The 55,034-nt window shown below is 71.1% G+C and carries 40 protein-coding genes; 14 read left to right on the forward strand and 26 right to left on the reverse strand.

Annotated elements, in window-relative coordinates; all coding sequences use genetic code 11:
• Positions 1 to 112: 112 nt before the first annotated feature.
• Entirely contained in the window at positions 113 to 952 is an 840-nt protein-coding gene (locus ACFHWE_RS19525) for an IS5 family transposase (RefSeq protein WP_416603123.1), read from the reverse strand.
• A gap of 316 nt (positions 953 to 1,268) precedes the next feature.
• On the opposite strand from ACFHWE_RS19525, the gene ACFHWE_RS19530 reads away from it, so the two are divergent.
• The 3 genes from ACFHWE_RS19530 (at position 1,269) to ACFHWE_RS19540 (ending at position 3,582) form a co-directional block, all read left to right on the forward strand.
• Positions 1,269 to 2,090 carry a hypothetical protein gene (locus tag ACFHWE_RS19530; protein WP_416603124.1) on the forward strand — a complete coding sequence of 274 codons (822 nt, stop codon included), beginning with the start codon at positions 1,269 to 1,271 and terminating at the stop codon, positions 2,088 to 2,090.
• A gap of 70 nt (positions 2,091 to 2,160) precedes the next feature.
• On the forward strand, positions 2,161 to 2,853 hold the full coding sequence (locus ACFHWE_RS19535; RefSeq protein WP_416603125.1) for a hypothetical protein: 693 nt from the start codon (positions 2,161 to 2,163) through the stop codon (positions 2,851 to 2,853).
• 27 nt (positions 2,854 to 2,880) lie between these two features.
• Positions 2,881 to 3,582: a hypothetical protein gene (locus tag ACFHWE_RS19540; protein WP_416603126.1), complete on the forward strand. Its 702-nt coding sequence runs from the start codon at positions 2,881 to 2,883 to the stop codon at positions 3,580 to 3,582.
• Between the two features lie 106 nt (positions 3,583 to 3,688).
• Here ACFHWE_RS19540 and ACFHWE_RS19545 read toward each other — a convergent pair whose 3' ends face one another.
• The 4 genes from ACFHWE_RS19545 to ACFHWE_RS19560 all read right to left on the reverse strand — a co-directional run bounded on the left by ACFHWE_RS19545 (position 3,689) and on the right by ACFHWE_RS19560 (position 7,329).
• Positions 3,689 to 4,852 carry an oxygenase MpaB family protein gene (locus ACFHWE_RS19545; protein ID WP_416603127.1) on the reverse strand — a complete coding sequence of 388 codons (1,164 nt, stop codon included), beginning with the start codon at positions 4,850 to 4,852 and terminating at the stop codon, positions 3,689 to 3,691.
• A gap of 17 nt (positions 4,853 to 4,869) precedes the next feature.
• Complete coding sequence (locus ACFHWE_RS19550; RefSeq protein ID WP_416603128.1) at positions 4,870 to 5,922, reverse strand: polyprenyl synthetase family protein; 1,053 nt, start codon at positions 5,920 to 5,922, stop codon at positions 4,870 to 4,872.
• Positions 5,915 to 6,202, reverse strand: coding sequence for a hypothetical protein (locus ACFHWE_RS19555; RefSeq protein WP_416603129.1), 288 nt, complete (start codon positions 6,200 to 6,202; stop codon positions 5,915 to 5,917). Before ACFHWE_RS19555 ends, ACFHWE_RS19550 begins: the two co-directional genes overlap by 8 nt.
• A gap of 143 nt (positions 6,203 to 6,345) precedes the next feature.
• Positions 6,346 to 7,329, reverse strand: a complete 984-nt coding sequence (locus ACFHWE_RS19560; RefSeq protein ID WP_416603130.1) for an ISAs1 family transposase — start codon at positions 7,327 to 7,329, stop codon at positions 6,346 to 6,348.
• Positions 7,330 to 7,643: 314 nt separating this feature from the next.
• On the opposite strand from ACFHWE_RS19560, the gene ACFHWE_RS19565 reads away from it, so the two are divergent.
• Together ACFHWE_RS19565 and ACFHWE_RS19570 are read left to right on the forward strand one after the other, a co-directional pair.
• On the forward strand, positions 7,644 to 9,752 hold the full coding sequence (locus ACFHWE_RS19565; RefSeq protein ID WP_416603131.1) for a GmrSD restriction endonuclease domain-containing protein: 2,109 nt from the start codon (positions 7,644 to 7,646) through the stop codon (positions 9,750 to 9,752).
• Between the two features lie 337 nt (positions 9,753 to 10,089).
• Entirely contained in the window at positions 10,090 to 11,199 is a 1,110-nt protein-coding gene (locus tag ACFHWE_RS19570) for an ISAs1 family transposase (protein ID WP_416603132.1), read from the forward strand.
• A gap of 65 nt (positions 11,200 to 11,264) precedes the next feature.
• Here the strand turns inward: ACFHWE_RS19570 and ACFHWE_RS19575 are convergent, their stop codons facing one another.
• Entirely contained in the window at positions 11,265 to 13,049 is a 1,785-nt protein-coding gene (locus ACFHWE_RS19575; RefSeq protein ID WP_416603133.1) for a SpoIIE family protein phosphatase, read from the reverse strand.
• 338 nt (positions 13,050 to 13,387) lie between these two features.
• Here ACFHWE_RS19575 and ACFHWE_RS19580 point away from each other — a divergent pair, with 338 nt between their 5' ends.
• Positions 13,388 to 14,131: a transposase gene (locus ACFHWE_RS19580; protein ID WP_416603134.1), complete on the forward strand. Its 744-nt coding sequence runs from the start codon at positions 13,388 to 13,390 to the stop codon at positions 14,129 to 14,131.
• Between the two features lie 96 nt (positions 14,132 to 14,227).
• Positions 14,228 to 15,439, forward strand: coding sequence for a GTP-binding protein (locus ACFHWE_RS19585; protein WP_416603135.1), 1,212 nt, complete (start codon positions 14,228 to 14,230; stop codon positions 15,437 to 15,439).
• Between the two features lie 399 nt (positions 15,440 to 15,838).
• On the opposite strand, the gene ACFHWE_RS19590 is transcribed toward ACFHWE_RS19585, so the two are convergent.
• The 15 genes from ACFHWE_RS19590 to ACFHWE_RS19660 all read right to left on the reverse strand — a co-directional run bounded on the left by ACFHWE_RS19590 (position 15,839) and on the right by ACFHWE_RS19660 (position 42,352).
• Complete coding sequence (locus ACFHWE_RS19590) at positions 15,839 to 16,369, reverse strand: hypothetical protein (RefSeq protein WP_416603136.1); 531 nt, start codon at positions 16,367 to 16,369, stop codon at positions 15,839 to 15,841.
• Between the two features lie 264 nt (positions 16,370 to 16,633).
• Positions 16,634 to 18,052, reverse strand: a complete 1,419-nt coding sequence (locus tag ACFHWE_RS19595) for an ABC transporter ATP-binding protein (RefSeq protein WP_416603137.1) — start codon at positions 18,050 to 18,052, stop codon at positions 16,634 to 16,636.
• A complete protein-coding gene (locus ACFHWE_RS19600) occupies positions 18,039 to 18,857 on the reverse strand; it encodes an ABC transporter permease (protein WP_416603138.1) in 819 nt (272 codons plus the stop codon). The genes ACFHWE_RS19595 and ACFHWE_RS19600 overlap by 14 nt, the downstream gene beginning before the upstream one ends.
• The gene (locus ACFHWE_RS19605; protein WP_416603139.1) at positions 18,851 to 19,852 is read right to left on the reverse strand and encodes an ABC transporter permease subunit; all 1,002 of its coding nucleotides are present in this window, start codon (positions 19,850 to 19,852) and stop codon (positions 18,851 to 18,853) included. The genes ACFHWE_RS19600 and ACFHWE_RS19605 overlap by 7 nt, the downstream gene beginning before the upstream one ends.
• The gene (locus tag ACFHWE_RS19610) at positions 19,849 to 21,369 is read right to left on the reverse strand and encodes an ABC transporter substrate-binding protein (RefSeq protein WP_416603140.1); all 1,521 of its coding nucleotides are present in this window, start codon (positions 21,367 to 21,369) and stop codon (positions 19,849 to 19,851) included. The genes ACFHWE_RS19605 and ACFHWE_RS19610 overlap by 4 nt, the downstream gene beginning before the upstream one ends.
• 34 nt (positions 21,370 to 21,403) lie before the next feature.
• Positions 21,404 to 21,652, reverse strand: coding sequence for a ferredoxin (locus tag ACFHWE_RS19615; protein ID WP_416603141.1), 249 nt, complete (start codon positions 21,650 to 21,652; stop codon positions 21,404 to 21,406).
• Positions 21,646 to 22,869: a cytochrome P450 gene (locus ACFHWE_RS19620; protein ID WP_416603142.1), complete on the reverse strand. Its 1,224-nt coding sequence runs from the start codon at positions 22,867 to 22,869 to the stop codon at positions 21,646 to 21,648. The genes ACFHWE_RS19615 and ACFHWE_RS19620 overlap by 7 nt, the downstream gene beginning before the upstream one ends.
• A 13-nt stretch (positions 22,870 to 22,882) precedes the next feature.
• Positions 22,883 to 24,646, reverse strand: coding sequence for an ABC transporter ATP-binding protein (locus tag ACFHWE_RS19625; RefSeq protein ID WP_416603143.1), 1,764 nt, complete (start codon positions 24,644 to 24,646; stop codon positions 22,883 to 22,885).
• Positions 24,643 to 26,451 carry an ABC transporter ATP-binding protein gene (locus ACFHWE_RS19630; RefSeq protein WP_416603144.1) on the reverse strand — a complete coding sequence of 603 codons (1,809 nt, stop codon included), beginning with the start codon at positions 26,449 to 26,451 and terminating at the stop codon, positions 24,643 to 24,645. The genes ACFHWE_RS19625 and ACFHWE_RS19630 overlap by 4 nt, the downstream gene beginning before the upstream one ends.
• The gene (locus ACFHWE_RS19635) at positions 26,448 to 27,182 is read right to left on the reverse strand and encodes a class I SAM-dependent methyltransferase (protein ID WP_416603145.1); all 735 of its coding nucleotides are present in this window, start codon (positions 27,180 to 27,182) and stop codon (positions 26,448 to 26,450) included. The genes ACFHWE_RS19630 and ACFHWE_RS19635 overlap by 4 nt, the downstream gene beginning before the upstream one ends.
• A gap of 35 nt (positions 27,183 to 27,217) precedes the next feature.
• Complete coding sequence (locus ACFHWE_RS19640) at positions 27,218 to 28,003, reverse strand: thioesterase II family protein (protein WP_416603146.1); 786 nt, start codon at positions 28,001 to 28,003, stop codon at positions 27,218 to 27,220.
• The gene (locus ACFHWE_RS19645; RefSeq protein WP_416603147.1) at positions 28,000 to 29,118 is read right to left on the reverse strand and encodes a Gfo/Idh/MocA family oxidoreductase; all 1,119 of its coding nucleotides are present in this window, start codon (positions 29,116 to 29,118) and stop codon (positions 28,000 to 28,002) included. The genes ACFHWE_RS19640 and ACFHWE_RS19645 overlap by 4 nt, the downstream gene beginning before the upstream one ends.
• Positions 29,115 to 30,245: a saccharopine dehydrogenase NADP-binding domain-containing protein gene (locus ACFHWE_RS19650; protein WP_416603148.1), complete on the reverse strand. Its 1,131-nt coding sequence runs from the start codon at positions 30,243 to 30,245 to the stop codon at positions 29,115 to 29,117. The genes ACFHWE_RS19645 and ACFHWE_RS19650 overlap by 4 nt, the downstream gene beginning before the upstream one ends.
• Positions 30,242 to 35,734, reverse strand: coding sequence for an amino acid adenylation domain-containing protein (locus tag ACFHWE_RS19655; RefSeq protein ID WP_416603149.1), 5,493 nt, complete (start codon positions 35,732 to 35,734; stop codon positions 30,242 to 30,244). The genes ACFHWE_RS19650 and ACFHWE_RS19655 overlap by 4 nt, the downstream gene beginning before the upstream one ends.
• A 60-nt stretch (positions 35,735 to 35,794) precedes the next feature.
• Entirely contained in the window at positions 35,795 to 42,352 is a 6,558-nt protein-coding gene (locus ACFHWE_RS19660) for an amino acid adenylation domain-containing protein (protein WP_416603150.1), read from the reverse strand.
• Positions 42,353 to 42,487: 135 nt separating this feature from the next.
• Here ACFHWE_RS19660 and ACFHWE_RS19665 point away from each other — a divergent pair, with 135 nt between their 5' ends.
• Together ACFHWE_RS19665 and ACFHWE_RS19670 are read left to right on the forward strand one after the other, a co-directional pair.
• Positions 42,488 to 44,095: a (2,3-dihydroxybenzoyl)adenylate synthase gene (locus tag ACFHWE_RS19665; protein ID WP_416603151.1), complete on the forward strand. Its 1,608-nt coding sequence runs from the start codon at positions 42,488 to 42,490 to the stop codon at positions 44,093 to 44,095.
• Between the two features lie 113 nt (positions 44,096 to 44,208).
• The gene (locus tag ACFHWE_RS19670) at positions 44,209 to 44,949 is read left to right on the forward strand and encodes a class I SAM-dependent methyltransferase (RefSeq protein WP_416603152.1); all 741 of its coding nucleotides are present in this window, start codon (positions 44,209 to 44,211) and stop codon (positions 44,947 to 44,949) included.
• Positions 44,950 to 44,998: 49 nt separating this feature from the next.
• On the opposite strand, the gene ACFHWE_RS19675 is transcribed toward ACFHWE_RS19670, so the two are convergent.
• The 4 genes from ACFHWE_RS19675 to ACFHWE_RS19690 form a co-directional block, all read right to left on the reverse strand.
• Positions 44,999 to 45,652 (reverse strand): isochorismatase family protein, encoded by a 654-nt coding sequence (locus ACFHWE_RS19675; protein WP_416603153.1) that lies wholly within the window; start codon positions 45,650 to 45,652, stop codon positions 44,999 to 45,001.
• Entirely contained in the window at positions 45,649 to 46,806 is a 1,158-nt protein-coding gene (locus tag ACFHWE_RS19680; RefSeq protein ID WP_416603154.1) for an isochorismate synthase, read from the reverse strand. The genes ACFHWE_RS19675 and ACFHWE_RS19680 overlap by 4 nt, the downstream gene beginning before the upstream one ends.
• On the reverse strand, positions 46,796 to 47,566 hold the full coding sequence (locus ACFHWE_RS19685; RefSeq protein WP_416603155.1) for an SDR family NAD(P)-dependent oxidoreductase: 771 nt from the start codon (positions 47,564 to 47,566) through the stop codon (positions 46,796 to 46,798). The genes ACFHWE_RS19680 and ACFHWE_RS19685 overlap by 11 nt, the downstream gene beginning before the upstream one ends.
• A 64-nt stretch (positions 47,567 to 47,630) precedes the next feature.
• Positions 47,631 to 48,026: a Fur family transcriptional regulator gene (locus ACFHWE_RS19690; protein WP_416603156.1), complete on the reverse strand. Its 396-nt coding sequence runs from the start codon at positions 48,024 to 48,026 to the stop codon at positions 47,631 to 47,633.
• A 583-nt stretch (positions 48,027 to 48,609) separates the two neighbouring features.
• Between ACFHWE_RS19690 and ACFHWE_RS19695 the strand changes: the two genes are divergently transcribed.
• From ACFHWE_RS19695 to ACFHWE_RS19715, 5 genes are all read left to right on the forward strand, one after another.
• Positions 48,610 to 49,311 carry an AAA family ATPase gene (locus tag ACFHWE_RS19695; RefSeq protein WP_416603157.1) on the forward strand — a complete coding sequence of 234 codons (702 nt, stop codon included), beginning with the start codon at positions 48,610 to 48,612 and terminating at the stop codon, positions 49,309 to 49,311.
• Positions 49,312 to 49,630: 319 nt separating this feature from the next.
• The gene (locus tag ACFHWE_RS19700) at positions 49,631 to 50,623 is read left to right on the forward strand and encodes a siderophore ABC transporter substrate-binding protein (RefSeq protein ID WP_416603158.1); all 993 of its coding nucleotides are present in this window, start codon (positions 49,631 to 49,633) and stop codon (positions 50,621 to 50,623) included.
• A 77-nt stretch (positions 50,624 to 50,700) separates the two neighbouring features.
• Positions 50,701 to 51,690 (forward strand): ABC transporter permease, encoded by a 990-nt coding sequence (locus tag ACFHWE_RS19705; RefSeq protein WP_416603159.1) that lies wholly within the window; start codon positions 50,701 to 50,703, stop codon positions 51,688 to 51,690.
• A gap of 16 nt (positions 51,691 to 51,706) precedes the next feature.
• A complete protein-coding gene (locus ACFHWE_RS19710; RefSeq protein WP_416603160.1) occupies positions 51,707 to 52,738 on the forward strand; it encodes an iron chelate uptake ABC transporter family permease subunit in 1,032 nt (343 codons plus the stop codon).
• On the forward strand, positions 52,735 to 53,490 hold the full coding sequence (locus ACFHWE_RS19715; protein WP_416603161.1) for an ABC transporter ATP-binding protein: 756 nt from the start codon (positions 52,735 to 52,737) through the stop codon (positions 53,488 to 53,490). Before ACFHWE_RS19710 ends, ACFHWE_RS19715 begins: the two co-directional genes overlap by 4 nt.
• A gap of 132 nt (positions 53,491 to 53,622) precedes the next feature.
• Here ACFHWE_RS19715 and ACFHWE_RS19720 read toward each other — a convergent pair.
• Positions 53,623 to 55,034 (reverse strand): M60 family metallopeptidase (locus tag ACFHWE_RS19720; RefSeq protein WP_416603162.1); only part of this gene is annotated, 1,412 nt, incomplete at its 5' end.

The following is a 55,034-nucleotide window of genomic DNA, read 5'->3' on the forward strand; positions in this document are numbered from 1 at the left end:
CGGGGCGAGGGAAGGGATATGCATATCGTATCCGCAGCGCCCTCCGATGAATATGCACGCGTGCATAAAGCATATATGAGCAAACATGGACTTAGAGCGTGTTTGAGAAGGGTCAGGAAATGAGGTCCTGACCCGTCCACGCCTGCTGACGAACGGCGTCTCGTCCTCGTGCGAGACGGCGGGCCATCTGGCTGATCGCGGCCCAGCGCACCATCGCCTCGGACACCGCCGGGTCGCGCCCGTAGTCCCTGGCCAGACGCCGGTGGGAGGTCAACCACGCCAGCGAGCGCTCGACCACCCACCTGCGCGGGATCACCGCGAACCCCACCTGGCCGGGAGCCTTGCGCACGATATGCACGGTCGTGGACACGAACCTCTCGGCCCAGGCCACCAGCTTTCCAGCGAACCCCGCGTCAGCGAACACGAACCGCACCGGCGTGCACAGGTACAGGCTCAACAACGTGGTCCTGGCCCCGTCACGATCTCGGACGGAGGCAGCCATCACGCACACCACCAGCAACAGCCCCAGGGTGTCGGTGACGATGAACCTCTTGCGGCCGTTGACCTTCTTGCCCGCGTCATAGCCCCTGGTCTGCTGGCCGACGGTGTCGGCGCCCTTCGTGCTCTGGGAGTCGATGATCCCGGCCGAGGGCTCGCCCCCGCGTCCTTGCGCGGTGCGCAGCCGGCGGCGCAGCACGGCCATGACCTGCTCGGTGACCTTGGCTTCCTCCCAACGGGAGAAGTACCAGTACACGGTCTGCCAGGGCGGGAAGTCCACAGGCAGGTGCCGCCAGGAGCAGCCGGTGCGCACCACGTACAAGATCGCGTCCACTACATCGCGGCGGGGGTGCTTCTCGGGTCGGCCGCCGGTGTTGGCCGGCGGGAGCAGGGGTTCGATCAGGACCCACTGGTCATCGGTCAGGTCAGAGGGGTAGGTCGGGCGTCGCGGCATGGGGGTCATGCTCGCGGCCTGACGACACCAGCGTGGGCGAAGTGCCCGGACCGTTACCGCTTCTCAAACACGCTCTGAGGTGAGGCGGTGTCCGGTCTGAACCGGGTTTTTGCGGCGCACCCGGAAGAATCCGAACCTGCGGCCATCGGATGAGAAGTGTGAAAATTTACTATTTCCATTATTTCACCCTTCTCTCGGGAGTATTGAAAAAACCAGGTGGCCTGGTGTTAGCGATGCCGTGGGGTCGGGGTATGGGTTCTGCTGGTGCGGCATATCCGCAGTTTCAAAAACGGACAAACCGATAACTGGAGGATTTATGACCCAGAGCAAGATGGATACGGCGAGCGACGCGGAAATCGGCCTGCTCGGCCTTCAGATTCCCGAGATCGGCCTCGACCGATTCTACAGCGGAGTACCTGTCCAGGCACCCTCGGAGCCCACATGGCAGGCCCGAAAGGCCACCGTCATCGACCACAAGATGATGGTGGTCAAGGACTCCGGACTCAACGCAGACCAGCAAAGCGATGTCGACCTGTCCCAGTTGCTCGCGCAGTTGAATTCGGACAAACTCTTCAGCCAGGAAAGCCAGATGCCGAAGTGGTTCGAAAACTACGAGAAAGTCCTCGGCAAGTACTGCTTCTGGACCATACATGGCATGGAATTCCAGAAGTACGAGACTTCTGATTCCACCTTCTCACTGGACAAGGTCGCCATTCAGACTCTGATGAACATCCTGTCCGATGTTCCCAAGGCCACGATCGAGAACCTTGTGAAGGGCGCGATCGACAAGATCAAGGGACTGGCGGAGAAGGGCGACCCGGATGCCAATCTCTTTGGCAGAGGTCACTCCGGGGCCCATGGCGCCAAGTGCATGATCGGCTATGCCTACCCCGGCCAGTCCGGTCCGCGGATCAAGCTCGCGGCCTTCCACTTCAAGATCCAGGAGGACATCACCAACCTGCTTGCCTTCAAGGTTCGCTCACGGGACACCGAGGTGTGGTACGCCACCGCCGAAATGGAGCAGTCCACGAGTACGTACACCACGATCCAGCCCGGCTCGGGCAAGTCCCAGCGGCAGTTGGTGAAGGAGAAGGTCCTCGGGAACGCCGGGAACGGGTTGCAGGAGCTGGATATCTGACACCCCCGGTGCGGCGCTTCGGCGCCGCACCGGCCCTGGCCCATCGGCCGCACCGACTCCGGAGGATGGAATGCGGACGCAGCAGAACGGATACGCGGACACCACGGGGGCCGGACTCGCCGTCATCAGGAGAAACGGAGCGCTCGTGCGCACCCCGCCCCTGATGGAACGGCCGCCCGACCGCGTGGACGTGGACGAGACCCTGCTGTACGCGCAGGTGTCCGCGGACACGCGCACGAGTGTGTTCGACGACCCGCGCCAGTGGTTCGAGGACCACAGCCAGTACCTGGACAACACCGGTTGGGAGTACGTCAAGGGGGGATCGAACTGGGACACCCCGAAGGGCGTGCTCGCCGTCGACGGGATCATTCGGGAGCGGTTTGCGGCGATTCCCGCATCCACACCGCAGATGCGTTCCCTGGTCGACCGCGCCCTGACCCGGCTTCGGCGGGCGGAGGCCGACGGCGTCTCCGCGGCCGCGGGGCTGGGGACCAACGGCCGGCACAGCGGCCGGGGATGTTTCTATCTCGTCCATGTGGACTACGAGCCGAAGGGGCCTCTCTTCCACATGGTGAACTTCTGGTACGACACCCAGGAGCACGTCACCAATGCCCTGTTCCACAGGGTCGAGCACGTCACCCTGTTGTCCACGTCCTACGGCATCCGCCGCCTCGACGCCCGCGAATACGACCTCCAACGCGAGCGCGTACAGCGCCAGTTGCATGAGAACGCCGAACAAGGTGTGAAGGAACTCGACCTGTAGCGGTACTCACAGAACGGAACGAAGAACATGTCGGAGACCTCACGGGGCGCGGCCGTGCCCCGTACGGCCGAGGAGTCAGTCCGTGTACCAGGGCCCCGGCCGACGCCGGTGACGGCCTTCGCCCTACTCCTGGACAGGGTGCTCCTCGTGCGGGAGCCGGACGTCACCACCCAACAGTGGGAGGACACACAGAACTGCGTCATGCTCGCCGTGCGGGCCGCGGAGAAGAAGAACCCCGCCCCGGTGTCCGCGCAGGCATGGGGGGAGGACCTCGGTTCCATCCTGTCCCGGCTCTGCCTGTGGAAGAAGCAGGAGAACTTCAGCTTTTCGAAGCTCACGGGTGCTTTGCCCGTCATCCTCGTCGGTGACGTGCTCAGGCACCTCTTCCAGCTCACGGACCGGGATGCGATGCCCCGGTGGTTGGATGCGCTGTTCGACCCGTCCGGTGCCGCCTCGGAGGAGGCGTTCGGGGCCGGAAGCGTCCTGCTCGGACGTGTCACCAGCGGCCGGTCGGGACCCGCCATGGAGTTGCGCGCCTTGCTCGCCGACCCCGCACCCAGGCAGAACATGCTGTTCGTACCTGTCTCCCCGAGCGAGCACACGGTCTGCTCGGGCGTTGCGAGATTCGAACACATGACCAAGGAGTACGCAGAGCAGCGTTCTGGTGGTTCGCTCCGGGAACAGGTCAAGACCAAGCTCGGCGAGGACGCGGTCCAGCTCACCGGTTGACCGGTGTCCCGAAGCCTGGCGGGGCCGCGCCGCGGTTCCGCCCGCCCGGACCGGTAGGGCCGGTCGCGCCGGGGTCGGCGGCGTGCGGGACCGGCCCTACCGGTGCTCAGACCTCGGGCGCCGGGGGCGGCGGGGTCCAGCGCCGGACGCGGGGGGCGTGGGAGGGGACGCCGTACTCGTCCTTGAGCCGTTCGGGAATGGCGTAGTGCATGACCCGGCCGCGGGTGAGGGAGCTCAGCTCCAGGTGGGTGGTGACGTAGCCGAGGCGGTCCAGGGCCCACGCGCCCAGCGGGGAGCCGTCCTCGACCCGTTCGAGGATCCCGAGCAGGGCAGGAGAGGCCCTGACGGCCCTGTCCCAGACGCTGCGCGGAACCTGGAGCCAGTCGGCGCAAGTGTCGCCGATGAGATAGCGGATGAGGGCGGCGACCACCGGGTCGAGGAGGGTTCCGGGCACGACCCCCTCGTAGAGGTCGATGAGCTGCCGGGTCAGCCGCGCCCCCTCCTCGGAGGGGCCCATGTAACGGGTCATGTACAGGTCGGAGAACTCGCGGGCGCCGGCCACGTCGGGCGGAGCGTGTTCGGTGCTGACGCCGAGCATGGCGCCGACGATGCGCCAGGCGTAGTAATAGGACTCCGCGCCCTCGACCGACATGTGCACGCCCAGCCGGTGCAGGGCGTCCAGGACCTGGATGGAGAAGATCATCTGCCCGCCGATCATGTCCTCCTGACAGATCGGTGTGCCGAACGCGTCCGTGTCCCAGCGGCCCTCACGGCGCATGTGGTAGCGGATGGAGGCGTGCAGCAGGCGCACCTTCTGCGCCGCGGGGACGAACCGGCCCCCCGCCTCGAACGCGTCGGGCTGCATCAGGTAGACGGTGAACTGCCCGGTCTCGGCCATGCGCCGCGAGGGGTACTCCAGGGCGTGGGTGGCGCTGAGCAGCCTGGCCACGTGCGGGATGACGTAGCAGGCGGGCATCGCGGAGAAGGCCAGGGCGGTGGAGATGTGCACGTTGTTGTCGATGAAGAACAGGCGGGCCCTCTCCATCTCGTCCCAGTCGACCCAGGAGGGCGGCGCTGCCGTGACGTGCAGGTACTCGCGGGCGACGTCGGGCAACCCTTCGGGCAGGTCCTGTCCGGCGGTGGAGAAGTAGCGCATGAGGGTGTTGAACTTGCCGACCTCCCCGCGTTCGAAGAGCGTCTCTACCGTCGCGTCGGCGAGTTCGTCCCCCATGAGCCGCAGCGCGTTCATGGACTCCGGCGTGTAGGACATGGGGTCCCTTTCTGGGGTCAGGAGCGGCGGGCCGCAGCCGAGGCCACCATCTGGGTCAGAGCGGTGGCGGCTCCGTCCGGCAGGTCGACGCGGGCGAGGGCGGAGGTCGCGGCCCGGACGCGCTGGTTGATCATCTCCTCGACGTGCTCGGGCGCCCCGGTGCGCCGCATGATCGACCGCACCCTGGACAGGCCCTCGGCGTCCAGGCCGCGGCGGCCGAGCAGACCGCGCAGCTCCCGGCGCTCGGCCGGTGTGGCGGCCGACCAGGTCTCGGCGAGCAGGACGGTGGGCCGGTTGCCCCGGACGTCGTCCAGGTTCGACTTGCCCGTGTGCTCCGGGTCGCCGAACAGCCCCAGCAGGTCGTCACGCAGTTGGAAGGCCTCGCCCAGGGGAAGCCCGTAGGCGGTGAAGGCCTCCATCATCGGCCCCGGGGCGCCCGCCAGTGCCCCGCCGATGCTCAGGGGGTACTCGACCGTGTACTTGGCCGTCTTGTACCGGATCACCTGGAGCGAGCGGCCGGTGTCGGGCGGGGAACCGGTGCGCAGGACCTCCAAGCACTCCCCGGCGATCAGCTCCCGGGCCATGACCAGCCACAGTTCACGGGCGCGTGACAGGTAGGCCGAGGGCAGGCCGCAGCACAGGAACAGCTCCGCGGCCCACGACATGAGCAGGTCCCCGGTCAGCAGGGCCAGGGCGCGGCTCCCGGCGTGGGGCCTGGCCCTGTCGGTGAACGCCGCGCGCAGGGCGACGTGGGCGCTCGGCACGCCGTGCCGCATCGGGCTCTCGTCGATGAGGTCGTCGTGGACGACAGCCGCGGCGTGCACCAGTTCCATCGCGGCGGCGGCCCTGACCAGAGCGTCGCTGTCCGGCTGCCCGGCCGCGCGCCACCCCCAGTAGCAGAACGACGCGCGCAGGCGCTTGCCCCCGGTCACCACCACGTGCAGTTGCTCGGCCACCGGCAGCAGGTCGGCGTCGATGGCCACGAGCCGGTCCGTCTCCCGGCGCGCGAACTCCCGCAGCTCCGCGTCCACCCGTGTCCGGAGCAGGACCTGCTCCTCGGTCTCAGTCATCGCTCTGGCCGGGAGGGGAGGCGGCGCAGGCTCGCCGGGCGAGCAGTTCCATATGGGACTCTGCGGTCGGAGCGCACCGTCGCAGCGCCAGCTCGCCGCGCTGGCTCAGTTCCCGTCGGCCGTCCCGAGCCAGCTCGCTCAGGTCCGACCGGCCCAGCAGTGACCGCGCTCCCCGCAGGGCCGCGCCGATCCCGTCGTACGCCAGGTCGGCCACCCCGGCCGCGAGCAGCAACGGCTCGCTCATGCGGTCGGTGTCCGCACCGTCACCGGTGTGCGCCACGGCGTATCACCCCATTCCCGGTTGGCACGAAAAGGACCGCGGCCGGAAACGGGCGGTGCTTCCGGATGCCCTATCCAGCGGCTGAATATCCGCTGTGGCCCTCTGTCGAGTGATCATCTTCGGTCAACGCCGTTTTTGTCAACTCAATGGTGTGATCTGGTTCGGTTTGGTGAGGCTTGAATGAGAGAGGCGATCGGAGCAAACGGACAAAGCAGATGAAAAATCGCTTCCGGCAAGGGAATTTCCCGTGTCCCCTCAGGTGAAGGGCGCCTGTCTGTTCGGAGTTCGGGTCGGTTCGAATGCCGGAGAAGGGAAGCCCGAAACGTCGTCGGTTGGCCCATTTCTGGTCGGGGGAACTCGAATTCGGGTAGGTGGGCGCGGGGGCCTCGGTCTTTTCCGGAGCCGCCTCCCGGGTTTGCGGAGATTGCTTTGTCTCGCATGGAAGAAAAAAGCATTATAGGTGAGTTGGGTTTTTTGTCGTTTTCATGGTCTTTCCGGGTGAAGATCCCCGGTGTGCCCCGGACGGCCTCGGGGATGCTGGACATCCCCAGCCCTGCCAGCAGCGGGACGGCCAGGTTGCGCAGCATCGCCATGTTCTGCGGACCGTGCCCGGTACGCACCCGGGAGGCGTCCTCACCGAAGCTCACGTCCCGCACATGGTGCAGCGCTTCGATCCGCCAGTGCCCGCGCGCCAGGCCCGCCAACCGCTCCGGGCCGGCCTGCTCCGCGCTCAGGCTCGTGACCACGTAGGCGTAGGTGCGCCGCACCTTCCCCGTGGCCGACTCCTTGACCCACCGGTGCACCCGCAGCACCTGCTTCGCGTGGCCGAAAGCGATCCCGGGGGCGGTGAGCACCTTGACGGTGCGCGTCTCGGCCCGGCCGTGGCCTCGCCCGGACTCAGGGAACAGGGTGGGCGCCTGCCCCCACGGCAATGCTTTGACCTGGGCGAACAGAGTGGGCTGGTTCCGCTTCACGGTGAGGACGTAGTGGGCCTTGCGCTTGTTCACCAGGTGCTCGGCGGTGTCGGTCCGGGTGTGCAGCGCATCGGCCGAGATCACGCTGCCTTCGAGGTCCAGGCCTTCGAGGAGCGCGGCGAGGGCGTCGATCTCGCTGGTCTTGTCCGCCACGCGCACCTGGGCTGCCCGGGCTTCCCGAGGCCGCGTGGATCAACGAACCAGAGGAGCTGGACACCGCACCTGCCGCACAGCACGGCGCTGACCTGCGCGAAGCGGCCTGACGATCACTTACCCCTGTCCGATTCGACTTGACACACTCCGGATCCATCTCGGCTCCTTCAATGCTCTGGGCTCCACGCAAGGCGGCGCGGGCTGCCTCCCGGGAAGCGAACCCGCCACGGCGCACCCGGCACCGCTCCCCCGGCAGACGCCCCAGCCGCAGGTTTCGGCATAAATTGTCGGACGGGTGCGGAATGATGGGAGGCGTGGAGACCTTCAAGCGGACGCCCATGCAACTGTTCAACTTGCCGCAGCACTTCGTGATCCCGCTGTTCCAGCGCCCCTACGTCTGGAAGGAGGATGAGCAGTGGGAGCCGCTATGGAAGGACATCCGGCGCATCGCCGAACTCCGGATCGACGAGCCCCATCTGAGCGCCACTCACTTCCTCGGCGCGGTGGTCATCCAGTCCCATGAAGCTCAGAGCAAGCGGCTGACGACGTGGAACGTGATCGACGGCCAACAGCGGCTGACGACCTTGCAGATCTTCGCGGACGCCACGTGCGCGCTCCTGGCGCAGTCGGGCAACGAGCGGCTCGCTGGTCAGCTCGAACGGCTCACCCACAACGACGATGTCTATGTCGATGATGGCGACATCCAGCTCAAGGTGCGCCACCTCAACAAGGACCAGGCAGCGTTCGACGAAGTGATGTCGGCCGAGCCGCCGGTCGACCACACCGATCTGGCCCACGCGGACTCCCAGATCGTCGCCGCACACGCCTACTTCTCCACGGTCGTCGAACAGTGGCTCGGCCCACCCGATTCGGACGAGTACACCGTCAAGGCCAAGAAGCTCACCGACGTACTGCTGGACGGCCTTCAGCTGGTCTCCATCGAGTTGGAGGCCTCGGAGAACTCCCAGGAGATCTTCGAGACGCTCAACGCTCGCGGCACCCCGCTCACCGCAGCCGACCTTGTGCGCAACTTCGTGTTCCAGCGCCTTGAAGCCGAAGGCGGCGACACGAAGAAGGCCTACCGGGAGGACTGGCCGTTCGAGACCAGGTTCTGGATGAAGGAGGTCAGCGTCGGGCGTAACTTCATCAGCCGCAGCTCGCTGTTCCTCAACCAGTGGCTGGTGTCGCGCACCGGTGAGGAAATCAGCCCGCAGGCAACGTTCAGCCGATTCAAGTCCTACGTCGAGCTCGACTCCGGTCACAAGATGGCCGACTTGCTGCCTGTGATCGAACAGCAGGCACAGCAATACGAGGCCTGGACCGAAGCCGCAGCCCGTCACGGAGGAAGCCTCGACTCCGCGGAGATGGCGGTGTACCGGATGCAGGCCAGCGGCGTCGAGGTGCTCAAGCCGCTGCTCATCTGGCTGCACGAGCCGGGTCGAGACCTTCCACAGGAGTCCGTCGACCAGATCATCCGGGTGGCCGAGAGCTGGGTCGTACGTCGCCAGCTTCTTCGCCTGTCCGGGAGCGATCTGGGGCGCATCGTCGCGGACCTCATCGCCGCGAACTCCACCGTGCCCGCCGACGAACTCGTGGAACGCGTCACTGGACACCTTGCTCGACTGAACGTCACGAGCACCTATTGGCCCGGCGATGAGGAAGTTCGCACGACGCTCACCACGGAATCCGCATATTCACGGTTCCCGCGGGGGCGGCTCCGCATGATCCTCGAAGCGGTTGAGGACCTCTACCGGGCGGAGACGGACCAGCCACAGATCGAGCGGAAGGGCTATCCGATCGAGCACCTGCTTCCACGGAAGTGGCACGACACCTGGGCCGTACAGGCGCCGGAGGACATCGAGGAGCGGCAACGGCGCGTCCACCGGCTGGGCAACCTGACGCTTCTGACGAAGTCGCTCAACTCGAAGGTGTCCAACGGACCGTGGTCAGCGAAGCGATCGGCGCTGATGGACCACAACACGATCACGCTCACGGGCCGGGTGATCAAGCGAACCGAGCACCATGCCTGGGACGAAGAGTTGATCGACGAGCGGACGACGGAGCTGATCGATCGGATCCTCCAGGTGTGGCCTGTCCCGGAGGGCCATCACGGCAAGGTGGTCGACCCGCAGGCGAAGGCCGGTGACTGGGTCGAGTTGAAGCACCTCATCGAGGCAGGGCTTCTTGCTCCCGGCGACAGGCTGGTGGCAACGCACCGGGACTTCAAGGGCAGGGAAGCCACCCTGACCGCTGATGGTGCCATCGAACTGGCAGGCAAGCGCTACAGGTCACCGTCGGCCGCCGGACACGCATTGCGCAAGAAGGCCACGAACGGGTGGTACTTCTGGTCCGTGGCGGACGGCCGCCGATTGAGGGACGTTCGCACACAGTTCCAGAACTCCATGCCGGCAGACGAAGGTTGAACTTCTAATCCGATGGCCGCAGGTTCGAATCCTGTCGAGTGCGCCGCGAACCCCCAGCTCATACGGGGCGCGCACACTCATCTTCGAGGAGCCACCGCACTGATGGGACCAGGGTGGGACCGAGATGGGACCAGCCTCCCTTTCGCCCTTCGAGCCCACCCCCGCTAATACGACCTGTCGGAATCACGGAACACCAGCCACGCGGTCCGCTCCGCCGCAGGGCTCGTTCAAGTTCCCGGATCACGTAGTTCACCCGATTTGACCTGGAACGATACACACAAAAGCAGGCACGGAACCCGAGATCGTGAAGGTGTCTAAGCCACATGATCACGAAGGTTTGCCGTGCCTGCCCGCCCATCCTCCCGATCCCGGCCGTGCTCGCCGAACTCGACCCCTGGACCCCGAGTCCATCACCGACCTACGCCCCTACCTGGACACCGTTCCCGACCCACGCTCCCCACGCGGACGCGGGCACCCCCTGACCCGCATCCTGCTCATCTGTACGTGCGCCACCAGCTCCGGCGCCGAGAGCATCGACGAACTCGCCGAGTGGGGCCAACGCGCACACCCCAGCGTCCTGGACGTACTCGGAGCACGACACCACCCCCTGGCCTGGCGCCGCTCCCCCTCCGCACCCACCATCGACCGTGTTCTGGCACACATCGACGGCAACGCGCTCGATGCCGCCATCGGTGCCTACCTCGCCGACCAACACCAGGCCACCGCTGAGGCGACCGAGGGTGAGGACACCCCGAGGCCGAGGCGGCCCGCGATCGCCCTGGACGGCAAAGCACTCAAGGGCTCAGCCCGCCTGGGGCAACGCTGCCGCCACCTGCTTTCCGCTATCACCCACCACCGCCCCGTCACCCTCGCCCAGGCCGAGGTGGGCGCCAAGACCAATGAGACCCGGCGTTTTCGGCCCCTGTTGCGCGACTTGGACCTGGTCGGGACTGTGGTGACCTTCGATGCCCTGCACACGGTCAAGGACCACCTGAGCTGGCTCGTGGGCACCAAGAAGGCCCCCTACATCGCGGTGATCAAGACCAACCAGCCCCTCGCCCACCAGCAGATCTCGGCTCTACCCTGGTCACAGGTGGCCATCGCCCACACCCGATCCGAGACCGGGCACGGACGAGTCGAGTCCCGCTCGATCAAGGTCATGGCCATCGCTGACAGTCTCAGCGATATCGCCTTCCCCCACGCCAAGCTGGCTATCAGGGTTCACCGCCGCCAGCAAAGAGGTAAGAAACAGACCCGCGAGACCGTCTACGCCCTCACCAGCCTGGACGCCCACCAGGCCGCCCCGGACGAGCTGGCCGCTTACCTGTGGGGGCAATGGGCGATGGTGTTCTTGGGCCGGTTGGGTCAGGACACCGTGCCCGACGCGATCCGGTGGGTGTCGTATGGGGCGTTCACCCGCCCGCTGGACGTGATCGGGCTGCCGTGACCAGCGCCAACGTCACCACTCACCGAGAACGAAACAGCCCTGGGGCACAACACGGTTCCAGTTTGTCAGGCGTCACGGCCCCGGCGAACGTTTCCTATCAACCCACCGGAGGACACCGGCTTCACCTGCCGCTCTCCTTCTGCCGGGATGCGGACGGCGAGCAATGCGGCATCGTCGTCATTGGTGTCTGGCCGCGCGCGTTCCAATAGGTGATCAGCGAAGGAATCCAGGGAGCGGTGTGCGAGGGACGCCGCGTGCTGGCACATGCGCCTCAATCCTGTTTCCAGCGACTGCCCTCGGGCTTCGACCAGGCCGTCCGTGTAGAACAAGAGCGTCGATCCGGGCGGCAGGACAACGCGCGCATCGGCACGCGGACACGACACCCCCGTACCGAGAAGGATCCCGTTGCCCTCTTCGAGGTAGTGGGTTATACCGTCATGATGAATGAGCAGGGGCGGGGGATGGCCGGCGTTCGCCCACAGCAGTTCCCACTGTCCGGCCTTGTTGACCTTCAGATGGCCCAGGACGAGGGTGGCCATGGAGATATCACTGATGTGCTCGAGGGCTTGGTCCAGGCGGTCGATCGTGCTATGAGGGGCTTGCTCCTGGGCCCAGGTATAGGCTCGGAGCATATTACGAAGCTGAGCCATGCCGGCTGCTGCTTCCAAGTCGTGCCCGACGACATCACCGATGACCAGAGCCGTGTCGCCGTCGGGCAGAGGGAACGCGTCGTACCAGTCACCGCCGACGTGTGAGACGTCCGGGGCAGGCAGATACCGAGCTGTCATTTCCAACCCCGACATCTGTGGGAGTTGGGGCAACAGGTAGCGTTGCATGGTCTCGGCGACTTGGCGTTGGCGCTGGTAGTGGCGTGCGTTCTCCAGAGCGATGCCGATACGCCGGGCGATGTCCTCGAGAAGAGAGAGATCGCTCCGGACAAAAGGATGATGCGAGCCCACGCGCCCCAGAGTCATAGCGCCCAGCACTTCGCGGGGCCCGCGGATGGGAGCAATGGCCGCGGTATTGATACCTGTCACCTCGAACAGCTTGCGCTGCTCCACCGCGATACCCGTATCGGGCGGCCCCGAGTAGATTTCACGGTTGACGAGGGTGGAAGCGGCGCCTCGCAAGGCTTTGGACAGGGGCATACTCGAGGTTTCGGGTACCGGGGGCATCGGTCCCTGCAGGTCTTCGCGTACTGTGATTTTCCCGTTATCCGCGTGGGCCACCAGAGAGCGAGAAACCTCGTCGTTTTCTGTGATCAGGTCGATGACCACCCAGTCCGCGAGGCCTGGAAGCATCAATTCCACCACCCACATCAAAGACTTTTCCACACCAACGTTGCTAATCAGATGTGCGGTGGTGTCGGCCAGCAGAGCCAATCGTTCTATTTCCGACAGTGTCCGGCGGGAGGAGGTGACCCCCTCAGGGTTTCCCTCATCCTGATCGGCGGTCTGGAAGACGATCAGCTCGGTGATCTGAGAAATGTCGGAGACGCAGGGGACAGCTGACCACACCACAGGAAGAAGCGTGCCGTCACCTCGCTGGAACCAGGACTTTCCGGAGCGGGAAAAAGGACTTGACAATTCCTCATGGGAAACGTCGAGTTTTTTCTTGGCGACCATATTCCCTTGGGCGTTACGGTGCAGTATTTCCTGGGCGTCGTGTCCGAGCATGTCATCAGCGGAGCGGTCCAGCAATCGCAGAGCAGCGGCGTTTACCGCGACGAGACGCTCCTTCTCGTCAACGGCGTACACGCCCGCGCTTACGCAGTCCAGTGCCTTTTGAAGGGACCGGTGTCGGCCTGACACATCGGATGAATCGCTGTATGCATCAGGGTTATCGATCATATCAGCTCCTTGTCTCATGGCCCCGCTCGCGCACCTACCCGGGTTGAAGATCAATCATATCCGACACCTACCCAATACGCCTGCAAAGGATCACCCTGAGCAGGCAGGAAACCAGAGGAACCCATGTCTGGGTCGTGTGCGAGACAAGTCTCACGACGGCCGGTACTGGTGAGACGCTGGCGTTCACGGGTCTTCCCCGGCACTGACCTAAAGTCAACCATGAACACCCCAAACAATTCTTAACAAGGCCTCCTGCGCGGTGATCTTGGATTGGTGTGTCCCTCGTTTTCAGAGTCGGGTTCCTGGACTCTGGCACGACGTGACCTCAAGGAGGCATCATGGGACGTCGTGGATACCCCGCCGAGTTCCGCCGCAAGGTCCCGGACCTGGTCGAGGCCGGACGCGGCGTCGCCGACGTGGTACACGACCTGGACATCAGTACCGAGACCGTCTACGCCTGGCGTCGCCAGGACCACATCGACCGCCGCCTGGCCAGCACGGAGAAGACCGAGCCGACCGCAGCCAGGAAGCGCATTGCCGAGTCGGAGGCCGAGCTGGCCGTCCACCGCCGTGCCAGCGAGCCGCTGGGCCAGGTGGTACCCCAAAAGACGGTTCGAGGCGATCGCGGTGACGGCCACCGAAGACCGCCCGGTCCAGGTCACCGTCCGGGCGCTGGGCGTATCCGAGTCCGGGTTCTACGCCTGGCGTGGCCGCGGCCCCTCGATCCGGCACGTGCTGCTCACCGACACCATCCGCCGATCCATGCCACCAAGGGGGGCGTCTACGGGGTGCGGTGGGTGCACGCCGAACCCACCCTCGGCCGCGGACTCCGTGTGTGGCACGGGGCCGTGGCGATGCTGATGCCCCGGGCCGGCCTGAAGGGCGTCACGGGTCGTCCTAAGTGGCGGCGGGCGCGGCCGGATCTGGTCTCGGCCGACCCGGTGGACCGCCAGTTCGCCCGCCAGGGCCTGAACCGGTTGAGCTCACCCAGTTCGGGTCCTGGGCCTTTACCCGTAGGGCCAAGGAGTCCGGTCCCGGAATCGAATGCTAGGATTGAAAATGATTTTCGTTTTCAATCCTAGCACCTGAGCTCACGCCATCCCGTGGCCGAGCGCGGCGACCGCAGCGCCCCCTCCGCCGCCACGGGCCTGCATACGATCCTCCGAGGGAACTGATCCATGAGCGCGCTGACCGACCTGCCCGTGACCGTGCTGTCCGGTTTCCTGGGCGCGGGCAAGACCACCCTGCTCAACCACCTGCTGAAGAACCTGGACGGCTCGCGGGTGGCGGTGATCGTCAACGACATGAGCGAGATCAACATCGACGCCGACCTGATCCGAGGCGACGGCCACCTGTCGCGTACCGACGAGCGCCTGGTGGAGATGACCAACGGCTGTATCTGCTGCACCCTGCGCGACGACCTGCTCGAGGAGGTCGCCCACCTGGCCGAACAGGGCCGGTTCGACCACCTGATCATCGAGTCCAGCGGGATCTCCGAGCCCATGCCCGTCGCCGCGACCTTCGTCGTCCCCGGGGACGACGGACAACCACTGCTGGAGGGAGCCAGGCTGGACACGATGGTGTCGGTGGTGGACGCCGCGAACTTCCTCGCCGAGCTCCACCGCGGCGACGACCTCGCCGACCGCGGTCTGGACGCCTACGAAGACGACGAGCGCACCGTCAGCGACCTGCTCGTCGACCAGGTCGAGTTCGCCGACGTCCTCCTCATCACCAAGACCGACCTGGTCACCGCCGAGCACGCCGACCGTGTGGAGGCCGCGGTACGTCGTCTGAACCCGCTCGCCCGCGTCCTGCGTATCGCCCATGGGCGCGTCGACCCCGCCGAACTGATCGGCGCGGACCTGTTCGACCTCGAACGCGCCTCACGCGCCCCGGGCTGGGTGGCCGAGCTCAACGGCGACCACGTCCCCGAGACCGAGGAGTACGGGATCTCCAGCCTGGTGTTCCGAGCCGACCGGCCCTTCCACCCCGAACGCCTGTGGAAGCTCATCGGAACCGGGTTCGACGGTGACCGGTACGGCACCGTGCTGCGCACCAAGGGCTTCTTCTGGCTGGCGACTCGTCCGCGCACCACCGGCCTGTGGTCCCAGGCCGGACCGGTGGGCCGCTTCGAACCGGCCGGAGTGTGGGATCCCGCGGACGGCGCGGCCCTGGGGTACGCCCCCGAGGACGTGGCCGACACCGAGCCGGTGGAGCCCCGCCAGGAGCTGGTGTTCATCGGCACCGCCCTGCGCGGACCGGACCTTGAGGAAGCCCTGCGCGCCTGCCTGCTCACCGACGCCGAACTCGCGTCCCCGTGGGAGGCGCTGCCCGACCCGTTCCCGCAGTGGGACGTCCACGGCGTGCACGCGCACCACGCCCACACCTGACAGCGGGGGAGCCGCCCCGTCCGCGGCGGCGGTCGCCGCCCGCGGTTCCTCCGGCTGACCTTCGGCGGCAGGGGCCGTGCTGCGCGGCGGCGTACACCCCTGGAATCGGATCGGGGCGGACCCGATCCGATTCCGCGTTTTCAGTGGCTTTTCACACCCGCCCCCTTCAGGACGTAGCCGGGGAGTGCTCGTCCCAGTGGTCGTCGTGCCTGCGGTGCAGGTGGCCGTCGTGGACGTAGTCCCCGTGCGGCACAGCCACGTGGCCGCACCCCTCACCGTGGTCATGGACATGGCCCTCGTGGACAAGGTGTGCCAGTGCCATCGTTCCCCCGGAGATCCGCGACTGCTGTGGATGAATTGACGGGACCGAAGGTAGCACTAGCTCAGAGCTCTCAAAGATCAAGACGAACCACAGAAAAAGAGAATCGCCTTGACCGAAAGCCATCTGAAATACAAAAGGAAATTATTTTCTTTTTCACCCTTGAAAAGGAGACCCCCAGCCGCGCCGGGAGCCGACCGGGGACGCTTCGCCCGGAGGACCGCATCACGGAAACCCGCTTGAAAACGATAACCATTTTCAGTAACATCGCAGTCGGCCGTCCCCGGAGGCGGACCGGACAAATCACAGCCTCCCGCCTCCGGGCACGGTAGCGACGAACGGGACGGAACCGGTTCAGCGGTGTTCCGGCCTCCCGGAAAGCCGCCGTCCCGCCGCGGCGCGCCGGTCGCTCCAGAACCGGGCGAGGCCGTCGGCAGCCAGGAGTTCGTCATGGATCCCGAGTTCGGTGACGGTCCCCCGTCCGGGACGGTGATCCTGTCGGCGGCGGCCACGGTGGACAACCGGCAGGCGATGACGATCACCGTGCGTTCGCGGGCCGACTCGGCGAGAGCGGCGGTGGCCGCGAGGGGTTCGACGAAGCGCACCGCCATGACCAGGAGGGCGAGCGGGGTGGCCGCGTTCGGTGACCGCCCCCGGGACCGCCCCGGCACAGACGGTGAGGAGGGCCGCCAGAGCGGTCCGACTCCGGGCGGTCCGGGTGTCGCCGGTGAAGAGCGCGCAGGGCAAGGAGACGGGGAGGGCGCGGAGTCCGCGCGGGACCGGCGCCGCCGCTTCGTCATCGACACCGTTCTGGCCGGGGGGAGCACCGTCCCGCGGAGCGGCCGCCACGGTAGCCTCCGGTGCCCCGCCCGTGCTCAGACCCCCGCCGGCGCGGCCTCCGCCTCCACCAGCCCTCCGTGCTCGATGCGCAGGACGCGGTCGGCGCGGGCGGCGACCGCAGACTCGTGGGTCGCCAGCAGGACCGCCAGCCCCCGGTCGGCGCGCAGCACGTCCAGCAGTTCCAAGACCTGGCGGGCGGCACGGCCGTCCAGGGCCGAGGTGACCTCGTCGGCGAGCAGGACGCCCGGCTGGGCGGCCAGGGCCCGCGCGATGGCCGCCCGCTGCCGCTGGCCGCCGGAGAGCCGTGCGGGGGTGCGGTGGAGCGCCTCGGCGGGCAGTCCGACCTCTGCGGCCAGGGACACGGCGCTTCCGCGCGCCTGGTCGCGGGAGGAGCCCAGGAGGACCTGGGCGGGGCGGGCGAGGGCCGAGCCCACCCGGTGGGAGGGGTGGAGGGCGGCCCTCGGGTCCTGGCCGACGAACTGGACGGCGCGCAGGAGGGCCCGTCCACGCTCCTCCACCCGGCGCGGGACCTCCTGCCCGGCCACGGACACGCTCCCCGTCCATGACCGGTGCAGCCCGGCGATGGCGCGCAGGAGGGTGGACTTGCCGCTGCCGGAGGGGCCGGTGAGGGCGACGAGTTCTCCGGGGCGCACTACCAGGTCGACCCCTTCGAGCAGCACGGTTCCGCCGCCGGGGGCGGCGACCGCCAGGGAGCGCAGTTCCAGTGCGGCCGGGCGGCCGGGTTCCGCCACCTGGAGGAGGGGGCTCCGGCGGCCGGGGCGCTCGGGCGGTGTGTCGCCGAGGGCGACCACGCTGTCCGCCACCCGCTCCGCGAAGTCCCGGTCGTGGGTGATGACGATCGTGGCCCGCCCCGGGGCCCCGCGGCGTTCGCCGAGAACCTGGAGCACCCGCTCCAGTGCCTCCGGGTCCAGGCCGCTGGTGGGCTCGTCCAGGACCAGCAGCGCGGGATCGCCGACGACCGCGCGGGCCAGGGCCACGCGCTGGGCCTGGCCGCCGGAGAGCTCGTGGGGGCGGCGCCGGGCGACCTGTGCCGGGTCCAGGCCCAGGCGGCGCAGGATTCGGTGAGCGGCTTCCCGGTGCTCGGCGCGGGACCCGCCGAAGGGGCTCTCCAGGAGCAGTCCCGTGACGGTGCGCAGGGGGTGCAGGTCCGAGGCCGGGTCCTGGCCGAGCAGTCCGGCGTGCTCGCGCCTCCAGCGGCGCGCGGACCGCCCCGGGCGGATCACGGACCCGTTCCAGCTCACCCGGCCGCCGACCCGCCGCAGCCCTTCGGGAAGAGCGTCGAGGGCGGCCAGGACGGCGCTGGTCTTGCCGCCGCCGGAGGGGCCCATCACCGCGGCCACGCCGCCGGAGGGGACCGCCAGGTCGACCGGGCCGACGATCGGGCGGCCGTCCCGGTCCGCCACACTCAGCCCTGTGATCTCATATCCTCGCACGGGTGTCCTCTCGGCTGGTGGTGGCTCTGGGGTCGCGGTCGGTGGCGAGGTGGACCGAGAGCGCCAGGGCGGTCGTGGTCAGGCCGAGGGCCAGTGCCGGGGCGGCCACGGCCCAGGGGTTCATCGCGACCCCGGCCATGTTCTCGCGCAGCATCAGGGCCCAGTCGGGCTCGGGCGGCGGGGTGCCGAAGCCGAGGACGTTGAGCGCGGAGGCGATCTGGACCGCCACGACCAGGCGCAGACCCAGGTCGGCGAGGACGGTCCCCTTCATGGCGGGCAGGATCTCGCGGAGCGCGATAGCCGCCGTGCTCTCCCCGCGGCACCGAGCCGCCTCCACGTATCCGGTGGTGCGCACGGCGCGCACGGCGTCGCGCACCACCCGCAGGGTGAGGGGCGCACCACCGCACACGGTCGCCACGACCACGGCTGCGGGGCCGGGCAGGGCGATGGCGGCCACGAGTGCGAGCAGGAGCGAGGGAACGGCCAGGAGGAGGTCGGTCAGCGCGGTCAGCACGCGGTCGGCCGCACCGCCGAGCCATCCGGCGGCCAGTCCGCCGGCCAGGCCGGTGGCCGAGGCCGCCAGGGCGGCGGTGACGGAGACGGCGAGCAGGTCGGCTCCGCCGGAGAGCACCCGGGACCACACGTCGCGGCCCAGGGCGTCGGTGCCGAGGAGGTGGCCGGGGCCGCTCCCCCGCCAGGGCGTGGCAACGGGGTCGGTGGGGTCGTAGGGCGCCGCCCAGCCGCCGAGGGCTGCGGTGGCCAGGACCGCGGTCAGGAGCACCGTGACGAGGAGGCGGTTCACCATGCACGGCTCCGGGGGTCGGTGCCGTCGGCGACGGCGTCGGAGACGGCCAGTCCCGCGAGGACGACGGCCGCGGCGAGCATGGCGACCGCCTGCACCACGGGGGTATCGCGCGAGGCGACGGCGGAGACCAGGAGTGATCCCAGGCCGGGGTATCCGAAGAGGGTCTCGACGATCGTGGTGGCGGCGATGAGGCCGCCGGCGCTCACCGCCAGGACACGGGTGAAGGGGGCCAGGAGGAAGGGCAGGACGTCGACCGCGGCGACCGCCCACAGGGGTCGGCCCCTGCGCCGGGCATCGGCCACATGGGGGCGGGAGACCGTGTCGGCGACCGCGCCGGAGACGAGTCCGGCTCCGAACAGGGCGGTGGGCAGGGCCATGGAGAGCACGGGCAGGACCAGGAGTTCGGGGTGGTGGACGGGGTGTGTCCCGGGGGGCAGGAGTGAGACGGCGGGGACCAGGTCCAGCACGCCTGACAGGAGGGCGGCGGCGCCCGCGGCGACGACCACGGCGGGTACGGCGGCTCCGCCGGTGAGGAAGGCTCCGGCCGCACCGCGGCTCTCGCGTGCCGCGCCCGCCCATCCTCCTAGGAGGAGCATGGCGGGGGCGGCCAGTGCCAGGGAGAGGCCGATGAGGGTGGCGGTGGCGGGCAGGCGCTGGAGGACGGCGTCGAGTACGGGGCGATCGTTGACCAGGGAGGTTCCCAGGTCACCCCGGAGCAGTCCCGCCGTCCAGTCCGTGTAGAGCCGCCAGGGGGCGGCGTCCTGTCCCAACTCCTGGCGCAGGGCCTGGACCTGTTCGTCGGTGGCGCCGGGGCTCACCCGCAGTTGGGCCGCGTCCCCGGGCAGCAGGGCGGTGGCCGCGAAGACGACCACCGACGCCGCTGCGAGGAGTAGCGCGCCCCGTACCAGGGGGCGCAGCCCCCTGGCCACCAGCGCTCCCGCTGCCCGGGGCCGGGGGGCGGTGCCCGAGGGCACCGCCCGTGGCGATCGCGTCAACCGGAGACCTCGACCTCTTCGATCCGAAGCCTGTGGAAGCCGGGGCCGGTGGGCAGGCCGGTCACACCGGAGGCGGTGAGGTCGATACCGTCACCGGCCCCCCAGACCACGTACCCGCCCTCTTCGGCGATGCGCCGCTGGAGGTCGCCGAGGAGCGAGTACCGCTCGTCCTCGTCCGCTGTGGCCAGGGCCGTGTGGAAGTCGGCCGTCCACTCCTCGTCGTCCCATCCGGTCTCGTTGATGGGGCCGTCGGGCAGCAGGGCCATGCGCGCGAAGTCGACGAACCCGTTCCCGCCTAGGCTGTTGATGTAGAAGGACTCGACGTTCCACACCTCGGTCCAGTAGGTGTCGGGCGGGCCCACCTCGACCTCCACGTCGATGCCTGCCTCGGCGAGCTGCTGGGAGACCAGGACTGCGGTCTCCTCCATCCCCGGGTAGGAGTTGGTGGCGTGCAGGGTGAGGGAGACGCCGTCGCCGTGCCCGGCCTCCTCCAGGAGTTCGCGGGCGCGTTCGACGTCGCGGACGACCGGGTCGACGTCCGGGGCGAAGGGCTCCGAGGCGCTGATGACGTCCGCGCCGGTCTGCCCGTAGCCGAGGAAGACGGTTTCGACGAGGGCGTCGCGGTCCAGGGCGATCTTGACGGCCTCCCGCACCTCGGGGTCGTCGAAGGGTTCGGCCGTCGTGTCCATGACGAGGGGGTAGCTGACCCCGCCGGGGCGGGTGACGACCTCCACCTCGTCGCTTTCGGCATACTGCTCGGCGGTGGCCGGCGCGACGCTTCCGGCCACGTCGGCCTGCCCGGAGGCCACCGCGGAGGCGCGGGCGGCAGCGTCGGGCATGGCGGTGATCTCCAGGCGCTCCACTCCCCCGCCGGGGCCCCACCACTGGTCGTTGCGGGTCAGGACCGCCGTGGTGTCGTCGGCGGTCTCCAGGACGAAGGGGCCCGATCCGGCGGCGGGTTCGGTGATGTCGTCACTGCCCTCGGGGACGACGAAGGTGAGGGAGGCCAGGGCGGCGCCGACCTCGGCGTAGGGCTGGAGGGTGACCAGTTCCAGTTCATGCTCGCCCGCGACGGTCGAGGACTCCAGGTCGAACATGGACAGGCGGCCGTTGTTCTCGGCGCCCTTGCCCTGGATGCGTCGCAGGGAGAAGAGGACGTCGTCGGCGGTGACGGGCGCCCCGTCGGAGAAGACCGCGTCCTGGCGCAGGGTGATGTGCCAGTGGGTGAGGTCGTCTCCCTCGGGTTCCCACGCCTCGGCGAGCCCGGGCTGGACCGTGCCCTGTTCGTCGATGACGGTGAGGACGTCGTAGAGCATGGAGAAGCGCAGGTAGTCCGACTCGTTGCCGACCCGGCCGTGGGGGTCGGCGGTCGTGGCCGCAGGAGCGCCGACCGCCGCGTAGCGCAGGGTGGCGGGTGCCTGTGCGGCGCCGTCTCCACTGTCCGTCCCTCCGGCGCAGCCGGAGGCCGTGGCGAGGGTGATCGCGCACAGGCCCGCGAGGAGGGCTTGTCGTCTCATCGGTGGTTCTCGTTTCTGTTCGGGGCCGTGGCGGTCACGGCCCGGGGGGAGCGGGGGGTCGGCTTCGGATCGCGATCGCGCCCGAAGGACAGAGGTCGACGGCGTCCAGGGCGCGTGCCCGGGACCCGGGGGGCACGTCGCCGGCGAGCAGGAGCACGAGGCCGTCGTCGTCCTGGTCGAAGAGGTCGGGGGCGGCGCGCACGCACTGGCCCGCGCCGGCGCACGCGTCGGGGTCGGCGCTCAGCCGCAGGGGGGCGTCGCCGCCGGGGTCGGACCTCACCATGCGACGGGCACCTCGTCGAGTCCGAAGATCGTCGAGGCGGAGCGCTGCGGGAGCTCCTCCAGGGGCGCCGCCAGGCGCAGGCCGGGGACGCGTTCGAACAGGACCCGCAGGGCGACTTCGAGCTCCAGCCGACCCAGGTTCTGGCCGACGCACTGGTGGACCCCGTAGCCGAAGGCGACGTGGTTGCGCTGGGTGCGGGTGAGGTCGAGGCGTTCGGGGTCGGGGAAGGCCCCGGGGTCGTGGTTGGCGGCGGCCAGGAGGGCGATGTAGCCGTCCCCGGCGGGGATGGTGCCGCTTTCCAGCGGGATGTCCTCGGTGGCGACGCGGAGGGTGATGACGTCGGCCACAGACAGGTGGCGCAGCAGTTCGTCGACGGCTGCGGGCCACAGGCCGGGGTCGTTGCGCAGCAGGTCCATCTGGTCGGGGTTGTGCAGGAGGTCGAGGGCGGCCAGGGAGACCATGTTGCGCGTGGTCTCGTGCCCGGCGTTGAGGGTGATCCCGATCTGGGAGAGCAGCGAGTGGCGGGTGATCTCCTCCCGGGCGAGGGGGCCGTTGACCAGCCGACTGATGAGGTCGTCACCGGGGTCCTCGGCCTTCTCGTCGATGAGCCGGTCGATGAGCGCGAACAGTTCGCCCAGGGCGGCCCCCACCTCCTGGGCGGTGCTGCTGCGGGCCCCCGCGACCGAGGTGACGCGGCGGAAGAACTCCAGGTCCTCCATGGGGACGCCGAGCAGTCGGCAGATGACGGTGGTGGAGACTCGGTTGGCGTACTCGCCGACGAGGTCGGCCGGGGTGGGGAGGGAGAGCAGGTGCTCCGCCTGTTCGCGGCAGATCGCTTCGATGGCGGGGCGCATCTCGCGAACGCGTCTGACGGTGAACTCGCCCACGAGCATCCGGCGGACGCGGGTGTGGTCGGGCGGGTCCATGCGGATGAAGGGACGCAGTTCCGCGGCGACCTGCTGCTCGCCGTCGCCCAGGGCGGGGAAGGCGGGGTGGCGGGCGTCGGAGCTGGAGGCCGGGTGGGACAGCGCGGTGCGCACGTCCGTGAAGCCGGTGAGGAGCCAGGGCTCCTTGCCGCTGGGGATGACGGCCCTGGTGGGGCCTGGGCGTTCGCGCATCCGCGTGTAGGACTCGGGCGGGGAGAACGGGCAGGAGCGGGTTTGGGGGAAGGCGACGGGTGTGTCGGATGTGTGTGCGTCGGGGGCGGGCTGGGCCATGGGGGCGCTCCTCCTACGGTGTGGGGCTGGTGGTGTCAGAGGCGGGTTCGTCGGTCAGCCGCCACCCCAGGGCCCGTTGCCGGGCCCGGACGTAGGCGGCGTGCCGGCCGTCCAGCGCGAGGAGTTCTTCGGGGGTGCCCTGCTCGGCGACACGGCCGCCGTCGAGGAAGACGATCCGGTCGGCGGCGGCCACGGTGGCGGGACGGTGTGCGATGACCAGGACGGTCCTGTCCCGTGCCAGGTCGGTGGCGGTCTCGGTCAGCAGCGCCTCGTTCTCGGCGTCCAGAGCCGCGGACGCCTCGTCCAGGACGACGATCGGCGCGTCCTTGAGCAGGGCGCGGGCGATCGAGACCCGCTGGCGCTGGCCACCGGAGAGGGAGGTCCCGCCCTCCCCCACACGGGTCTCCCACCCGTCGGGCAGCTCGGCGACGACCCGGTCCAGTCCGGAGCGGGCCGCGACCCGCTCCAGGTCCGCCTCGGAGGCTCCGGGGTCGGCGACGCGGACGTTGTCGGCGATGGTGGCGTCGAACAGGTACACGTCCTGGAAGACCACGGCCACGTGCCGGGACAGCTCCTCGCTGCCGATGTCGCGGACGTCGGCGCCGCCGACGAGGACCTGCCCCGCGTCCGTGTCGTGGAATCGGGCCAGCAGGCGGGTCACGGTGGTCTTGCCGCCACCGGAGGGGCCCACGAGCGCCGTCAGCGTCCCCGGGACCGCTCGGAAGGAGACGCCCCCGAGGACGGGTTCCCCGCCGGGGGTGTAGGAGAAGCGGACGTCGTGGAACTCCACCTCGGAGCCCTGCGGCGGGACGGGTACCGCGGGTTCGGGCAGGGGACGGGCGTCCAGGACGGTGTTGATCCGCTCCAGCCCGTTGACGGCCATGCGCAGGGCGGCTCCGCTCTCGGCCGCCGCCGACAGCGGGTGGACGAACCTGACGAACAGGACGGTGAGCGCGATCGCGGTGGGGGCCGCCAGCGTGCCGCCGAGCAGGAGGTAGAGGGTGAGGGCGAGGAGGAGGGTGAGGACGAGACGCACGGTGAAGGAGTAGGCGACCAGGGCGGGGACCGCCTTGAGCAGCAGCGCGCGTGCGCCGGCGTGCTCGGCGGCCAGCGCACGGTCCAGGCCCGTGTGTGCGCTGTCCACCCGGCCGAAGGCGCGCAGCACCGGCTGCGCACGGGCGTACTCCAGGACGCGGTCGGCGGCCTCGTCGGACACCGCGTCGCGGGCGGCGTCGCCCCGCCCCACGGCTTCGTCGGACAGGGTGAACACCATCCACAAGAGGGGCAGGCAGGCCGCGCAGGCCAGTGCGACGCGCCAGTCGAAGAGGAACAGGGCGGCCACCGCCACCACGGGTGTGACCACGGCGTCGGCCAGCGGCGGGTAGGTGTGGACGGGCAGGCTGGTGGTCCGCGACACCCCTTCGGTGGCGATGCGGTTGAGCTCTCCCAGCCGGGCTCCGGTGAACCATCCCAGCGGTAGGCGCACCAAGTGGTCGCCGATGCGGTGGTGCAGGGCCCGCGAGATGGAGCCGCCGACCCGGAAGTTCAGGTAGAGGCTCGCCGACCTCAGTGCCGCGTACACGGCGGTGGCGGCGGCCAGGGTGATCAGCCAGGGGGTCGCGGTGGAGGGGTCGGGGCCCAGGAAGCGTTCCAGGGCGGGGACCAAGAGGGCGAAGGCGACGCCTTGGAGGGCGGAGACGAACGTGGTGAGTGCGAGGCTCACCGCCACGGGGCGGGCGTGGCCGGGCCCCATGGCCTTGAGGAATGCGCGGATCACTGTCCTTCTCCCTGTCGGCCGCCGCTGTCGTGCTGTGCGCTCCACAGGTCCGCATAGCGCCGCCCGCGGGCGAGGAGCTCTTCGTGGGTCCCCGACTCGACGATCCGGCCGCCCTCCATGACAGCGATGCGGTCCGCGCCGGTGACGGTGGCGAGCCTGTGCGCGATGACCAGGACGGTGCGGTCCCGGGCGAGTTCACTGAGGGCGTCCTGGATGTCGGCCTCGGCCGCGGGGTCCACCGAGGCGGTGGCCTCGTCCAGGACCAGGACGGAGGGGTCGGCGAGGATCGCCCGGGCGATCGACACGCGCTGGGCCTCGCCGCCGGACAGTGCGGCCTCCTCAGAGACGACCGTGTCGTAGCCGCGCGGCAGCCGTAGGACCCTCTCGTGGATCCGGGCCGCGCGGGCGGCCGCCTCGATCTCCTCGCGGGTGGCGCCGGGCCTGCCCAGGGCGATGTTGTCGGCCACGGACTCGCGCAGCAGGCGCACGTCCTGGAAGACGAACCCGACGGTGCGGTACAGCGTCCCGGTCGGCAGCGTGCGCAGGTCGGCTCCGCCGACGGAGACGGTGCCGCCGGTGGGGTCGTGGAAGCGGGCGAGCAGGGTGGCCAGGGTGGTCTTGCCCGCTCCGGAGGGGCCGACGAGCGCCGTGACCGTCCCCGGTTCCAGCACCAGGTCGACACCCCGCAGCACCTCCTCCGACCCGTCGGGGGCGTAGGAGAAGCGCACACCGTCGAAGACGACCCGGGCGTCGCGGGGGGCGCCGCCGGAGCCTTCCGGCAGCGGGGGCACCGCGAGCAGGTCGGCGATCCGGGAGGCCGCCGCCTTGGCCGCCTGGATCTGCTGGACGCGGGAGCCGATGACGTTCATGGGGGCGCACAGTGCGGGTGCGATGAGCGCGAAGGCGACCACGGAGACCGTCTCGCTCCACCCGGCCGCGGCGAAGGCCGCTCCGGCGAGGAGCGAGACGACGGCCACCGTCGGGGCGGACAGCAGCAGGAACGACGCGACCGTGACCGGGGTGGTGGCCCGGGACCAGGAGACGAAGAAGTCGGCAAAGGCGTCGGCCGCGCCCAGGAAGCGCGCGTGGGCCCTGCGGTGGCCGCCGAAGTGCTTGACCACCTGGATGCCCTGGACGAACTCCACCGCCGAGGCGTTGACGTCGTTCATGGCGCGGGTGTACTCGGCGAACTTGGCCATCCCGCCGGCCATGGCGCGGGTGAACAGGAAGACGCCGCCGGCGACCAGGGCGGCGGCCACCAGGGTGAGCCGCCAGTCGACGGACACCAGGTAGGCGAGGGCGGCCACGGGGACGGCGACCACCGCCGCCAGGTCGGGCAAGGTGTGGGCGATCAGGGAGTGCACTTCGGCGACGTCGTCGTGCAGGGCCTTCTTGGCCCGCCCCGAGCCACGGCCGGAGAACCACCCCAGGGGGACCCGCCCCAGGTGGGCCGCCAGGGAGCGCCGGACCGACAGTTGCATGTCGTTGTCGGCCAGGTGCCCGATCAGTGTCGAGGCCGCCCCGGCGAGCAGGGCGGCGACCGCCCCTGCCAGGGCCAGGCCGACCAGGGTCCACAGGCGTCCGCCGTCAGGTGGTCCGGGTTCCAGGAGCGCGTCGGCGATCTCGACGACGCAGACCAGGGGGACCAGGCTGAGGACGCCCGCGGCCCCCTGGAGCAGGGCGGCGGAGACCACCCGGCCCCGGATCGGCTCCAGGAGTACCGTCAGGGGCGTGGGGGCGCGCTTGTCGGCGGGTGCGTCCGCCCGGGAGGGCCTCTCCGTGGTGTGAGCGGTGTTCTGGGTCATGTGAGCAGCACCCCGATCTCCGGGGTGGCCTCGCGCCCGGTCTGGACGAGGCGTTTGACGGTCAGTCCGGACTCCTCCGCGAGGCGCTCCACGCCGAAGGTCTCCCAGTCGTACTCGTCGGCGACGGTGCGTACCCGCTCCCCGTCGCGGAAGACGCGCCATTCGGTGCGCCAGCGCATGACGCCGTCGCCGGCGGGTTCACCGGAGATCCACCACTCGTAGACCTGGGTTCCGACGGTCTCCCTGCACATGCGTACGAACGGAATGGAGCGGGGGGTGTCGACCCCCATCAGCTCGACCACGATCGGCCCTCCTTCGGGGAGCCGGTCTGCCAGGCGTTTCCACAGGGCGACCCGCTCGGGCCGGGGGATGTGCCCGGCCACCCCGAAGATGACCGCCGCTGACAGGGAGTCGGGAAGGGGGAGCTCCTGGGCGGGCTCGGGCAGGACGGTGACCCGTGCGCGCAGGTCAGGGTCGGCGAAGACCCGGCTGGTCAGGATGGCACGCATGACCGGTGAGGGCTCCGCCGAGAGGATGCGCGCGGCGGGCAGGATCTCGGCGATGGTCGCGGTCACCAGGCCGCTGCCCGCCCCGATGTCGACGATGGGGCCGTGGCCGGTGTCCAGACCGGTCAGGGCCGCACGCAGGGCGGGGGCGCTGGAGACCAGGTGGCGGTGGCCGACGAGGTCGAAGAACTCGGCGGCCGGGGAGTAGTAGTCGGTGGCCGGCAAGGATGTCCTCCAGGGTTGGCGGAAGGGAAGGCCGTTCAGGGGGTGCTGGGCCAGGGAGAGGCGGTAGCGACCAGTGCCGGGTCCAGGCGCCGCAGGAGTGCGGCCAGGACCTCCCGTCTTCGCGGCGCGAGGTAGAAGTGGTCGCCCGGGAACACCTGCACGTCGACGCGTGCGGTCGTGGTGGCCGTCCACCGTTCGGCGTTGGACGTGTCGATCTCGGGGTCGTCGTCGCCGAGGAACACGCTCACCGGGCAGTCCAGGGGTCGGCCCGGGAAGGGGCGGTAGCGCTCGATGAGCCGGTAGTCGTTGCGGATGTAGCCCAGGACGGCCTCGCGCAACCCGGGGTCGGCCAGGACCTCCTCCTCGGTTCCGCCCAGGCGCAGGAGTTCGGCCACGAGGGCCTCGTCGTCTCCCTCGTGGACCCGTCCCGGAGGGGCGTCGGCCGGGGCCCTGCGGCCCGAGGCGAAGAGGCGTTCGGGTTCAGGAGCGCCGCCGTCGCGCAGTGCGCGGGCCAGCTCGTAGGCCACCGCCGATCCCATGCTGTGGCCGAACAGCGCGTAGGGGCGGTCCAGCAGGGGGGCGAGTTCCCCAGCGACGGCGGAGACGGTCGCCGCCATGTCGTCGACCAGGGGGTCGCCGAAGCGGTCCTCCCGCCCCGGGTACTGGACGCACACCAGGTCCACGCCGTCGGGTAGCAGCGGGGCCCACGCGCGGTAGGAACTCGCGCCGCCTCCGGCGTGGGGCAGGCAGACCAGGCGGATTCCGGCGCCGGGCCGGGGTCGGGGGCGGCGGAGCCAGGGGGTGGGGGCGGCGGAGGTCACGGTGCTCCCGTTATCGCGGTCGGGGACAGGTCGGCGGCCCGCCAGGGGGTGGGTACGGCGGGCCTGATGATCTCGGGTCGGCCGAGGCGGCCGGTGGCCTCGTGCCAGAGCCGGCACACGGAGAGGTCGAACTGGCCGCGCGGCAGCGGGTCGGTACCCGCGTGTACGTCGTCGGCGAAGTCACGCAGGGCCCGGGTCAGGGCCTGGGGCCACACCCGGTTGAGGACGTCCCGCTGCGAGGGGGGCAGGGTGCCCTCCAGCACGGTGACGGCCCGCTCGTCGAGGTGCCCGGTGCCGGGGCCGGTCGAGCGCAGGCGGCGATGGGCGTCCCGGGGCGCGTGCAGCCGGGGGTGCCACAGGACGGGTCCGTGGGTGTCGGCCAGGTCCAGGACCCCGCCCTCTCCCGCCAGGGACAGCCGGTGCCACAGCAGGGCGTGGTTGTCCCCGTCGGAGGGGTCGATCTGGTTCTGGACCCGCAGCGTGACGGGAACGCCCGCCACGGTCGCCTGGAGCACCCGGTAGGGCTGGGGCGTCGACGCCAGGTCCGCCGCCGCGGGGTCCTGCGGCAGGGGGTCGGTGAGCGCCCAGGGGCGCAGTCCGCCCAGGGCCCTGCCCAGGATGTCCAGCAGCGGGTACAGCACCTGGAGCGCCGAGGTGGCGTCGACGGACAGGATCCTTCCCCTCCGGCGCATCTCCCGTGCCGTCTCCAGGAACCGTGCCACCGATCCGACGTGCCGGTAGAACGGGTTGAGGTGGTAGACGGTGCCCTCCGTTCGGGCCGTCCGCAGCAGGCCGGACAGCTCCTCGCGGTGGACCGGGTGCTCCTGGAGGACGTGGACGCCGCGGGCGAGCAGGTCTCGGGCGATCTCGGCCCCCGGGCCGCCCGAGACCGCCGATCCCACGACGACGCAGGCGGCGTCCACCTCGGCGGGAAGCTGTTCGACGGAGGTGTAGAGGGGCAGTCCCTGTTCACGGGCGTAGGTACGGGAGAAGTCCCCGCCCCGGGCCAGGACCCCGACCGGGGTGAACTCCTCCGGCAGCAGGCGCAGGGCCGCCATGTGGAAGCGCCCGAAGGCGGTGCCGCAGACGACGGTGCGCAGGGGACTCGTGCTCACAGGGCCCCCTCCTCGTGTGCGGACCCGGCGAAGGCGCCCTCGTACTCCCTGAGCGTTCCGGTGCCGGGGTCGGCGAACAGGGCGGTGACGGACCGTTCCGGGTCCAGCACGTCGGCCGCGTGGTGCACCCCACGGGGGATCCGACCCTCCAGGACCTCGTGCACGGTCCAGGCGCCGACGTGGCCGGTGGTGCGGTAGCCGTCGGCGGTGCGCAGCACCAGGGTGCGTTCCCGGCCCCGCGCGTCGGCCGTCTCCAGGACGAGGAGGTAGAAGGGTTCGCGTCCGGCCAGGTCGAGGGCGGCGGCACGGCGCAGTGCCGCGGCGGCCCCGGCGAGGTCGGCCAAGGGGCGTCCGGCGAGCGAGGACAGCAGTGTGCGCGACCGCTCCCCGAGGTGGACGTTGAACCACTCCGCCTCGCCCAGCGCCAGGTCGGCCGCGAGCCTGCGCACCTCCTCGGTGAGGAAGGGCTGGACGAACCCGGGGGTGGGGAAGTGCGGTGCGCGCACGGCGTCGGCGGCGCGCAGCGCCCGGGGTGCGGCGCGGCCCCCGCGCCAGGCGGCCAGCGGCGTGCCGAACACGGCGTCCTGGTCGGCCGCACCGGGCAAGGACAGCAGCAGGTCTCCGGCGGCGGCCTCGGTGCACCGTTCCAGTCCCCCGGCGTGGGCGCGCAGCCGGACCAGCCCGTGCCGGGCCGCCGTCCGGCGGGGCAGGAGCGCCGACAGGCCTGGCAGGAGTCCCGCCGAGACCACGGCGGTGCGCCCTCGGAGCAGGGGGCTGCCCGTCAGCGCGGCGCGTACGGGCTCGTCGCCGGTCACGTCCACGTAGTCGGCACCGGCGGCCAGTGCCGCGAGGGCGACCCGGTCCACAAGGGCGTAGGAGGGGCCCGCGCAGTTGAGCACCAGGTCGCACCCGCGACAGAAGTCGGCCAGGGAGGAGTCGTCGTGGATGTCCACCCGCACGGTCTCCGCCCGTGCGCCCGGCTCGCGGGCCAGGGCGCGGAGCGGCTCGGGGCGGCGTCCGCCGAGCCGCAGGCGTGGGTGGCCGAGGGTGCGCAGGAAGCGAACGGCGGGCGCACCGACCGCGCCCGAGGCCCCCACGACCCCGACCAGGGCGTCTGCACCGGTCACAGGATCACGTCCCCACCGGTGATCTGGTCCAGGTGCTTGAGGACGCCGGGGGCGTAGGGCACCGCCAGCATGCCGAAGTGGTCGCCCGGAACGTCCACGACCCGCAGGTCTCCGAGGACCAGCCGCTCCCAGTAGTCGGTGACGCTCTCCTTGTTCCCGGGGAAGGGGTAGGCGCCGCCGTGCCGCAGGAACGTGACGTCACCGGCGTAGGGCTCGGGCTCGTATCGGGAGATGGAGAACACGCTCTGGCGGAAGATGCGGAACATCTCGTCCAGGGCCTCGGGCTCGTAGGTGCCGGCGGAGGGCGGTACGGCGGCGCACATACGCGCCACCCGGACCTCGCGCGGGACCTCCTCCAGGGCGCGGAAGCACGCGGCGACGTCGGCGTACTCGCCCTCCAGCCGGCCGATGGCGCCGTCGGGCAGCAGCCCGGGGGTGGCCTCCAGCAGCAGGTCGGAGGCAGCCGACACCCTGTTCTCGTCCGCTGGGAACCCGACGGAGACCGGGTCGATGCCCATCATCACCGCGAAGGCGTACTCGGAGATGAGCTCGTCGTCCAGGCGAAACGGCGGCCGGTGCGTGCTGATGGCGGTGAGCGAGGCGACCTGTGCCCCGGCTTCGGTGAGGGTGCGGGCGACCTCGGTGGCGATGAGCCCGCCCAGGCAGTAGCCCACCACGTGGAAGCGGTCGCCGCCGCGCTCCAGGAGGGCGTTGGCGTAGTCGGCCGCCCACCGCTTGATGACCACGGCCGGGTCGGCGTCCAGGAACGCGGCTACGTCGGGCAGTTCCAAACCGACCAGGGTGCCCCGCCCACCGGCCCTGCGGCGGATCTCGGTGATGAGGGCGCGGTAGGGGATCAGGGTGCCGGTACCCGCGTGGACCAGTGCGGTCACCGTTCCCCCGCCCGGGCCGTTGAGGGGCACGTACGGGTCCGGGGCTCCCTGGGGTGCGGCGTCCACCTGCCCCGACAGGTCGCGCAGGTAGGAGGCCAGTCCGGCGACGGTCGGGGTGCGCAGCATGTGGCGCAGCACGACCTCCCACTCGATGTCCTCGCCCGTACCGGGGAGGACCTCACCGAGCCGTCCGACCATGCGGGCGACCAGGAGGGAGTCCCCACCCATGTCGAAGAAGTCGTCCTCGCGCCCCACTCGGGGGCGCTCCAGGAGTTCGGCCCACAGGCCGGCCAGGGCGCGTTCCAGGTCGTCGGCGGGTTCGGCCGACAGGGACGCCACTGTGGGCGCGCCCTCCTCGGCGGGCAGGTCGCGGACCAGCGCGGCGCGGTCGACCTTGCCGTTGCCGGTCAGGGGGAGGGTGTCCAGGACCCGCCACTGGGCGGGCACCATGTACTCGGGAAGGCGTGCCGCCGTGTGCCGGGACAGGGCGTCGGCGGCGATCGGGGCGCGGTCCGTCTTCATGCGGGTCAGGTACAGGGACTGCCCCGTCCGGGAGAGGGGGTCGCCGGGGTCGGGGAGCACGAGCGGCGCGGTCGCCCCGGCCCGTTCCAGGGCGGTCTCCCACTGGTCGCGGGTGAGGAAGGTCTGGTCGGCGTCGGTGCGCGCGTCGCGGTGGCCGCCGTCGAGGCCCTCCATGAACTCCATGGACACGAGCAGGGCCGGGTCACGTTCGAGGGTGGTCTCGATGAAGAGCAGGTGGCCGCCGGGGACGAGCAGCTCCCGCATCCTGGCCAGGGCCGTGTCGGCGTCGACGGCGTTGTGCAGGACGTTGGCCGCCACGATCACGTCGAAGGAGTTGGGGGCCTGGCCCTGCTCCCGGGGGTCGCGGTCGAGGTCGTAGAGGCCGAAGGAGACCCAGGGGAAGTCGGCGAACCGCTCCCTGGCCTCGGTGAGGAAGAAGGGCGACAGGTCGGTGAAGCGGTAGTCGACGTGGTGTCCGGCCAGGGCGTGGACGGCGCCCTCGGTGGTGCCGCCCACCCCGGCGCCGACCTCCAGGACCCGCAGCGGCGTGTCGCCGACGCGGTCGGCGGCGATGCGTGCCAGCGCCGCCGCGGCGGCGGCGTTGAGGTGGCGGATGGCGAGGTTGTCGCGGTAGGCGGCCCCGGCCGTGTCGAGTTCGGCACCGGGGAACAGGAGGGTGCGCACGTCCAGTTCACCGCGCAGGAGTTCGGGGAGGCGCTCGGAGCAGGTCCGCATGTATTCCAGGACCTCGGTGCCGTAGTCGACCCGGGACTCCAGGGCGTCCAGTTCCTCCCAGCCGCGGGCGTGCTCGGCTCGGGTGACCGATGCCAGACCGGTGAGCACGTCGCCATCGCGGGTGAGGCGTCCGGCGTCGGTCAGTGCCGCCAGCCAGCGACGGACCAGCCGGTGGTGCTTGCGGTCCGCGCCCAGCCCCTCGACGACCTCGGCCTCGGTGTGGGAGGCCCCGCCGAACAGGCCCGCCTCGTTGAGGGTGAGGGAGATCGCGTCCAGGGCCGTGGCGCGCATCCGCTCCAAGAAGGCGTCGAGGGTGTCGCGGTCCAGTCCGGACACGGCCTTGGTCTGTGCCGTCCGGGCCGCGTCAGCGGCGGGTTCCCCGGCGGTGTCTCCGACGTCGGAGGGCCGCCTGGCCGTCTCCACGAACCCGGCCAGGCGCCGGTCCCGGTGGTCGCCCACGGCCAGGACCGCGGTGGCGGCCACGGCCGGGTGGGACAGGACCGCGGCCTCGATCTCGGCGAGTTCCACCCGGTGGCCTCGGATCTTGACCTGGTCGTCCTCGCGGCCGAGGAACTCGATGTCCCCTCCGGGCCGATAGCGTCCCAGGTCGCCGGTGCGGTACAGCCGCTCCCCCGCCCCGGGACGGGTGACGAAACGCTCCGCGGTGCGGGCCTCATCGCCCAGGTAGCCCGTCGCCACGCCCGCGCCGCCGATGTAGAGCTCTCCGGCGACCCAGTCGGGGCGGTCGCGCATCCGCTCGTCGAGTACGTGGAAGGTCTGGTTGGTGAGGGGGCGACCGTAGGGGATGCTCGGCCAGGCGGGGTCGACCTCGGTAATGGGGTGGTGGATGGACCAGATGGAGCCCTCGGTGGCCCCGCCGAAGCTGTAGAGGCGGGTGTCGGGCATGTGGGCGCGGACCCGTTCGGGGAGGGTGAGGGGGATCCAGTCCCCGGAGAGCAGGGCCGTGCGCACCGTGGTGGGCGCCTGGTCGGGGGCGGTGGCCAGGTAGTCGGCGAGCATCCCCATCTGGGCTGGGACCGAGTTCCACAGGGTCACGCCGTGCTCGCGGGCCAGGGAGGCCCAGTGCGAGGGGTCGCCGCGGCGCTCGGCCTCGGGCAGCACGATCGCACCGCCCCGGCCCACGGGGCCGAAGAGGTCGTAGACGGACAGGTCGAACCCCAGGGCCGCCAGGCCCAGGACACGGTCTCCGGGGCCCACGGAGAAGCGGCGGTCGACGTCCTCGATGGTGTTGAGGGCGGCGCGATGGGCGATGACGACGCCCTTGGGGGTGCCGGTGGAGCCCGAGGTGTAGATGACGTAGGCCGGGTCGCCCGGGGAGACGGGGCGTTCGGGGAGGGTGGCGGGGGCCTCGGCCTCGGGCGCGGTGTCGACCTCGATGACGGCCGTCTCCCCGTCCCAGTCGCCGATCTGAGCAAGCCAGGACTGGGTCAGGACGTGCCGGACACCGGCGTCGTCCAGGATGGTGCGGCGGCGCGCGGCGGGCTGGGTGGTGTCCACCGGGACGTACACGGCACCGACCAGCAGCGCCGCGTAGACGGCCACCACCTGTTCGACGCCCTTGTCCATGACGACGGCCACGCGGTCGCCCGGCCCGGCCCCGGCTCCGCGCAGCAGGTCGGCCGTACCGCCGATCCGCCGCCACAGGTCCCCGTGTGAGAGCGCCTCGCCCCGGTGGAGCACGGCCGGTGCGGCGGGGGCCTCGATGGCACGGGCCAGGGCGTTCTCGTAGAGCAGGCCGTCGGGCAGGGGACCCTCGGTGGCGTTGGCCCGCGAGCGCGTCGCTGCCTGGCCGGCGGGCAGCGGGACCGGGTCCGCCGCGTCCCAGGGGGCGTCGGAGGCCGACAGGCGGCGCAGCAGGTCGTGGTAGGCGCGGAAGGCGTCGTCGGCGACCCCGGGGGGCAGCACCCCGTCGCGCACGTCCCACCGCAGCGCCAGGGAGTCGCCGTTCTGGGAGACCTGGCAGTCCACCCACACCTGCGGTGTCTGGGAGAGCCCGTGGACCTCCTTGGCCACCCAGGCGCCGGGGGCGGGCGACTCGTCGTCGGTGCCCAGCGCGCCGGTGAAGACGACGGGCATCATCACGGCCGTCTCGTCGCGGCGCCGCGACAGCTCGGCCAGCAGTTCACTGCCGGAGTACAGGCCGTGGTCCATGTCCTCGATGAGCCGGGACTGGCGCGCGGCGGCGCGCTCGTTGAAGGTCGCCCCGTCGTCGGCGTGCACCGCCAGGAGGGTCAGGGAGGTGAAGTCGCCGACCACCTTCTCGATGTCCGGGTGCAGGGGGAGGCGGTGGGACACCGGCAGGTTGAGGGTGAAGTCGGTCCGTCGGGACCACAGGGCGACGACTTCGGTGTAGGCGGCCAGGGCGACGGCGGAGGGGGTCAGGCCCCGCTCGGCGGCGCGCGTGCGCAGGTCCGCCCACTCCTGCGGTTCCAGGTGGGCGGAGCGCCGGGTGAAGTGCGCGGAGGCGTCCGCGGCGTGCTCGGCCAGGGGGAGTTCTGGGGCCGGGGGCAGGTCGTCGATCCGCTCCATCCAGTAGGCGCGGTCGCGGTGGTAGAGGGCGCTGTCGCGCAGTGCCCGGTGGGCCAGGACGTAGTCGCGGAAGGTCGCCTCCGGCGCGGGTGCCTCACGCGCGGGGTCCTCGTAGAGGGCGCGCAGCTCCTCCAGGAGCAGGCGCACGCTCGTGTAGTCGGCGACCAGCAGGTCCACGGACAGGTGCAGGACGGCCAGGCCGGCGCCGCGGGTCAGGTGCAGACGCACCAGCGGCCAGGACGAGGGGTCGGGGACCAGGTCGCGCATCCGCTCCCGGGCCCGTTCGACACGCGGCCGGGGATCGGCGCCGCCGACGTCGGTGACGGTGAAGGACTCTGCCGGCGCCTCGGGCAGGACGGCCTGGTGCCCTTCGGGGAAGACGACGGCGCGCAGCATGTCGTGCCGGCCCACCAGGGCGTTCCAGGCCGTGCGCAGACGCTCCGGCTCCAGGTCGTCGAACTCCAGCTCGGCGTAGGCGTGGCAGGCCACCCCGCCGTAGTCGTAGGCCGAGCCGCGGCCGACGAGGTAGGCGCCCTGGACGTCGGTCAGCGGGAAGGGTTCGTGGCGGGAGTCGGGGGCGGGGACCAGCTCCGGCTGGGCCCGCTCGTCCAGCAGTGCCAGGATCTCGTCGCGGTTCTCGCTCAAGGCCGCGCGCCGGGCGTCGGTGAGGGCTCCGGAGGGTGCCCGGAAGCGGATGCGGCCCTCATCGACCCACAGGTGGACTCCGTCGGCCCGCAGCTCGGCGAGCAGGGCGCGGAGGTCTTCGGTACTGGCGGGGGTGGGCTGCACGTGTGTTCTCCTCGCAGGGCACGGGGTCGTATCGGGGTGGCGGGGTGTTGGGGTGTTGGGTCAGATGACGCCGGTGCTCATGTCCTCGTGTGAGGCGGCGCGGACCTGGTCGGCGAGCGCGGCGAGCGTGGGCACGGCCAGGAAGGACCGGGTGGAGATCTCCTCGGACATCTCCCGTCTGAGGACGGTGATCATGCGGATGGCCAGGAGGCTGCCGCCTCCGAGGGAGAAGAAGTTGGCCTCGCGGTCCGTGATGGACTCGCCGAGTACCTCCTCCCACACGCGGGCGATCCGCTTCTCGACACCGTCGGCGGGAGGTGCGCCCCGGTCGTGCACCTGCCGCGCGGCCAGGCCCTCCAGGGCGGCTGTGTCGACCTTGCCGTTGGGGGTGAGCGGGAGATCCTCCACCGCGTGGACGGCTCCGGGAACCGCGTGGGCGGGAAGGCGTGAGGCGAGGTGTGCGGTGAGCTCGCCGAGCGAGGGTGTGCGGCCTTGACCGACAATGAAGGCCGCCAGCCTCTGGGACGCACGCTTGCCCACCGCCACCACCGCCGCCCGGCGTACCGCCGGGTGGTCGTGGAGCGCGGCTTCGACTTCGCCGAGTTCGAGCCGGTGGCCGCCGACCTTGACCTGGCGGTCGGTTCGGCCGAGGAACTCCAGCAGCCCTTCGGGGCGGTACCGGCCCAGGTCACCGGTGCGGTACCACCGTTCACCACCGACGGTGACGAACCGGGCCGCGGTCCGCTCGGGGTCTCCGCGGTAGCCGCGGGCCACCCCGGCGCCGCCGATCCAGAGCTCGCCCGGGACCCAGTCGGGGCAGTCCCTACCGTACGGGTCCACGACCCGGTACCTCTGGTCGCGCAGCGGAGTGCCGTAGGGCACCGAGGGCCATCCGGGAGGGGCGTGTCCGCCGTCGAAGGCGTTGGACCAGATGGCCGCCTCGGTCGCTCCTCCCATGGCGACCAGGCGGGTGCGGTCCCCGTTGGCCGCGCGCAGCCGCCGGGACAGGTCGGTGCCGACCCAGTCTCCGGAGACCAGGGCCAGGCGCAGAGAGCTCGGCGGTTCCTTGTCCCGCGCCGCCAGGAGCAGCATGTCCAGGAGTGCGGGCACGGTGTTCCACACCGTCACCCGGTGCTCGGCGCACAGTTCGAGCCAGCGGCGGGCGTCCCGGCGCTCCTCCTCCTGGGGGACCACGAGCGCGCCTCCCGCTCCGAGCAGTCCGAACACGTCGTAGACGGACAGGTCGAAGTCGAGCGAGGACAGGGCCAGGACCCGGTCGCGGGGTCCGACGCGGTGGCGCCCGTTGATGTCGTCGACCGTGTTCAGGGCCGCCCCGTGGCTGACCTCCACCCCCTTGGGCTCCCCGGTGGAACCGGAGGTGAAGATGATGTAGGCGGTCGCCTCGGCGGAGGTCGGCACGGGCGTCTCCAGGGGCGGGTATGCCACGAGGTCGGCCACGTCGACGGACCGGGGTGCGGCCTGGTCGGCCCCGATCACCACGGCGGTACCCGCCGCCGCGTGGATCCGCTCGCGCCTGAGCAGCGGCTGCCCCGTGCCGACCGGAACGTAGGCGGCTCCGGCGGCGAGGGTCCCCAGTACCGCGCAGATCTGGTCGGCGCCCTTGGGTAGGTGGACCGCGACGGTGTCCCCGGGACGGACGCCGTGTTCGACGAGGCCGGCGGCGATGCGCAGGGAGCGCTCCGCTAGGCGCCTGTGGGTGAGTACGCCCTCGGCCGTGATCAGCGCCGGGGAGTCGGCACGGCCGTCGGCCCCCGCGAAGAAGGCGTCGTGCAGCGCACCCTCCGGCCGGGGTGCGGCGGTGTCGTTCACGGACGCGCGGACCAGTGCCTGGGCGGCGGGCAGCACGCCCGCCACGAGGTCGGCCCACAGGCGCGCGCCGCCCCGGGCCAGACCCCGCAGCAGGTCGAGGTAGGCGTTGAACATGGCGTCCAGGGCGCCGGGGCGGAACAGCTCCTCGACGGCGTCCCAGACGACGTCGAGTCCGCCCTCGCGTTCGAGGACCTGGTTGTCCAGGTGGACCTGCGGGGACTGGGACAGCCCTCGGACCCGGGCTGGGAACTCCGGCGACAGGTCCAGGGAGACGCCCTCGCCGACGCCGAGTGAGCTGGTGAAGACCACCGGGATGCCCGCCTGTGCGGTGCCGTCTCGGCGGGTCAGTTCCCGCAGGACGTCCTCGGCGGACACCTCGCGGTGGTCGAGGTCCTCGCCCAGGCGGTGCTGGAGCGCGCGGGCGGCGGCCAGGGGCTCCTCCCCCGGTTCCCGCTGGTAGGAGGTCAGGGACAGGGACGTGAAGTCGCCCAGGACCCTGCCGATGTGGGGGTGGGCGTCGTCGCGGTTGAACAGGGTGAGGGTCACGCTGAGCCGGGTCTGTCCGCTCCACGCGCCGAGGATCTCCCCGTAGCAGGCCAGGAGCAGGGTCGAGGGGGTGATGCCCTCGGCCCTGGCCACCGCTGCCAGGGCCCGCCACTCCTTCGGTGACAGGTGGTCGGAGCGGCGGACGAACCGGGGGGCGTCGACCTCCGCGGGGTCCGCCGCCAGGGGCAGGGCCGGGGCGGGGGGCAGGTCTCGGACGCGCTCACTCCAGTACTCCCCGGCCCGTGCGACCCGTTCCGGGTCGGGCCGTGTCTGGAGCAGGTAGTCGCGGAAGGTGATCTCCACCGGTTCCAGGACGGCATCCGGGTCGCGGTACAGCAGGTCCAGTTCGGTGTAGAGGGTCATGATGCTCAGCGCGTCCAGGACCAGGTAGTCCAGACCGACGCCCAGGCGGACGCGTTCGGCGGCGCCGTCGGTGTAGCGGACCGCGCGGACGTCGAACAGGGGCCAGCGCGCGGGGTCCAGGAGCTGGTGGGACATGTCCGCGAAGAGGGCGTCCAGCGCCGCTCCGGGGTCGGCCGGGTTGGCCTCGGTGACGGGGATGCGCACCGGCGGGACGTCCGGGAGGACACGCTGGTCGCCGTTGCCGTCGAAGACGGCGCGGAGCATGTCGTGCCGGGCCACGAGGCGGTCCAGTGCCCGTTCCAGCCGTCTCAGGTCCACGTCGGCGCCGTCGAACTCGGTGTAGTGGTAGGTACCCACGTTGCCCAGGGTGAATTCCGGGTCGCGCCCTGTCAGATAGGCGCGTTGGACGCCGGTCGGGGGGAAGGGCTCGTACCGGGAGGCGGAGTCGTGTGTGAGAGTCCTCGCCCGTACGGCCTCGCCCTTCTCCGGCAGGGCCGCCGCGAAGTCGGACAGGCGGGGGTGAACGAACAGGTCGGCCACGCTCGCCCGCGCGTAGCCGCGCTCGCGCAGGGCGGCCACCAGCCGGGTGGCCAGCAGCGAGTCCCCGCCGAGGGCGAAGAAGGAGGAGGACCGGCCGACGCCGGGCACCCCCAGCAGGTCCGACCAGAGCCGGGCGACCTCGCTCTCGCGCTCGCCCTCGGGCGGGGCGTCGGCGTGGGGTGCGCCTGCGGCGCGGTCGCTCAGCAGGCGGATGAGGGCGCGGCGGTCGGGCTTGCCGTTGGGGGTGAGCGGGAGGCCTGGGACGGTGGCGAGCACCGTGGGGACCATGGACTCCGGTAGCAGGGTCCGCGCGTGCGCTGTGGCCCCTTCGACGAGTCCCTCGGTGTCGGCTCCGGCCGTCGGGGCGAGTGCGGCGGCCAGGACGGGGGAGGATCCGGGGAGCACGACCGCCACGGCCGACGCCACGCCCGCGTGCGAGGCCAGCGCCGCCTCGACCTCCCCGCTCTCGACACGGACGCCGTTGACCTTGACCTGGTGGTCGAGGCGGCCGAGGAACTCCAGGGAGCCGTCGGGGGTGTACCGGGCGCAGTCGCCGGTCCGGTACCAGCGGCGCCCGTCGGTGTGCACGAACCGGTCGGCGGTGGTCGAGGGCGCACCCCGGTAGCCGTGGGCCAGGCCGGCTCCGCCCACCCACAGCTCGCCGGGGACCAGGTCGGGCCGGTCGCGCCCCTGGGGGTCCACGACCCGGCAGCGCACGCCGGGCAGCGGACGGCCCCAGGGGACGTGGCTCCACTCGGGGTCGGCCTCGCCCACGTCCAGGAGAGTGGAGTGGACGGCGGCCTCGGTCATGCCGCCCAGGGCCAGGAACCGGGAGCCGGGGGCCAGCGCCCGAAGCCGTCCGGGCAGGTCGGTGCCGATCCTGTCACCGCCGAGCAGGACGGCCCGCAGCGGCGGCGGCGGAGCGAGGCCCGATTCGACGGCGGTCAGGAGCATGTCGAGCAGGGTCGGCACGCAGTTGAGGAGGGTCACCCCCGCCTGTGCGGCGGCACGCGCCCACACGGTCGCGTCGCGCCGGGTCTCCGACGGCGCGAGGAGGACGGACGCGCCCACGGACAGGGGGGCGAAGAGGTCGAAGACCGACATGTCGAATTCGATCTCGGCCAGGGACAGGGTGCGGTCGCGCGGTGCCGTCCCCAGAACGCCGTTGAGGACGTCGATGGTGTGGGCCGCGGCCCGATGGGGTACCTCCACGCCCTTGGGAGCGCCGGTCGAGCCCGAGGTGAACAGCACGTAGGCGGGCGCGTCCGGATCGGTCTCCCGCTGCGGGGCGGCTGGCCCCTCCAGTGCCCGGGCGAGGGCGAGAGAGGGCACCGATGATCCGTCCATCACGGCCGGATCGTCGGAGACCAGCAGGTCGGGGGCGCCCCGCTCCAGGATCGCCGCGCGCCGGGCCGGGGGCTGGTGCGCGCCCACGGGCAGGTAGGAGCATCCCGCCGCCAGGATCCCCAGGAGCGCTGCGACCTGGTCGACGCCTCTGGGCAGGCACAGGGCGACGGTCCCCCCGAGGGGGACGCGGTGGGCGACGGCCCCGGCGATGCGCAGCGCCCGGTCTGCGAGGTCGCCGTAGACCGTCGCGGAGCCGTCGGGGCCGAGCAGGGCGGGTGCCCCGGGGGTGGCGCACGCGTGTTCGAAGAAGCGTGAGTGGAGCGTGCGGGGCGCGGGGACGGGCAGGTCGACGGCCGCGGTGTCGCGGGATCCGTCGCGCGCCGCCGGGATCTGCGGGCGGAAGGGACGGCTCCACACGTCGGGGTCGTCGACGAGGGATTCGACGAGGTCGCGGTAGGCGTCGAAGGCCGCCCGCGCGGTGCCGGGGGCGAAGGCGTGCTCCCGCAGGTCCCAGTTGAGCAGGAGCCCTCCGCCGAGTTCCGTCACCTGGGCGTCCAGCCACACCTGGGGCCCCTGGGAGATGATGTGGACGGGGGTTCCGAAGGTCCGCTGGACGCCGTCGGAGAACAGCGGACCCAGGCCGATCGCGCTCGTGTAGACGACGGGGGCGGGCGTCATGGCCCCGCCGTTCAGGCGGGCGAGGTCGCGCAGGACCTCCACGCCGCCGTAGGCGCCATGGTCCACGGCCGTGTGCAGGTCCCCCTGGACGATGCGGGCGCGGTCGGCGAAGGACACCGTGTCCGAGGTGTCGACGGCGAGCAGCACCGAGCCGCTGAAGTCGCCGATCATCCGTTCGACATCGGGGTGCAGGGGCGACCGGTCGAAGAGCGGCAGGTTGAGGGTGAAGGCCGGGGAGGCGCTCCACGCTCCGAGAACCTCGGCGAACGCGGTGGCCAGGGCCGCCGCCGGGGTCACTCCCGCGTCCCTGGCCCTCTCGGCCAGTGTCCGGGCGCGCTCCGGGGAGAGATGGTGGTGCAGCCGGGTGGACCTGGCCAGGGGCGATCCCGCCGGGGTGGGACGGGCGGCGTCGATCACCGTCGGCAGCTCGGGCGGCGGGGGCAGGTCGCGCAGGCGCTCGTGCCACCAGGTGCGCGCGCGGTCGGCCTCTTCCGTGCTCCTGGACCGGCGGTCGGCGAGGTAGCGTGCGAAGTCGTAGTCCTGAGGGGGGAGGTCGCCGCCCTCGTAGGCGGTGCGCAGGTCGTCGAGCAGGACGCGCAGGCTCAGCGCGTCGGCCACGACCATGTCCAGGTCCACGTGCAGCCGGGTGCGGCCGTCGGGGAGCAGGGACAGGGCGACGTCCAGGACGTGCCCGGAGGCTACGTCCATACGCCGGTGCGTGTTCTCGTCTCGCAGGCGGGAGAGGGCGCGGTCGGCGTCTTCCTGGGAGGCCCCGCGAAGGTCGTGGACCGTGAGCCCAGCCCCCTGGCCAGTGGGGGCGATGCGCTGTCGGCCGTCGCCGTCGAACCGGGCCCTGAGCATGGGGTGGCGGTCGACGACGCTCTCCAGTGCGGCGGCGAGCCGGTCCGGGTCGACGCCGCGGCCGTCGAACTCGGTGTAGAAGTGCGCAGCGACGCCGCCGAGGGGCTGCTCGTCCCCCCGCCCGATCCAGTAGGCGTGCTGCATGGTCGCCATGGGGAAGGAGTCCTCCCCGACCGGAGCGGACGGGCCGGGTACGGGCTCGGCGGGGGCCGGACGCCGTCCCCGCCGGGCCAGCAGGGCGGCCCAGCGGGCCGCCGTCGGCTGCCGGGCCAACTCCTCGAAGGTGACGTCTGCACCCGTCTCACGCCAGTGCCCCACGAGCCGGATCAGGCCCAGGGAGTCCAGTCCGTGGTCGAAGAGGTCGTCGGCATCGGCGAAGCGGTCCGTTCCCAGCACGCGCGCCACATGCTCACGTACGGCCGTGAGCTCCGCCTCCACCACGCGGTCCGACACAACACCCCGCCCCTCTGCGGCCGTCTCCGGCACTATCGGCAATAATGAAAACCGTTATCATTTCCGGCACAAGCATGTATAGCACCCCCGGTTCCCCCAAGTCGACCCCCAAGCCCCACCAGAAAGGCAGATCACATGTCCCCAGACTGGCCGCGCCTTCCCGACGAGGACCTCCGCTCCTACCGCGACCAGGGCTTTCGGGACGACCGACCCCTGTCCCTCCTCCTGCGCGAACAGGCCGCAGCGCGGAGCGGGGCCACCGCCCTCGTCTCAAGGTCCGGACGGCTCACCTACGCCGAACTCGACGCCCGCGTGGACCGGCTCGCCCACGGCCTGTCCGGGCTGCCCGTCCGCGCGGGCGAACGCGTCCTGGTACGCCTGCCCAACCGGGAGGAGTACGTCGTCACCCTGTTCGCCCTGCTGCGCATCGGGGCGGTTCCCGTCCTGGCACTGCCCTCGCTCGGCCCCGCCGAGGCGGAGTCGCTGGCCGAGACCTCCGGCGCGTGCGCCCTCGTCGTCGCGGACCGGTACGGGCGCACCGACCCGCGCGAGGAGGCGGCCCGGATCGCCGAGCGCCTGCCCTGTGTGCGGCACGTCCTCGTGGCGGGAGACCCCGGGGAAGCACCCGCGCGCTCCCTCGCCTCGCTGGACCCCGGCATGGCACCGCGCCGGGAGGAGGCCGCGCACCCCGAGGATCTGGCCCTGCTCCTGCTGTCGGGGGGCACGACCGGCACCCCCAAGCTGATCCCCCGCACCCACGCCGACTACGGGTACAACGCGCGCGCCTCCGCCCAGGCGTGCGGTGCCGGGCCCGACACGGTCTACCTGGCGGTACTCCCGGTGGCACACAACTTCACCATGGTCTCCCCCGGGATCGTCGGCGTCCTTGCCGCGGGCGGCACGGTCGTCCTGTGCCCCGACCCCAGCCCCACCACGGCCTTCCCCCTGATAGCGCGCGAACGGGTGGCTCTGACCTCCCTGGTGCCGGCGCTGGTGCCCTCCTGGCTGGAGGAGGCCGGGCGCACCCGCGAGGACCTCTCCTCGCTCAGGACGCTCCAGGTCGGCGGAGCACGGCTGGACGAGGGCACGGCACGCCGGATCGGCCCGGAGCTGGGGTGCCGCCTCCAGCAGGTGTTCGGCATGGCCGAAGGTCTCAACAGCTACACGGCACTGGACGCCCCCGAGGAGACCGTGTGTACGACCCAGGGCCGCCCCCTCTCCCCGGCGGACGAGGTCCTTGTCGTCGACGAGGGCGGGGAGCCGGTACCGCCCGGCACCGCCGGAGAGCTGCTGACCCGGGGCCCCTACACCCTGAGGGGCTACTACCGGGCCAGGGAGCTGGACGCCCTGCGCTTCACACCCGACGGCTTCTACCGCACCGGGGACCTGGTCGTCCGGAGCCCGGAGGGCGACCTGGTGGTCGTGGGCCGGATCAAGGACCAGGTCAACCGGGCCGGGGAGAAGATCGCCGCCGTCGAGGTCGAGGAACACCTGCTCTCACTGCCGGGGGTGCGCTCGGCCGCGGTCGTGGGCGTGCCCGACCCGCACCTGGGAGAGCGCTCGGTCGCCTTCCTCACCGCTAAGGGGCCCGTCCCCTCGCGGGAGGAGGTCAGGGCGGCCCTGTTGCAGCGGGGCGCGGCCCCGTTCAAGGTGCCCGACGAGGTTCGCGCGGTACCAGCGCTCCCGCTCACCGGCGCGGGCAAGGTCGACAAGAGGCGCCTCCGGGAGACGTCGACGGGCTGAGCGCCCGGGGCCGCTGCTCCGCCGGGCGATGCGTCCCGGTGCCACCACAAGCGATCGAAAATGATAATCATTCCCATAGACTCCGAAGCCGATCCCCGAACCGAGGAGGCCCCGTGCCCGAGTACGACGACCCCTACGCCCGCTCCGCGCAGTACCTCGACCTGATGATCGCCGGCTGGTGGGACCACCACCGCGTACCCCTGGCCGAGGCCCTGGCGGACCTGCCCTCCGGCGCCGGCCCGGTGGTCGACGCCGGGGCCGGGGGCGGCCGGGGGACCCGGCTCATCGCCGACGTCCTGCCCAAAGCACGCATCCTGGCCGTCGAGCCCTCCCTGCCGCTGAGGACCGTGCTGCTCTCCCGGGCCGCCGACGACCCCGCACTGCGCGATCGGGTGACCGTGGACGGCGACGACCTGCTCTCGGCCCGCCTGCCCGACAGGGTCGGCGGCATGGTGATGGCCAACCTCATCGGTCATTTCAGCCCGCATGAGCGAGACCGCCTCTGGGAGGACCTGTCCCCCCGTCTGGCCCCCGGAGCGTTCATCCTGCTCAATCTCGCCGCACCGCTGGAGCCCGAGCGAGTGGAGCGGACGCTGATGGGCGAGACCACGGTCGGCGGCCGGACCTACGCGGGCTGGGCCGCCGCCGAGCCCAGCGGCCCCGAACGGGTGGACTGGCACATGACCTACGAGATCCGTGAGGGAGACCGGACCATCGCCTCCGACGACGTCCACTACGACTGGTGGACCCTGACCGGGGAGGCGCTGGCCGCCGAGGCCGCACCCCACGGGCTGCGGGTCCTGCCCCACGGCCCCGCGGAGGCGGGACTGTACAAGCTCCTCCGACGGGGCTGAGGCCGCGGCCGCACCCACTCGACGGGGCGGGTGCGGCCTCCCCACACCCCTATACGGGGACGGTCGCGGCCAGGGACTCCAGGACCGAGTCCGCGGACACCGCCATGGCGCAGCGGCTCGCGGCGTAGGCGAGGGCCATGCCGTGGTCCTCTTCGGAGAAGTCGGCGACCGCGTCGGCCACGACGAAGGGCTGGATGTCGCGCATGAAGGCGTCGCAGGCGGTCATGAGCACCCCGATGTGGGCGTAGACCCCGCAGATCACCAGCTGGTCGCGGCCCGCCGTGCGCAGGCGCTCCTCCAGGTCGGTCCGGACGAAGGCGCTGTAGCGCCACTTGGTCAGCAGAACCTCCCCGTCCTCGGGCGTGAGGGGGTCCGTGATCGCGGTGTGGGCGGGGTCGTCGCTCATACCGGCTCCCCACAGGTCGGACAGCAGGCCCCTCTGCTCGGCCGACTGCGCCCCCGGCTGCGCGGTGTAGATCCGCGGGACCCCCCGGTCGGCGCACGCGGAGCGCAACCGGGCGATGTTGGCGGTCAGGCTGGTCAGCGGCTCCCGGCCCTGGACGAAGGCGTCCAGGAAGTAGCGCTGCATGTCGTGGACGAGCAGGACGCAGCGATCGGGGTCGATCGGCCAGGACATGCGGTTGTCCGGCAGACTCCCGGTGCCGGGCATGGGATAGGAGGGGATCGCGGGCAGGGAGGTCATGTGGTCTCTCCGTACATGGTCGGAACCGGTACGGCGACGGCGGAGCCGCCGACGCCGAGCGCGTCGAGCACGGTGCGGAACTTGGCCCCGGTCTCGGTGAGTTCGGCTGAGGGGACCGAGTCGGCGACGATGCCCGCGCCGGCGAAGAGCCTGGCCCGGGTACCCGAGAGCTCCGCGCAGCGCAGAACCACGGCCCAGTCGCCGTCCCCTCCGGGGTCGCACCAGCCGACGGTCCCGGTGTAGGCACCGCGGTCGAAGGGTTCGAGGCGGGAGAGGACGCGTGCGGCCGCACCGGTCGGGGTCCCGCAGACCGCGGGCGTGGGGTGCAGGGCGGCGGCCAGTTCCAGGGCGGTGGGCGCCGGGTCCTTGAGGATCCCGGTGACGGACGTGCCCAGGTGCCACATGGCGGGGGTCGCCACGAGGGAGGGCGAGGCCGGGACGTCCAGTGACGAGCACAGCGGGCGCAGGCGCTCGGCGATGTCGGCCACGACGAAGGCGTGCTCGCCCAGGTCCTTCGCGGAGCCGCTGAGCGCTGCGGCCCGCTCTCGGTCGGTTCCCGGGTCGGAGTGGCGCGGCACCGACCCGGCCAGGGGGTGCGAGCGCACCCTTCGGCCGCGCCGCGACACCAGCAGTTCGGGGCTCGCACCCACCAGGACCGCCGCAGGGGCACCGTCCGGTATCGACAGGAGGGGCAGCGAGAAGTTCCAGGCGCCAGGGTTGGCCGCGACGAGGTCGCCCAGGACCCGCACGGGGTCGAGGGGTGCGTCGAACTCCAGGAGGAGCGTTCTGGCCAGGACCGCCTTCTCCAGCTCCGTGTCGGCGATGCGGGCGACCAGGCGCTCGACGAGGCGGACGTAGTCGGCGGCGACGGGGTGCTCCCATCCGCGCAGCAGGCCGGGCCGGGACCGCTGTCGCGGCCTGCGCGGCACGGGGCCGGGGCCGGTGCGTGCCGTCTGGGCCACCATGAGCGGGGAGGGTTCACCGGCTCGGAAGGCGAGCGCCCCGACGACCATGGGCGACCGTACCCCGGACTCCACCGCCCGGCGCAGCTCGGCTGCGGCCTCGCGGGAGTCCCCGACCACTCTCGCGCGGCTCCGGGGAGACGACGCCAGCCGGTACTCGGGCGTGTGCAGGGTGAAGGCGTCAGGCGCCAAGGCAGGCTCCTCCGTCCACCCGCAGGTCGTGCAGGGTGATGTGCCGGGCGCGCGGGGAGACGAGGAACTCCACCGCGTCGGCGACGTCCTCCGGAGCCGCCACCCGCCCCAGCGGGATGTCCACCCGGAAGGCGGAGGGGTCGGTACCGGCCGGGGAACCGCCTCCGGCGGCAGCCGGGTCCCCCCACAGACTGCGCCGCATGGCCGTGTCCGTCGACCCCGGTGAGACCACGTTGCAGCGGATGCCGTGCGGGGCCAGCTCCAGGCCGAGGCAGAGGGTGAACTGGGTGGCGGCGGCCTTGGAGGCGGCGTAGGCGGCCATGGCCGCCCTGGGAACGGACGCCGCGTCGGAGCCGACGGTGACGATGCTCCCGGCCGCCCTGGGGACCATGGCCCGCGCGGCGGCGCGGGCGACATGGAAGACGCCGAGCGCGTTGACCCCGAACACCTCCTCCCACGCCTGGGAGGTGAAGTCGGCGACCGCGCCCCAGCGCAGGAGGCCCGCGACGCTGACAACGCAGGTGATGGCGCCCATCTCCACCTCGACACGGCCGACCGCCGCGTCGACCGCGGGTCCGTCTGTCACGTCGACCGGGTAGGCGCGGATCCGCCCCCCGGTCCGAGCGGGCATGGCCTCGACGTCCGTCGAGGGCAGGTCCAGGGCGGCGACGGCCCAGCCGCTTTCCGCCAACCGTCGCACGACTGCGGATCCGATGCCTCCCGCGGCACCGGTGACCAGCGCGAGGCCGGTCTCTGTCACATCGGTATCAGGGGACACCGGGCTCCTCTCCGAGGGGCGGGACGACTGCGCTGAAAGGGGTCGGTCAGGAGCAGCGGGGACAGACCCCGGAGAGTTCGAAGGTGTAGTCCAGGCCGTCGAAACCGCTGGCGCCCCCGATCCGGTCGAGAGCGGCGGAGAGCTCTTCGGCCTGCGGTACGTCCTCGACCCGGCCGCACAGACGGCACATCAGGTGGTGGTGGCGGTCGGCGGTGCGGCACAGACGGTAGAGGAGTTCCCCGTCGGGTGAGCGGATCGTGTCCAGCAGACCCTCGCGCACCAGACGGTGCAGGGCCCGGTAGACGGTGGACAGGCTCGGGGACTTGCCTTTGCCAGCATTGCGCCGAACGAGAACGATATGCACCTCCTGACAGCTACGGAACCTCCGGTTCCGCCCGAGGACCTCCAGGACCAGAGCGTCGTTGCGGGGTGTCCTGGCCATGTCAGGCTGCCGACCGCAACGTCTCCGGACATGGGGTCGGCCTCTTCCCTGGCCGTCCGCCCTCGAACATCACACCTCCGAGTCGCCCCATATGATATTGAAAATGGTTTTCATAACCATATCAGACCTTCCCGAGGATGACCGCCCCATGGCCGTGCTCGGCAGCCACGCCCACCACCCCGGAACGGCCCGTCGCCCTCGCCCGGAGCCGGGGCGGTGCCCAGGGGCGACACTGCCGAAACCACCCTGGGGTCCTTCGTCCGGACCGACCAGGGGACCTTTGATCCGATGCCCCACCAGCCCCGGGCGCAGGGAGACCCCAGGCCAACGCGGGTGATCCTCCCGCGCGGCCCAAGGCTGGGACGCCGCCACCGCCGACGACGGTGCCGTCTGGCTGTGGAGCCTCAGCGGATGAATCCGCGTAGCAGCCCCGAACGCTGCCAGACCGAGTGCGGATGGGACCGCATCACCTCCCCCGGCCACTCCAGGCGCCGGGGGCCGGTAGCGTCATGGCATCGGTGACGCGGCCGCTGTGGAGCCGCGCCTCACCGGGACGGAGGTCGGCTTTGAGGAGCTACCGGAGATGTTCCAAGGGCTGGCGCGGTGTGTGCTCGCGGTGAATGGCGCGACGGTGCGCGGTGTGGTCTATCCGCGGCGGTCCCTGCTCCTGGTCGCCGGGGTCCCCGGAGCCGGGAAGAGCACTCTGCTGCGGCGGCTGTTCGGACTCCGCGAGAACGAGGAGCGGACCGTGCTCACCGCGGAGGGTGTGCGGGTGATCGACTCGCTGCAGTCGCGGCACCAGTTGGGGCCACTGCTCGGTCGGGTCCCCTATCCACTGTGGCGCTGGGTGGTCCACGTACTGCACCTGGCCCGGTTGGCCGCGGCGCTGCGCGGCGGCCCGGTGGTGCTGCACGAGTGCGGGACACGGAGCCCGGTGCGCGTGCTGCTCGCCCTGCTCTGTCGGCTCCGCCGGTACGAGCTGCATGTGCTGATGATCGATGCCACCCCCCAGGAGGCGCGGAACGGGCAGGACGCCCGGGGGCGGCGCGTGACCGAGCGCAGCCACCGGGCGCACTCGCGGCGCTGGCGGCGGTTGCGCGCGGCCGCCCGGTACGGGCCGACGGCATTCGCGCCGGGTGCGCGCAGTCTGCTCGCACTCGACCGGCGCGGGGCGCGGGAGCTGGCCTGGATCCGCTTCGGTCCCCGCGCGCCTGCCCGTGGTGTCCCGTGCACGGCGATCGGGCCGTCCCCTGTCCGGCTTGAGCTCGTGACGTCCGATACCTAGGGCGGGCTTCACGTGCTCCGAGGCGTCCGGGCCGATGCCTTCACTGGGGTCTGCGCAGGTGACGGGCTCGTCTGGGGTCGACGAACGAGATCGTCGGGTACCCGGTTCCCTTCCGCCCTCCATAGTGACATGGAACACGTTCCACCGGTCGGATGCGGGCCCCTGCTGCGCCCGGAACACTCCAAAAGCCCGGCATAGAGGGCAGAACAGGAGTTTCTACACAATCCACCGAGGCTGCCTCGGAGGCCGACCGACCCACACATTCGACGAATTTCTTAGGTTAGGCTTCCCTGAGCAAAGACCTCGTTAGGAGACCTCCATGAAGCCCGTCCCCCACCCGATCGCGGCACTTTCCCTGACCCTGGTGTCCGCTCTGGCCCTCTCCGCCTGCTCCACCGCCCCGGAGGAGACCGAAGGGGCCGCCGCAGCTCCGAGCGAGACCGTCGAGGTCGAGGACAACAACGGCGCGCAGACGATCGCCCTCCCGCCCTCGTCGGTGGTCGCGCTCGACAACCGCACCTACGAGACCCTCTCGGACTGGGGCGTGGAGCTGTCCGCCGCCTCCGTGTCGCTCATGCCCGACACCGTCGACTACGCGCAGGACGACTCGATCATCGACCTCGGCCCGCACTACGAACCCGACCTCGAAGCGGTCGTCGCCGCCGAGCCGGACCTGATCGTCAACGGCCAGCGCTTCACGCAGTACTACGACGACCTGTCCTCGCTGGTCCCCGAGGCGACCGTCCTCGACCTGGACCCGCGTGAGGGCGAGCCCTTCGACGCCGAGCTCAGGCGCCAGGTCGAGGTGCTGGGCGAGGTCTTCGGCAAGCAGGGCGAGGCCGCGCAGGCCATCGCCGACTTCGACGCGGCGATCGAGCGCGTCCACGAGGCCTACGACGGGGACCAGACCGTCATGGCCGTCAGCACCTCCGGCGGCGAGATCGGCTACCTGGCCCCGGGCGTGGGCCGCACCCTCGGCCCGGTCTTCGACATCCTGGGACTGGCCCCGGCTCTGGAGGTCGAGGGTTCCACCGACGACCACCAGGGCGACGACATCTCCGTCGAGGCGATCGCCGACTCCGACCCCGACTGGATCCTCGTGCTGGACCGGGACGCCGCCATCACCGCTGACGAGGAGGGCTACGAGACCGCCGAGAACATCCTGGCGAGCACCGAGGCCCTGTCGAACGTGACCGCCGTGGCCGACGGGCAGCTCGTCTACATGCCCGCCGACACCTACCTCAACGAGGGCATCCAGACCTACACCGAGTTCTTCGACTCCTTCGCCGACGCCCTTGAGGCGCAGGCTTGATCCGCTCCGTCCCGCGTGGACGGCGGCGACGTGACCGCCGCCGTCCGCGCGATCCGTTCCACGGAGGTGACCGGATCATGACCACCACGGCTCCGGCCCCGCCACGTCCGCGGGGCAAGGGACGCCTCCTCGACTGGAAGCTCCTCATCGGTGTCACCGTCGTGGGCGCACTGCTCGTACTGTCGCTGTTCACCGGTGTGTACGACATCTTCGGCGCCGACGACGGCGGCGAGATGTTCGCGATCACCCGTGTCCCCCGTACGATCGCCCTCGTCCTCGCCGGTGCCGCCATGGCGATGTCCGGACTGGTCATGCAACTGCTGACGCAGAACCGCTTCGTCGAACCGACGACCACCGGCACCACCGAGTGGGCCGGGCTCGGCCTGCTCACCGTCATGGTCCTGGTGCCGGGCGCGAGCATCACCACCCGCATGGTCGGCGCGGTCCTGGCCGCCTTCGTCGGCACGATGGTGTTCTTCCTCTTCCTGCGCGGCGTCACACTGAGGTCCTCGCTCATCGTGCCGATCGTGGGCATCATGCTGGGCGCCGTCGTCAGCGCGGTGTCCACCTTCGTCGCGTTGCAGACCGACATGCTCCAGAACCTCGGTGTGTGGTTCGCCGGCAGTTTCACCTCGGTGCTGCGGGGCCAGTACGAACTCCTGTGGATCGTGGCCCTGGTCGCCGTCGCGGTGTTCGTCGTCGCCGACCGGTTCACGGTCGCGGGGCTGGGCGAGGAGGTCTCCACCAACGTCGGGCTGAACTACAACCGCGTCATCCTGCTGGGCACCGGGCTGATCTCCGTGGCGACGGGCGTGGTGACCGTGGTCGTGGGCAACCTGCCCTTCCTCGGGCTGATCGTCCCCAACGTCGTCTCGATGATGCGCGGTGACGACCTGCGCGCGAACCTGCCGTGGGTGTGCCTGCTGGGCATCGGGATCGTCACGGTCTGCGACCTGATCGGCCGGACCGTCATCATGCCCTTCGAGGTGCCGGTGTCCCTCATCCTCGGGGTCGTCGGCGCCGCCGTGTTCGTCCTTCTCCTGTTGAGGCAGCGTCGCCGTGGCTGAGACGAGTGTTTCCCGTGTGGCCGAACCTCCGGCCGCACCGCCCCGGGGGCGCTCCTCGCACCCCCTGGCCTCCCCGCGCGCCCGCCGTCGCTACTGGACCGTCGTCGCGGTGCTCTCGGTGCTCGCGGCGGGGTTCGGTGTCGGCCTGCTGGCCTGGGACAACCCGATGCCGGCGGGGTCGGACGGCTTCTGGCGCATCGCCGAGATGCGCGCCACGAACCTGGTGGTCATGGCCGTGGTGGCGATCTGCCAGTCCGTCGCCACCGTCAGTTTCCAGACCGTCACCGGCAACCGCATCATCACCCCGTCGATCATGGGGTTCGAGGCGCTCTACATCACCGTGCAGACCACCGCGGTGTACTTCCTGGGAGTCGCCGGGATCCTGGCGGTCCAGGGGGTCCCGCAGTTCCTGCTGCAGATCGCCCTCATGGTCGCCTTCGCCCTGCTGCTGTACGGGTGGCTGCTGTCCGGCAGGTACGGGAACCTGCAGATCATGCTGCTGATCGGCATCGTCATCGGCGGCGGCCTCGGCTCGGTGTCCGCGTTCATGCGGCGGCTGCTCACGCCCAGCGAGTTCGACGTGCTGGCCGCACGGCTGTTCGGCAACGTCTCCAACGCCGACGCGTCCTACCTCCCGATCGCGGTACCGCTGTGCCTGATCGCCACCGCCCTGCTGTGGGCTCGGTCGCGGCGGCTGAACACCATGGCGCTGGGGCGTGCGGCCAGCACGGGACTGGGACTGGACCACCGCCGCGAAACCATGCGCGTGCTGTTCCTGGTGTCGATCCTGATGGCGGTCTCCACCGCGCTCGTCGGACCGATGACCTTCCTGGGCTTCCTCGTGGCGACGCTGGCCTACCAGTTCGCCGACACCCACGACCACCGGTACGTCTTCCCCGTATCGGCGCTGACCTGCTTCGTCGTCCTCAGCGGCGCCTATTTCGTCATGCGGAACATCTTCCACGCCAACGGCGTGGTCTCGATCATCATCGAGCTCGTCGGCGGGCTGGTGTTCCTGTTCGTCATCCTCAGAAAGGGCAGGCTGTGATCACCCTGACCGGTGTGCGCAAGGAGTACAGCGGCGAGGTCGCGATCGGCCCCGTCGACCTGCGGATCCCCAAGGGCGGTGTGACCGCCCTGGTCGGACCGAACGGCGCGGGCAAGTCGACGCTGCTGACGATGGTCGGCCGGCTGCTCGGAATGGACCGGGGCACCATCGACATCGCCGGCCACGACGTGGCGAGGACGGCGTCCAAGGACCTGGCCAAGGTCGTCTCGATCCTGCGCCAGGAGAACCACTTCGTCACCCGGCTCACGGTGCGGCAGCTCGTCGCGTTCGGCCGTTTCCCCCATTCGCGGGGGCGGCTGACCACTGCCGACGAGGAGGCCGTCAGCCGGGCCGTCGACTTCCTGGACCTGACCGACCTGGAGCACCGCTACCTCGACCAGTTGTCGGGCGGACAGCGCCAGCGCGCCTACGTCGCGATGGTCCTCTGCCAGGACACCGAGTACGTGCTGCTCGACGAGCCGCTCAACAACCTCGACATGCGGCACTCGGTGCAGATGATGAAGCACCTGCGCCGGGCCGCGGAGGAACTGGGCCGCACGGTGGTGATCGTGCTGCACGACATCAACTTCGCCGGGCACTACGCCGACCGCATCTGCGCGGTCAAGGACGGCTCCGTCGTCGAGTTCGGCACGCCGGACGAGATCATGACGGACGACGTGCTCACGCGGGTCTTCGAGACCCCGGTGACCGTCGTGGAGGGGCCGAACGGTCCGCTCGCGGTCTACTACTGACCGGTCGTCCGTTCCCGGCCCCGGTCCGCCCAGGAGGTCCCGCCCCGGGCCGGGGCCGGGACGGGACCTCTCAGGTTCGGGCACCGTGTCGGCTCATGACCGGCACCGACCCGCCCTCAGGCGGCGGGGGCCTCACTTGTAGGGTTCGATCTTCGTCATGTCGGTGGCGGGCTTGCCGAGGCCCAGGCCGCGCACGGCCGCCCAGATGTCCTCCTCGCTCTCCTTGAGCAGGCCCCAGTCGGCGAAGAACTCGGTGAGGTCGAGCCGCGCGGTGACGGACGCCGACCTGACGAAGCACTTCTTGCGCTCGTGGTCGCTCGCCGTGCCGCAGTGCTCCTCCCGGACGTGCTTGTGCCACTCGGGGAGGAAGTCCTCGCCGAGGCCCAGCCTGAGCTGCTCGAAGAGCGACATGGTGTCGACCTGGTCCGACCGGAAGCTCTTCTCCGAGCGGGGTCGGCTCAGGTAGGCCTGGGTGGCGGTCCACCGCTGCGGGAGTTCGTCCGTGTACTCGTTCCGGTGCTTCCGGCCGACGGCGAGGGAGTACAGGTTGACCGACACTTCGATGATCCCCTCGGGACCCCCGTAGGTGGTGTCCTGCTGGAAGTGGTGGCCGTACTCGTGGAGCATGACCCACGAGTTCAGCGCCTCCCCCGTGAGCAGGGCCCTCATCGAGTACCCGTCCGCGGGCCCGTGGGGCAGCCCGATGTATCCGGTCGTCGCGTGCGGGTTGTAGCTGCCGCGCGATTCCACCGCGTAGATGCGCAGGCGGGGACGGGCGTGGACGGCGGAGGAGCCGTCGAGACCGCTGATGTCCTCCTGGATGGACACCAGTTCGTCGTGTGCGGCGAGCGTCTTGCCCGGGTCGGCTCCCTCGACTGCGCGCGCGGTGGGCAGGAGCGCGGCGATGACGACGGAGTCACTGACCATCTCGACTTCGGGGGTCCTCGACGATGCGAGCATGGCGTGCCACTGGGCGGCCGAGGTCCTCCCCTGCACGAAGTAGGGGACGGGTTGCGCGTTGCCGCTCACGGTCATCCACACCGCGTCCCCGTCGCCGGACTCCGTGGTGTGGCGGATGTGGATGATGCCGCCGTAGGGGTCCGCGATCTTGTTGTCGCCGGGTTTGAGCGGCACCGCGCGCATGCTTGGGCTCTGTCGGTCCGGGTCGTCCCTGTCCGCGAGTCCCTGGGTGCCGACCAGGGCCTCCATCTGCGACGCGCCGCCGTAGACGGTGATGGTGATCCCCTGGCCAGCCGGTGCGTAGTAGCCGGTCGGCTGGTAGTCGGCGTAGTAGAGGCGCTGCTGGAGCCGCCTGCGCTCCGCTGCGGCCGTGGGGGACGGTTCGATCTCCAGTATGCGGGGCTGCGGGAAGTCGACGGTCGCCTCGACCTCGTCGAAGGTCCGGCCGTTGCCGTGGACGCGCAGGCGCAGGGTGTCCTTGTTCCACATGTAGGTGGGGGGCACGTTCGGGTTCAGGAACGAGCCGCCCTGCTGGAAGTCACCGATACTCGCCCACCTGCCGTCCGGCCACTGCGCCTGGAGCT

This window comes from Nocardiopsis sp. LOL_012 (assembly GCF_048060475.1).
Lineage (GTDB): Bacteria > Actinomycetota > Actinomycetes > Streptosporangiales > Streptosporangiaceae > Nocardiopsis.

Bases quoted from the DNA above. Each gene is read 5' to 3' on its own strand.
- ACFHWE_RS19590 (WP_416603136.1), bottom strand. From the start codon at position 16,369: ATGGCGGTGCGCTTCGTCGAACCCCTCGCGGCCACCGCCGCTCTCGCC.
- ACFHWE_RS19550 (WP_416603128.1), bottom strand. From the start codon at position 5,922: ATGACTGAGACCGAGGAGCAGGTCCTGCTCCGGACACGGGTGGACGCG.
- ACFHWE_RS19675 (WP_416603153.1), bottom strand. From the start codon at position 45,652: ATGACCTCCCTGCCCGCGATCCCCTCCTATCCCATGCCCGGCACCGGG.
- ACFHWE_RS19530 (WP_416603124.1), top strand. From the start codon at position 1,269: ATGACCCAGAGCAAGATGGATACGGCGAGCGACGCGGAAATCGGCCTG.
- ACFHWE_RS19600 (WP_416603138.1), bottom strand. From the start codon at position 18,857: ATGGTGAACCGCCTCCTCGTCACGGTGCTCCTGACCGCGGTCCTGGCC.
- ACFHWE_RS19540 (WP_416603126.1), top strand. From the start codon at position 2,881: ATGTCGGAGACCTCACGGGGCGCGGCCGTGCCCCGTACGGCCGAGGAG.
- ACFHWE_RS19705 (WP_416603159.1), top strand. From the start codon at position 50,701: ATGACCACCACGGCTCCGGCCCCGCCACGTCCGCGGGGCAAGGGACGC.
- ACFHWE_RS19610 (WP_416603140.1), bottom strand. From the start codon at position 21,369: ATGAGACGACAAGCCCTCCTCGCGGGCCTGTGCGCGATCACCCTCGCC.
- ACFHWE_RS19700 (WP_416603158.1), top strand. From the start codon at position 49,631: ATGAAGCCCGTCCCCCACCCGATCGCGGCACTTTCCCTGACCCTGGTG.
- ACFHWE_RS19525 (WP_416603123.1), bottom strand. From the start codon at position 952: ATGCCGCGACGCCCGACCTACCCCTCTGACCTGACCGATGACCAGTGG.
- ACFHWE_RS19665 (WP_416603151.1), top strand. From the start codon at position 42,488: ATGTCCCCAGACTGGCCGCGCCTTCCCGACGAGGACCTCCGCTCCTAC.
- ACFHWE_RS19545 (WP_416603127.1), bottom strand. From the start codon at position 4,852: ATGTCCTACACGCCGGAGTCCATGAACGCGCTGCGGCTCATGGGGGAC.
- ACFHWE_RS19575 (WP_416603133.1), bottom strand. From the start codon at position 13,049: ATGATCGATAACCCTGATGCATACAGCGATTCATCCGATGTGTCAGGC.
- ACFHWE_RS19695 (WP_416603157.1), top strand. From the start codon at position 48,610: ATGTTCCAAGGGCTGGCGCGGTGTGTGCTCGCGGTGAATGGCGCGACG.
- ACFHWE_RS19585 (WP_416603135.1), top strand. From the start codon at position 14,228: ATGAGCGCGCTGACCGACCTGCCCGTGACCGTGCTGTCCGGTTTCCTG.
- ACFHWE_RS19620 (WP_416603142.1), bottom strand. From the start codon at position 22,869: ATGGCCCAGCCCGCCCCCGACGCACACACATCCGACACACCCGTCGCC.
- ACFHWE_RS19630 (WP_416603144.1), bottom strand. From the start codon at position 26,451: ATGACCCAGAACACCGCTCACACCACGGAGAGGCCCTCCCGGGCGGAC.
- ACFHWE_RS19535 (WP_416603125.1), top strand. From the start codon at position 2,161: ATGCGGACGCAGCAGAACGGATACGCGGACACCACGGGGGCCGGACTC.
- ACFHWE_RS19615 (WP_416603141.1), bottom strand. From the start codon at position 21,652: ATGGTGAGGTCCGACCCCGGCGGCGACGCCCCCCTGCGGCTGAGCGCC.
- ACFHWE_RS19580 (WP_416603134.1), top strand. From the start codon at position 13,388: ATGGGACGTCGTGGATACCCCGCCGAGTTCCGCCGCAAGGTCCCGGAC.
- ACFHWE_RS19690 (WP_416603156.1), bottom strand. From the start codon at position 48,026: ATGGCCAGGACACCCCGCAACGACGCTCTGGTCCTGGAGGTCCTCGGG.